Origin of the sequence: Occallatibacter sp. (genome assembly GCF_036502485.1) — a bacterium.
Classification (GTDB): Bacteria; Acidobacteriota; Terriglobia; order Terriglobales; family Acidobacteriaceae; genus Telmatobacter.
Genome location: NZ_DASXYM010000063.1, coordinates 1 through 44,650 on the forward strand (window position 1 = coordinate 1; position 44,650 = coordinate 44,650).

Annotated in this window: 36 protein-coding genes; 19 read left to right on the plus strand and 17 right to left on the minus strand. The window is 62.3% G+C overall.

Features of this window, described 5'->3' with window-relative positions; all coding sequences use genetic code 11:
* On the plus strand, positions 1 to 1,728 hold a 1,728-nt coding region (locus VGL22_RS09675; RefSeq protein WP_465266706.1), incomplete at its 5' end, for an outer membrane protein assembly factor BamB family protein.
* A 27-nt stretch (positions 1,729 to 1,755) separates the two neighbouring features.
* A complete protein-coding gene (locus VGL22_RS09680; RefSeq protein ID WP_465266707.1) occupies positions 1,756 to 2,097 on the plus strand; it encodes a hypothetical protein in 342 nt (113 codons plus the stop codon).
* On the opposite strand, the gene VGL22_RS09685 is transcribed toward VGL22_RS09680, so the two are convergent.
* A complete protein-coding gene (locus VGL22_RS09685; protein ID WP_465266708.1) occupies positions 2,010 to 4,184 on the minus strand; it encodes a 30S ribosomal protein S1 in 2,175 nt (724 codons plus the stop codon). The genes VGL22_RS09680 and VGL22_RS09685 overlap by 88 nt on opposite strands.
* A gap of 499 nt (positions 4,185 to 4,683) precedes the next feature.
* On the opposite strand from VGL22_RS09685, the gene VGL22_RS09690 reads away from it, so the two are divergent.
* Both VGL22_RS09690 and VGL22_RS09695 read left to right on the plus strand, forming a co-directional pair.
* Entirely contained in the window at positions 4,684 to 5,139 is a 456-nt protein-coding gene (locus VGL22_RS09690) for a hypothetical protein (RefSeq protein WP_465266709.1), read from the plus strand.
* Between the two features lie 35 nt (positions 5,140 to 5,174).
* Positions 5,175 to 5,744, plus strand: coding sequence for an HIT family protein (locus VGL22_RS09695; protein WP_465266710.1), 570 nt, complete (start codon positions 5,175 to 5,177; stop codon positions 5,742 to 5,744).
* A gap of 71 nt (positions 5,745 to 5,815) precedes the next feature.
* Here VGL22_RS09695 and arsB read toward each other — a convergent pair whose 3' ends face one another.
* The 3 genes from arsB to VGL22_RS09710 are packed head-to-tail and all read right to left on the minus strand — an operon-like array spanning position 5,816 to position 8,253.
* The gene (arsB, locus tag VGL22_RS09700; protein ID WP_465266711.1) at positions 5,816 to 6,865 is read right to left on the minus strand and encodes an ACR3 family arsenite efflux transporter; all 1,050 of its coding nucleotides are present in this window, start codon (positions 6,863 to 6,865) and stop codon (positions 5,816 to 5,818) included.
* Positions 6,862 to 7,365: an arsenate reductase ArsC gene (locus tag VGL22_RS09705; protein ID WP_465266712.1), complete on the minus strand. Its 504-nt coding sequence runs from the start codon at positions 7,363 to 7,365 to the stop codon at positions 6,862 to 6,864. Before VGL22_RS09705 ends, arsB begins: the two co-directional genes overlap by 4 nt.
* A gap of 3 nt (positions 7,366 to 7,368) precedes the next feature.
* Positions 7,369 to 8,253 carry an arsenite methyltransferase gene (locus tag VGL22_RS09710; RefSeq protein ID WP_465266713.1) on the minus strand — a complete coding sequence of 295 codons (885 nt, stop codon included), beginning with the start codon at positions 8,251 to 8,253 and terminating at the stop codon, positions 7,369 to 7,371.
* Between the two features lie 59 nt (positions 8,254 to 8,312).
* Between VGL22_RS09710 and VGL22_RS09715 the strand changes: the two genes are divergently transcribed.
* Positions 8,313 to 8,729, plus strand: coding sequence for an ArsR/SmtB family transcription factor (locus VGL22_RS09715; RefSeq protein ID WP_465266714.1), 417 nt, complete (start codon positions 8,313 to 8,315; stop codon positions 8,727 to 8,729).
* Positions 8,730 to 8,941: 212 nt separating this feature from the next.
* A complete protein-coding gene (locus VGL22_RS09720) occupies positions 8,942 to 9,877 on the plus strand; it encodes a glycosyl hydrolase (protein WP_465266715.1) in 936 nt (311 codons plus the stop codon).
* A 24-nt stretch (positions 9,878 to 9,901) separates the two neighbouring features.
* Here the strand turns inward: VGL22_RS09720 and VGL22_RS09725 are convergent, their stop codons facing one another.
* The 4 genes from VGL22_RS09725 to VGL22_RS09740 all read right to left on the minus strand — a co-directional run bounded on the left by VGL22_RS09725 (position 9,902) and on the right by VGL22_RS09740 (position 17,204).
* On the minus strand, positions 9,902 to 10,870 hold the full coding sequence (locus VGL22_RS09725) for a uroporphyrinogen-III synthase (RefSeq protein WP_465266716.1): 969 nt from the start codon (positions 10,868 to 10,870) through the stop codon (positions 9,902 to 9,904).
* Positions 10,871 to 10,959: 89 nt separating this feature from the next.
* A complete protein-coding gene (locus tag VGL22_RS09730; RefSeq protein ID WP_465266717.1) occupies positions 10,960 to 11,085 on the minus strand; it encodes a hypothetical protein in 126 nt (41 codons plus the stop codon).
* A 96-nt stretch (positions 11,086 to 11,181) separates the two neighbouring features.
* Positions 11,182 to 12,015, minus strand: coding sequence for a DNA-formamidopyrimidine glycosylase family protein (locus tag VGL22_RS09735; protein ID WP_465266718.1), 834 nt, complete (start codon positions 12,013 to 12,015; stop codon positions 11,182 to 11,184).
* An 89-nt stretch (positions 12,016 to 12,104) separates the two neighbouring features.
* Positions 12,105 to 17,204: an Lhr family helicase gene (locus VGL22_RS09740; protein ID WP_465266741.1), complete on the minus strand. Its 5,100-nt coding sequence runs from the start codon at positions 17,202 to 17,204 to the stop codon at positions 12,105 to 12,107.
* Between the two features lie 70 nt (positions 17,205 to 17,274).
* Between VGL22_RS09740 and VGL22_RS09745 the strand changes: the two genes are divergently transcribed.
* Positions 17,275 to 17,823, plus strand: a complete 549-nt coding sequence (locus VGL22_RS09745) for an adenine phosphoribosyltransferase (RefSeq protein WP_465266719.1) — start codon at positions 17,275 to 17,277, stop codon at positions 17,821 to 17,823.
* 103 nt (positions 17,824 to 17,926) lie between these two features.
* On the opposite strand, the gene VGL22_RS09750 is transcribed toward VGL22_RS09745, so the two are convergent.
* The 3 genes from VGL22_RS09750 to VGL22_RS09760 all read right to left on the minus strand — a co-directional run bounded on the left by VGL22_RS09750 (position 17,927) and on the right by VGL22_RS09760 (position 20,515).
* Complete coding sequence (locus tag VGL22_RS09750; protein ID WP_465266720.1) at positions 17,927 to 18,589, minus strand: glycoside hydrolase family 19 protein; 663 nt, start codon at positions 18,587 to 18,589, stop codon at positions 17,927 to 17,929.
* Between the two features lie 251 nt (positions 18,590 to 18,840).
* On the minus strand, positions 18,841 to 20,103 hold the full coding sequence (locus VGL22_RS09755) for an ATP-dependent 6-phosphofructokinase (RefSeq protein WP_465266721.1): 1,263 nt from the start codon (positions 20,101 to 20,103) through the stop codon (positions 18,841 to 18,843).
* 130 nt (positions 20,104 to 20,233) lie between these two features.
* Positions 20,234 to 20,515, minus strand: a complete 282-nt coding sequence (locus VGL22_RS09760) for an acylphosphatase (protein WP_465266722.1) — start codon at positions 20,513 to 20,515, stop codon at positions 20,234 to 20,236.
* 139 nt (positions 20,516 to 20,654) lie between these two features.
* On the opposite strand from VGL22_RS09760, the gene VGL22_RS09765 reads away from it, so the two are divergent.
* The 4 genes from VGL22_RS09765 (at position 20,655) to VGL22_RS09780 (ending at position 22,555) form a co-directional block, all read left to right on the plus strand.
* The gene (locus VGL22_RS09765) at positions 20,655 to 21,002 is read left to right on the plus strand and encodes a PAS domain-containing protein (RefSeq protein WP_465266723.1); all 348 of its coding nucleotides are present in this window, start codon (positions 20,655 to 20,657) and stop codon (positions 21,000 to 21,002) included.
* A 94-nt stretch (positions 21,003 to 21,096) separates the two neighbouring features.
* Positions 21,097 to 21,393, plus strand: coding sequence for a hypothetical protein (locus tag VGL22_RS09770; protein ID WP_465266724.1), 297 nt, complete (start codon positions 21,097 to 21,099; stop codon positions 21,391 to 21,393).
* An 83-nt stretch (positions 21,394 to 21,476) separates the two neighbouring features.
* The gene (locus VGL22_RS09775) at positions 21,477 to 22,184 is read left to right on the plus strand and encodes a ribonuclease HII (protein WP_465266725.1); all 708 of its coding nucleotides are present in this window, start codon (positions 21,477 to 21,479) and stop codon (positions 22,182 to 22,184) included.
* 224 nt (positions 22,185 to 22,408) lie between these two features.
* Positions 22,409 to 22,555: a lmo0937 family membrane protein gene (locus VGL22_RS09780; protein WP_465266726.1), complete on the plus strand. Its 147-nt coding sequence runs from the start codon at positions 22,409 to 22,411 to the stop codon at positions 22,553 to 22,555.
* A gap of 47 nt (positions 22,556 to 22,602) precedes the next feature.
* Here VGL22_RS09780 and VGL22_RS09785 read toward each other — a convergent pair whose 3' ends face one another.
* Positions 22,603 to 23,643, minus strand: coding sequence for a LacI family DNA-binding transcriptional regulator (locus VGL22_RS09785; RefSeq protein WP_465266727.1), 1,041 nt, complete (start codon positions 23,641 to 23,643; stop codon positions 22,603 to 22,605).
* Between the two features lie 417 nt (positions 23,644 to 24,060).
* On the opposite strand from VGL22_RS09785, the gene VGL22_RS09790 reads away from it, so the two are divergent.
* The 4 genes from VGL22_RS09790 (at position 24,061) to wzy (ending at position 30,296) form a co-directional block, all read left to right on the plus strand.
* On the plus strand, positions 24,061 to 24,891 hold the full coding sequence (locus tag VGL22_RS09790) for a sugar transferase (protein ID WP_465266728.1): 831 nt from the start codon (positions 24,061 to 24,063) through the stop codon (positions 24,889 to 24,891).
* 63 nt (positions 24,892 to 24,954) lie between these two features.
* A complete protein-coding gene (locus tag VGL22_RS09795; RefSeq protein ID WP_465266729.1) occupies positions 24,955 to 27,597 on the plus strand; it encodes a polysaccharide biosynthesis/export family protein in 2,643 nt (880 codons plus the stop codon).
* Positions 27,598 to 27,634: 37 nt separating this feature from the next.
* On the plus strand, positions 27,635 to 28,882 hold the full coding sequence (locus VGL22_RS09800) for a GumC family protein (RefSeq protein ID WP_465266730.1): 1,248 nt from the start codon (positions 27,635 to 27,637) through the stop codon (positions 28,880 to 28,882).
* A gap of 16 nt (positions 28,883 to 28,898) precedes the next feature.
* Positions 28,899 to 30,296, plus strand: a complete 1,398-nt coding sequence (wzy, locus tag VGL22_RS09805; protein ID WP_465266731.1) for an O-antigen polysaccharide polymerase Wzy — start codon at positions 28,899 to 28,901, stop codon at positions 30,294 to 30,296.
* Here wzy and VGL22_RS09810 read toward each other — a convergent pair.
* Together VGL22_RS09810 and VGL22_RS09815 are read right to left on the minus strand one after the other, a co-directional pair.
* A complete protein-coding gene (locus VGL22_RS09810) occupies positions 30,273 to 33,377 on the minus strand; it encodes a beta-galactosidase (protein WP_465266732.1) in 3,105 nt (1,034 codons plus the stop codon). The two genes, wzy and VGL22_RS09810, sit on opposite strands and share 24 nt — an antisense overlap.
* 73 nt (positions 33,378 to 33,450) lie before the next feature.
* Entirely contained in the window at positions 33,451 to 33,813 is a 363-nt protein-coding gene (locus tag VGL22_RS09815) for a hypothetical protein (protein ID WP_465266733.1), read from the minus strand.
* Here VGL22_RS09815 and VGL22_RS09820 point away from each other — a divergent pair.
* Positions 33,812 to 34,390 (plus strand): hypothetical protein, encoded by a 579-nt coding sequence (locus VGL22_RS09820; RefSeq protein WP_465266734.1) that lies wholly within the window; start codon positions 33,812 to 33,814, stop codon positions 34,388 to 34,390. The two genes, VGL22_RS09815 and VGL22_RS09820, sit on opposite strands and share 2 nt — an antisense overlap.
* Before the next feature lie 52 nt (positions 34,391 to 34,442).
* On the opposite strand, the gene VGL22_RS09825 is transcribed toward VGL22_RS09820, so the two are convergent.
* Positions 34,443 to 38,039, minus strand: a complete 3,597-nt coding sequence (locus VGL22_RS09825) for a glycosyl hydrolase 2 galactose-binding domain-containing protein (protein ID WP_465266735.1) — start codon at positions 38,037 to 38,039, stop codon at positions 34,443 to 34,445.
* A gap of 176 nt (positions 38,040 to 38,215) precedes the next feature.
* On the opposite strand from VGL22_RS09825, the gene VGL22_RS09830 reads away from it, so the two are divergent.
* Together VGL22_RS09830 and VGL22_RS09835 are read left to right on the plus strand one after the other, a co-directional pair.
* Positions 38,216 to 39,109, plus strand: a complete 894-nt coding sequence (locus VGL22_RS09830) for an ROK family protein (RefSeq protein WP_465266736.1) — start codon at positions 38,216 to 38,218, stop codon at positions 39,107 to 39,109.
* 154 nt (positions 39,110 to 39,263) lie between these two features.
* A complete protein-coding gene (locus tag VGL22_RS09835) occupies positions 39,264 to 41,018 on the plus strand; it encodes an MFS transporter (protein WP_465266737.1) in 1,755 nt (584 codons plus the stop codon).
* 66 nt (positions 41,019 to 41,084) lie between these two features.
* Here VGL22_RS09835 and VGL22_RS09840 read toward each other — a convergent pair whose 3' ends face one another.
* Complete coding sequence (locus VGL22_RS09840) at positions 41,085 to 41,822, minus strand: Stp1/IreP family PP2C-type Ser/Thr phosphatase (RefSeq protein ID WP_465266738.1); 738 nt, start codon at positions 41,820 to 41,822, stop codon at positions 41,085 to 41,087.
* Between the two features lie 67 nt (positions 41,823 to 41,889).
* Positions 41,890 to 43,230: a hypothetical protein gene (locus tag VGL22_RS09845; protein WP_465266739.1), complete on the minus strand. Its 1,341-nt coding sequence runs from the start codon at positions 43,228 to 43,230 to the stop codon at positions 41,890 to 41,892.
* Between the two features lie 143 nt (positions 43,231 to 43,373).
* On the opposite strand from VGL22_RS09845, the gene VGL22_RS09850 reads away from it, so the two are divergent.
* Positions 43,374 to 44,321 (plus strand): DMT family transporter, encoded by a 948-nt coding sequence (locus tag VGL22_RS09850; RefSeq protein ID WP_465266740.1) that lies wholly within the window; start codon positions 43,374 to 43,376, stop codon positions 44,319 to 44,321.
* The last annotated feature ends 329 nt before the right edge of the window (positions 44,322 to 44,650 follow it).

Sequence of the window (44,650 nt, forward strand, 5' to 3'; positions counted from 1 at the left end):
TACGCCCAGCGCTGCGGGAGTTGCCACGATCAGGCGGTGCCCAGGATCCCGCCGCGCTCCGTGTTGCAGCATCGAACCAGCGGATACATTCTCAAAGTTCTGAGATCCGGCGTAATGAAGGAGCAGGCGGCAGGAATTCCGGCACAGCAGCGCATGGCGCTCGCAGATTGGCTGGGGCGCAAAACGGCGGAGCCTGTGGATGCGGCGCAGGTGCCAAACCGGTGCGGGAACGGTGAGCCCGCTGCGGGAAATCCGGCGCACGCGTGGACGAGCTGGGGCGGCGGCGTGACGAACCTGCGTTTCCAGCCGGCGGCCGCGGCTGGTTTGAACGCCGCGACGACGGGGCGGCTGCGGTTGAAGTGGGCGTTCGGCGTGCCTGACGTGACGGCCATGCGCGCACAGCCGGTGGTGGAGAACGGAACCGTGCTGTTTGGGGGCGGAACCATGCTGTATGCCGCAGACGCGTCCACTGGATGTTCGCGCTGGGCCACGGAATTGCCGGCGCCGCTGCGGAGCGGGCTTGCGATGGGAACTGTGGGCGGGAAGAAGCTTGTGTTTTTCGGCGACGGCGGAGCCAATGTGCACGCGGTGGACGCGGTGAGCGGAACGCCGGTATGGCAGACGCATGTGGAGAAGCATCCAGCCGCGGTGGTGACGGGAACGCCGCTTTTCCACGAGGGACGGTTATACGTGCCGGTGGCATCGATTGAAGAGGGGGCGGCCATGGTGCCGGGCTATGTGTGCTGCACCTTCCGGGGGAGTGTGGTGGCGCTCGACGCTGCGACCGGCGAGGTGCTTTGGCAGGCGTATACGATCGACCAGGCTGCGACGGTGGCCAGGACGAACAAGCTGGGCGCGCACAGCCTGGGCCCGTCGGGTGTGGGCGTCTGGTCCACGCCGACGGTGGATGTTGCCAAGAAGCTGATCTACGTGGCCACGGGCGACAACTATTCCGATCCGCCGACAGAAGGAAGCGACGCGGTGCTGGCGCTTGCGATGGACACGGGAAAAATTGTGTGGTCGCGGCAGTTCTCAGCCAACGACGCGTTCAACGTGTCGTGCGTGATGCCAGGGCCAAAGAATTGCCCGGATGCGGGAGGACAGGACTCCGATTTCGGCGCGTCGCCCATACTGCTGTCGCGATCCGGCGGGCGCCGCATTCTGCTGGTGGCGCAGAAGTCGGGGGCGGTGTACGGGATTGATCCCGACCAGGAAGGCAAGCCGCTGTGGAAGGCTCAACTTGGAAAAGGAGGAATGCTGGGCGGTGTGGAGTGGGGCCCGGCGACCGATGGGAAACGGCTCTATGTTGCGATCTCGGATGAGTCATTCACCGCACAGGGCCTGGACCCGGCGAAGGGAGGCGGGCTGTATGCGCTTTCGCTGGATACAGGAAAGCAGGTGTGGATGGCTGAGCCCTCCCCGTGCGATAGCCGCCAGCCTTGCAGCCCCGCGCAAACCTCGGCCGTGACCGCCATTCCCGGCGTGGTGTTTTCAGGCGCCTTAAACGGGCATTTGCGGGCATTTTCGTCCGCGGAAGGGCGGGTGCTTTGGGATTTCGATACCGGAGAGGCGTTCGAGACGGTGAACAAGGTTCCCGCCAAGGGAGGGTCGATCAGTGTGGCCGGACCGGTGGTGGCCGGTGGAATGGTTTATGTGCTCTCAGGGTACGACACATTTGGCGAAGCGCCGGGGAACGTGCTGCTGGTGTTCAGCGTGGATGGGAAGTGAGAGCCGGCCGGAGCCAACCCAGACGCAATGAGCAAACAGAACGGCCACTCCACGCCGACCAGCGGCAGCCTGACGGCGGGGGCGGAGGTGTCGATCGAGGTCACGTCGCCGGGCTCCGCCAACTCCTATCTTCGCCACACCGGCGTCAAACGGGACGCAGGGGAGGCGAAGGCTGATGCAGCGGCCTGGCTGAAAGCCGATCGCAGGCGAGAGCCCATCAACAAAACGGCCACCCCGAAGGGTGGCCGTTTTGCCGTATCCGTCAAGGACGAGTGGAGTGGTTACCGCTCGTTCTTGCGCCAGTTGATCAGATCGCCGAGAGTGGTGGTCGAGCTGGAGACGGGAGCCTTGTGGGTGCTCTCCTTGTAGTGCTCCACCGTCGCGCGGCTGGCTTCGTGAGCCGTCGAGCGCAGGCTGAGTCCTACCTTCTTCTCTTCCACGTTGATCTTGATGATCTTGAAGTCGTGCTCGTCGCCCTGGTCCATCTTGGCCGGGGTGCCGTCGTCGCTCACTGCCTCGGAGATGTGGCAAAGACCTTCCACACCCTCGGCAATCTCGACGAAAGCGCCGAACTGAGCGGTGCGCAGCACCTTGCCGTGCACCACGTCTCCTACGCGATGGGTAGCGAAGAAGCTCTCCCAGACATCGGGCTGGAGCTGCTTGATGCCCAGGGAGAGGCGGCGGTTCTGCGGCTCGACGCCGAGAACGACAGCCTTGACCTTTTCGCCCTTCTTCACGACTTCAGACGGGTGCTTGACGCGCTTGGTCCAGCTCAGGTTCGAGACGTGAACAAGGCCGTCGATGCCGTCTTCGATTTCGATGAAGGCGCCGAAGTCCGTCAGGTTGCGTACGCGGCCTTCCACGATGGTGCCGGCCGGGTAACGCTCCGTCAGGTGCTCCCACGGGTTTTCGAGAAGCTGCTTCATGCCCAGGGAGATGCGGCGGTCGTTGGGGTTGACGCTGAGGACAACCGTCTCCACCTCGTCGCCGGGCTTGACCAGCTTGGAGGGGTGCTTGAGGCGCTTGGACCAGGTCATCTCGGAGAGGTGAACCAGGCCTTCAATGCCCTGCTCGAGCTCAACGAACGCGCCGTAGTCGGTCACCGACAGGACGCGGCCCTTGACGTGCGCACCCACCGGGTAGCGCTCCGAGGCATCGAGCCACGGGTCAGGGGTGAGCTGTTTGAAGCCGAGCGAGACGCGCTGCTTATCTTTGTCGAACTTGAGCACCTTGACCTGGATCTCGTCGCCGACGTTGACCAGGTCGCGGGGATGCGTGAGGCGTCCCCAGCTCATGTCCGTGATGTGCAGCAGGCCGTCAATGCCGCCGAGGTCAACAAACGCGCCGTAGTCGGTCAGGTTCTTCACCGTGCCGGTAAGCACGGCGCCCTCGCCGAGCTGCTCAAGGGTGCTGGAACGCTTGGAGTTCTGCTCTTCCTCGAGAATCTCCTTGCGGGAGACCACCACGTTGCCGCGCTTCTTATTGAGCTTGATGACGCGAACTTCAATCTGCTGGCCGAGATAGCCGTCGAGATTGCGGACCGGCCGGATCTCGAGCTGCGAGCCGGGCAGGAACGCCTTCATGCCGATGTCGACGGTGAGACCGCCCTTGACGCGGCTCACGATGGTGCCGATCACGGGAGTCTTCTCGTTTGCAGCCTTTTCGATCGTGTCCCACACCCGCAGGCGCTGTGCCTTCTCGTAGCTGACGAGATAGCCGCCTTCCGGCTCCTCGCGCTCGATGACGACTTCGATCACGTCGCCGGCCTGGAACTTGGCGGCGCCGGTGTGATCGACAACCTGCTCCAAAGGCACGAGGCCCTCGGACTTGAGACCTACGTCAACCACCAGGTGCTTCTCGGTCTGCTTGATGACCGTGCCGGAAACGACCTTGTCGCCATATTCGGCAACAGCGGCGGCCTCGGCGGCCTGCTCGCGCTCGAAAGCTTCGAGAGCGGCGGAGAAGTCTTCCATGGAGTCCATGTGCTCGGCGTCGGGCGCATGCTTTGCGGCTTTGTGCGCCGGCGCGGCGGCCGGAACTGCTGCTACAGCAGCGGGAGCCGTTTCAGATGCGTCGGCTACCTGCTCGTTTGCAGCTTCGGGCTCGCTGGCAATTGCCTGCTCGATCGCGGATGCCTGCTCGGCACCAGCAGCCTGCTCAGCGGCAGCGACCGGCTCAGCGGCAACTACCGGTTCGGTAGCGGCTGCCTGCTCGGGGGCGGCTTGAAGCTCGATTGCGGGTACCTGCTCGGTATCGGCTACAGGATCAGTAGCAGCAACGGGCTCGGTTAGGGCATCGGCGTCCAGCGCGGGAGGATTGACTTCAGCGGTCTCGGGGTTGGACGTGGATTCGTGCAACGGCTGTTCTTGCTCCGTCGCAGGCTGTTCGAGGGTGGGCATTTCCAATTCGGTGTTCAGGGTTGTGCTCTCGGTTTCGGGATTGAGGACGTCTGCCATCACTGCTGCTCCAGGACTCCATGCACCGGCCAATTGCTTATTTGTGTACCGGGACCCCTACGCAGCGGGTGCGAAGGTGGCCTTGGGCCAGATTCCCTTCAAGGCTGCATGTGCATGCGGAGTTTTCTTCAGGGACGAGCTCTCGACCGGGATGAAATCCGGTCCAGAAATTATTCGTCACCTTTAGGAAACACCCGGCAGGCAACTGCAGGCTGGAGGGCGGCCGCAGCTCACTGCTGGAATCCGCGCAGGAAGCTACGCTTTCAAGTGTATCAACCTTCAGATTCATGGTCAACGAATCAAAAGGGGGCAGCCGCGCTTGAAAGTGGACCTCTTATCTGATGCTGACGGCGGAAAAACGATGGAAATTCTCCTGGCTTCCGCGGCCCAGGCGCTGATATCAAGTTGCAACCGTCGGGCCGTATAGTCGTTCTCAGAGCCCAATCTTCCTAAAGGATTCTCAAAAGAGATGAGAAATGGCCGTGTTTTGCGGTTGTGTATGGCGGCTGCAGCTCTGGTGGCAGCTCGCGCCGGAGCTGCCGAGTCTTGCAAGCTGACCAGTTACGCTTCCTCGTGGATGGAAACGGGGACGCCGTTTTCGGTAGCATGCCCCTCCGGCAACTACACGGGCCACCTGGTGACTACGCCGGCGAAGCGGTTTTTCCGCCGCGGACACATGATGCTGGTGTTGGATCAGCCTGTGGTGGTGCACCCCAGGAGGGTGGGCGATGAGGGAAAGATCCAGCCGGGCCGGGGGAGGCAGATTTCCAGCATGCTGCTGGATGGCGGGGCGGGTATCGGCACCAAGGACCTGACCGACGAGCTGGCGGGTACGGTGTTCAAACCATGGATGATGATCCCGATCACAACGGTATCGCTGGCGTTTTTCTCCACCGGAGGCGACGTGCTGCTGAAGCCGGGACACAAGCTCGAGCTTGACTCGCGGAGAGACTGAGGGCGGGGTCAGCCCCCAGGCCTTATCTTGCATACATGGATCTTCTTTGGACTCCGTGGCGTTTTGCCTACATTACCGGGGCCGATCAGCGGGCCAGGAAAGGCGTCCCTCGGGAGCTGGACGCCTGGCCCGGGGACCTGGGATGCGTTTTCTGCAACCTGATTGCCGCGGTGGATTACGTTGTGGAACACGGCATGAGCCGGGATCGGGCCGAGGCCGCCGGGGGCATCGTGGTGCGCGGCAGCAACTGCTTTGTGAGCCTGAATGCCTATCCTTATACCTCCGGGCACGTAATGGTGATGCCCTACGCTCACCTGGACCGGCTGGCCAAGGTTCCCCCCGATGCCGCCCACGAGATGATGGATCTGGCGCAGAAAACGGAGCGGGTTCTGGACGCGGTGTACCGGCCGCAGGGCTTTAATTTTGGGTTAAATCTGGGGGAGGCGGCGGGAGCGGGTGTCGCCGGCCACCTGCATCTGCACGCCATGCCCCGCTGGGTAGGCGACACCAACTTCATGACGACGGTGAGCGAAACCCGGGTGGTTCCTGAGGACCTGGACACCACGTGGCGGAGGCTGCGGGAGGGGTTTGCCGGGATTCAGTGAGCCGTGCGGCCAGCCCCGGGTGGGGCGGCAACCTGCCGACAATTTTGCATTAATCGAGCTGGACCGAGAGCTCACGTTCGCTGGGGACTGATGAAGTACTTGCGTCGAAAGAACAGCGCCAGGTTGACGAGCGCAATCATTACTGGAACTTCGACCAGGGGCCCAATCACAGCCGCGAACGCCGCGCCTGAGTTGATGCCGAACACGGATACGGCAACAGCAATCGCCAGTTCGAAATTATTCGAGGCGGCTGTGAACGAAAGGGTTGCGGTTTTGGGGTAATCCGCGCCCAGTTTGCGGCTCATATAAAACGAGACCAGGAACATGAGCGCGAAGTAGATCAGGAGCGGTACGGCAATTCTGAGCACGTCCAGGGGCAGGCGCACGATGTAGCTGCCTTTGAGAGAGAACATCACCGCGATCGTGAACAGGAGGGCGACGAGCGTTATGGGGGCGACGCGCGGCACGAATTTACGGTCGTACCATTCGCGGCCTTTCGCCCGGACCAGCACGGTGCGCGTCAGGAACCCGGCGACAAGGGGGATTCCGAGGTAGATGAAAACACTCCTGGCAATTTCACTGATGGGAACGTTGACCTGGGTGCCGCGCAAACCGAACCAGCCGGGCAAAATCGAGAGAAACACCCACGAGTAGAGAGAGTAAAAGAAAACCTGGAACAGAGAGTTGAACGCCACCAGCCCGGCTGCATATTGGGTATCGCCCTTCGCCAACTCGTTCCACACGATCACCATGGCAATACAACGAGCCAGACCGATCATGATGAGGCCGGCCATGTACTCCGGATAGCCGCGCAGGAATACGATGGCGAGCGCGAACATCAAAACCGGCCCGATCAGCCAGTTCTGCACGAGCGAGAGACCGAGCACTTTCTTGTTGCGGAACACCTCGTGGATCTCTTCATAGCGGACCCGCGTGAAGGGCGGATACATCATCAGGATCAAGCCAACTGCGATGGGCACTGAAGTTGTGCCCACGCTGAAACGGCTCAGGAACGGTACCACGCCTGGAGCAGACCAGCCGAGCGCCACTCCAAACAGCATCGACGCGAAGATCCATCCCGTCAGGTAGCGATCCAGAAAAGACAAACGACTTTTGCTCACCGTGCCTCCCAGGACTGGCCGATCCGGTCGATCTCCCGTTTGATAGCCATGGTGTCGAGCGTCCCCAGTGGCAACGAGAGGAACAGTCCGATTCTGCGGTCGAGCACGGTGAAGGCGTCGCGGAATGCACGGGCGATCTGTTCTGGAGTCCCCTTGACCGCGGCAGGGTCAGCGATGCCCCAGTGCGCCGTCATGGGCTGCCCCGCCCAGTATGGACATGTCTCCTTTGCTGCGTTGTCGCACACCGTGAAAATGAAATCGAGCCGGGGTGCGTTGGGCGCGGAGAACTCGTTCCATGACTTGCTACGCAACCCGGCTGCGGACATCCCTGCGGATTCGATCTGCCGAATTGCCTCGGGACGCGGCTGTCCGCTGGGATGGCTGCCCGCGCTGTGGGCGGTGAACTTGCCGTTGCCCCTATGGTTCAAAATCGCCTCAGCCATGATGGAGCGCGCGGAGTTGCCGGTGCAGAGAAACAGAACGTTGTAGGGATCGGCCATGTCTTATGCCTTCACTCCCGCCAGCGCAGTTGTGCAGCAGCCCGCCTGGCAGCAGGCCGCCGCGGGCTTTGTGGCGCGAATGAAGGCACTGAAGAACTTGTCGTTCACCTCGGCAGCGAGGGTATCCACGTCGACGCCGGCCTCGGTGAGGAAGTGACGGGCATCCTCCACGTTGTAAACGCGGATGGGTTCGATCGATACGTCTTCGAATCCGGCGGCGTTCAGCTTGGAGATGTACTCGCTCTGCTGGAGAGCGCCGGCGATGCAGCCTACCCAGAGCAACATGCTTTTGCGTACCTCTTCGGGTACGGTTCCTCGAACCACCACGTCGGAAACAGCGAACCGTCCGCCCGGCTTCAGCACGCGAAAGGCTTCACGGAGAACACGATCTTTGTTTGAGGACAGATTGATTACGCAGTTCGAAATGATCACATCGACCGAGTTGTCAGACAACGGGATATTCTCGATTTCTCCCTTGAGGAACTCAACGTTCGTGAGGCCCGCCTGCTTTTGATTTTCGCGTGCAAGCGCCAGCATCTCGTCGGTCATATCGAGCCCGTAGGCTTTACCCGTCGGCCCGACGCGTTGCGCGGAGAGCAGCACATCGATGCCGCCTCCGGCGCCAAGATCAAGCACGGTTTCTCCGTGCCGGAGGTCGATCAGGGCAGTCGGATTGCCGCATCCGAGAGAAGCTCTCACTGCTTTCTCAGGAACGGCTCCCGTCTGATCGGCACTGTAGAGATTTGTAGTGATTGGATCGCAACACCGGAGACCAGGATCGCAACACGCCTGTAAATTGCCTGCCTCGGCCACCGCGCGTGCGGCGTTTCCGTACTTTTCCTTGACCTGTTCCTGGACGCTCGCTGCCATGATCGCTTCTCCTCGCATATGCCAAGGCGAATATATTTTCTAGTGGACACATTTGTCAAGGCGTATACGATAAGGATGTGAGTCGATCCCCTGAGGCCTACGATCTGGCGTTCTTGTTTTCCGCGTTGTCGGATCGCACCCGGCTCCGCCTGTTGAACCTGATGGACGGCAGGGAGGTGTGCGTCTGCTATTTCGTTGAGATTCTGGGGCAAAGCCAACCCAAGATTTCGCGTCACCTGGCCTATCTGAGGCGTGCCGGCATTGTTGCCGCGCGGCGGGAAGGAAAATGGGTGCACTACAAGATTTCAGTGCCTGCGGATACGGGCGCCGCAAAAATCCTGCGCGAGACACTGACCGTGCTGAGAGCGAACAAAGGAATGCAGGCAGACCTCACGCGCCTCAACAAGTCATGTTGCACACCCCAGAGGGTTGCCACTCTGGATGGCGCGCCTATACCTATCCGTGTGGAGGCGCTCGCCAGTTCCTCCTGCTGAGCTATTTTGTGCGGGCCAAAGACTCGCTAGCGACGGCACGCGCAGGGATGTTCAATAGAGAAACAGTTTATATTTTCTTGACACTCCTGCCGCTGCGAACCTATAGTGCGGGTCGACCCTCGCGAGCACGGCGAAGCGGCTCTTAATTCCCTTTCGTGTTGTACCGAGCCTCAGCCGTTGCCCACAGCAGACCACCAGGAGAGAAACGCGGAATGAGCTTGGCATGGAAGAAATACGCCTTGGCGGCGATTGTTTTTGGTTTCGGCATTGGTACGGCCGGTGGGCAGAGCACGCCTGATGCCCTGAAGAAGGGGTTTGAAAATCCGCCCAGCAGTGCGCGTCCGCGCGTGTGGTGGCATTGGATGAATGGCAACATCACCGAAGAAGGAATCAAGGCGGATCTGGAGTGGATGCATCGCGTGGGATTGGCGGGATACCAGAACTTCGATGCGGCGCTGCAGACGCCGCAGGTGGTGGACAAGCGCCTGGCTTACATGACTCCTGAGTGGAAGAAGGCCTTTCTCTACGCCACCAAGTTGACTGACCAGTTAGGCATGGAAGAGGCGATTGCGGGCTCGCCGGGGTGGAGCGAGAGCGGCGGCCCGTGGGTTCCTGCCGCGCAGGGGATGAAGAAATATGTGTGGAGCGAGACGCAGATGAAGGGCGGCCAGCCGTTCCATGGCGTGCTGCCGCATCCTCCGTCGAATACCGGGGCGTTCCAGAACATGGGCATCCACGAACAGTTTGGCGGGGAGGCGGAGAATCCTCCGCGGTTTTACGCCGATGCTGCAGTGATTGCCTATCGCCGCACGGCCGCGGATGCTCCCATGGACGCGGGTCAGGTGAAGATCACGTCCAGCGGCGAGGGGCTTGATGCGGCCATGCTGAGTGACGGCGATCTGGAGAAGAGCACCAAGGTCCCCATTGCCGCGGTGGGAGAGATTTCATGGGTCCAATACGAGTTCCCTGCTGCGCAGACCATCCGCGCCATCACCTATGCGATGAGAGACCCCAATTTCATTGAGGCGATGATGACGGGGCGGCCGCAGAGAAACCTCGAGGCAAGCGACGACGGCCAGAGCTGGCGTCCGCTGCATCGGAGCGCAACGGGCGAAGGGGCCGCGGTTAGTTGCTACACGTGGCTTTGAAATGCGGTGCGGAAGCCGTAGCTCTCAGCCATGTCGGCCAGGCTGCGCATCTGGTGCGCCCTGAGCCTGCCGCCGGCAATGCGCAGCCGCGGCAGGCACGTGCAATGCCGCCGCTGCGCGCTTCTTCTCCAGCAACTCCGCGGATCGCTCCGATAGCTCCTTGATGAGGAAACCCATTTTCGATTGCGTGGGTTCGTAATCCGGCGCCACTCCGTACGCGTTCAGTCCCTCGGTCGTGCTCGGCCCGATGGATCCGAGGACGGTGGTTCTAAATCCCTCGTGCAGCGCGTCGGTGTAGCCCATGCGGTCCGCCATCAGAAACAGATGCATCACTTGTCCGGCGTTCATAAACAGAACCACATCCACGTGGCCGTGGGCCAGCGCAATCACCGCCTCGCGCAACGGCTCCGTGTCTTCAGGCAGAGCCCACTGGTACACCGGCAGCCGCGTGATGGAGATGCTTTTTTCCGCAAGCGCCGTCAGCAACTCAGGATTCGATATCCCGTACTCCTGCACGGCGATGTTCATGCCGCTCAGGCTTGATCCGAACTTCGCTTCCATCGCAGTCATCAGCGCGCGCCAGGTGTAGGGATCCGGCGCAACCACGGCGATGGGTATCTGCAATTCGCGGAGTGCGCTGGAAGACTTGGGCCCTCGCGCCGCGATTCTCACTTTGCGCAGGGCCTCCACAAAGGTCTCGCGATCCATGTGCTCTGACACGGTCTTCACCAATGCCTTCACGCCTACGCCGGTGGTGAAGATCACCAGGTCGTAGGCGCCGCGCAGTAGCGCTTCCGCAAACTCGAGAATCGGCTTTTGCGAGTCCAGCGAGATTTCGCGCATGGCCGGAGCCACAAGCGGCTCACCACCGTAAGTGCGAATCAGCTTGGCCGTCTCCGCAGCACGGCGTGCTTCAAGGCTGAGAATCCGCATGCAATTGAAATTCGCCGACGGCATCTTCTCTTTTCCCTGGCTGTCTTGCGCGCTATTCATTCGGTAGGTGTCATCTGCTACATGCCCCGTAGCCCACGTTTGACCGTGACGCTGAGGCTATCCTACCATCGTAGGTTTTTCACCCAGTCTCACCAGAACACCAGGCGCGATGTGAATGAGAGCGCGTGGTTATACGGGTGATAGTGCGTCACGGCAATGCCGCGAAAGTTCACGCCGGCGCCGGTCTTCATGCGATCCTTACGCCGCGACTGCAAACATCGGCTCCACATTCCTTGTCTTTGGCCTGTCGATCGCTCCGGATGCCGCGAGCAGCTCTTGTCATCGCGAGCCTGCCCCTTACCCTCACGCCCTCAACCCGGCTGGCACTGAGGACACCAGTAAGTGACTCGCGCATCCTTTCCCTGCATTCGCCGCTCAATTGGCGTCCCGCACTTGCGGCACGGCTCCCCCGCCCGGCCATATACCCACAGACTCTCGGTGGGATCGGAGTTCCGCGTCGTCCTCCGCCCGATACCTCGCCAGGTCACAATTTGATTTCCTGAATCCTCCATGACATTCGCTGCCAGCTGCTGCTGTGCCACCGCCACGACCTCGCGCACCTCCGCGTCCGTCAGTGTGCCCACCTTCCTGAACGGATTCAACCCCGTCACATAGCACACCTCAGACTTGAAGACGTTCCCAACGCCGGCCATGACCCGCTGGCGCAGCAGCACATCGCCCAGTTCGCCTTCGGCCTCGGCCCGGATCCGCGCCACGGCTGTTTCGGGATCGAAGTCCCCGCTCAGCAGATCGCCCTCGGCCGCGGGAATGCGCCGCTCCCGCCGCAGCGTCTCGGCGGTATGTATCTCGGCCACGGGCACGTTGAACCCCACGGCCACGTACGCGCTCGTCTCGATGACGATCCGCGCCGCGCCGGCCGGCGCCTGCCATCGTTCCCCCGGGCGGTAGATGTGCCAGCTCCCCTTCATCAGCATGTGCGTCACCAGCGTGGCTCCGCCGGAGAAGTGCATGAGCACCCACTTGCCCCGCGATTCGACGCTATCCACCGTCCGACCCGTCAGCGGATGATCCTCATGGAACCGCGTAAGCAACGGATAGGCCGAGCGGAAGCCGGTGATGGTCTTGCCGCCAAGCGCCCTGCCCAGAGCCCGCGCCGCCCGGAAAATCGTGTCGCCTTCAGGCATAAGCTCAAAAATACCCTCCAAACACCGATCTGCGAAGGTCCACCATCACCACTTCCAAGTGTGGCTATTTGTGACCGTCCTCACGGCACTTACTGCAACTCCTCCGGCTCAACCTGTTCCTCCCGAATCATCGCCATTGACGTCCGCCGCAGATGCAAACCCAATGGACCGGTATGGAATCCCGCGTCCATCAAAAACCGTGCCATCAGGTGCAAACCCGCCGGCTGCCCGTTGACGGTGGTTATCAGCACACCCTGATGCCGGTCCGCCTGCATCCGCTGCTGCCCGCGCTGCCACAAGAACTGCGCCAGCCCCTCCGCCGCCTGCGACCGCTCCGGCTCCTCGTCCGGCACGAACACCAGCAGGTTGGGGTTGTTCCTCCGCACCCACGCCACCAATTCTCCGTTGCGCAGGATCACCTCCGCATACGCCGCCCGTGTCAGCATCTTGGGAGCGGTTTCACGCCCCGCAGACGAAGACCTATCTGCGGGGACCCCCTCCGAGTCCTCCTCCGCTACGGGCAGCTCCGGCCACTTCAGCACAGACCCGTATGGGTTCGCCGGATCGCTCGCGGCCATCTGCACAAACTCCGGCTTCTCCGCATCCGGCTCTGCGCGCAACTGTCGCAGCAGATCCACCGCCGCAGGGAGCGCAAACTGCGTCGCCCCCAGTCCAGCCACAAAGTATCCGCGCCGGATCCGCCCCGACTCCTCCAGCGCCTTCAACACGTCATATACCGCGCTGAATCCGCCCGGCACATTCTCCGCCCCCACCTGCTCGCGCAGCAGAATCCCATACCGGCTCAACAACTGCATGGCCAGCGCATGACTCCGCTCGGTCGCGCTCTTCTGATCCCCGTCTTTCTGGTCCCTGGCCCCTGATCCCTGATCCCTGTCTTTCACCACCGACCACCGTCCCTGCGCATTCGGCGGCGTGGTCCTCCGCGAGCGAAACACGACGCCGGTCTGATGCGGCCTCCGTGTGGGCTTTGCCGAGTCGGGCCTGGTAGTGTACGCGCGCAGCGCATGCAGGGAATCATTGGTCACCAGCCCGAGCCACACCAGGCTCCACAGCGCGTCAATCGACTCCCCCGGATACCCGCCGCCCACCGCCTGATGCAGCGGTTCAAAAAAGCTTGCGCCCGCCGACTCGAGTGCCGCCAGCAGCTTCTCCTCACGTTCCGTTAGCGGTTCCGCACTGGATCCGGTCGCGGCCCGCGCCGGTAGGAGCAACGGCAACTTGTCCGCGAGGTACAGCGCAATCCGCCCATCCCGCTCACCCAACGGCTCCACCCCCACCCACGCCACCTCGCCCGCTGCAATCAGCGTATCGAGCCACGCAGGCTCGTACCCCGCAATCCGCGCCGGCAGTATCGAAGTCTCCAGCAGCGAAGCCGGTAGGGGCGCCCCCTGCAGACTTTCGATCACGTCGAGCAGCGCATCGAGGTGCGCGGGCCCGCTGCGCCGCGGCCTCAGCAATCCCTGCCAGTGGGTGAGGAACCGCGCCAGCGTGTGCTGCTCCACCGGCTCTACTTCGCGCCGCAATCGGGCCAGCGACTTGCGCCGGATCTGGCGCAGGATCTCCGCATCGCACCACTCGCGATGCAGGCCGCCGGGAACAAACCCGCCTTCCAGAACCCGCCCCTCGTGCCCCAACTGCCGCAGCACTGCCTCGACCGCGCCCGCATCCAGCCCGAAGCGCTCCGCCACGTCTTTGGTAGTGAACGGCCCATGCGTGCGTGCATACCGCCTCACCAGCTCCAGCACCGGATGGGCCACCGGCTCCAGCAGCGAAGTCGCAATTCCCGGCGGCAGAGGAACCCCAAGCGCATCGCGATATCGCGCGGCATCCTCCACCGCAATCAGCCTGCGCGCGCCGGCAATGCGCAGTTCCAGCACACGCCGCGCCCGCACCAGGCGGTCAACCTGCTCCAGCAACTCCGGAGACACAACCCGCCGCGCCAACTCCTCACGCGACAGGTCTCCCAGCTTGAGCAGCAGATCGTGAATGCCGTCTGCCGAGCGCGCGCGCCAGTTCTCCGCCAGGCACTGGGCGGTCTCTTCCACCTCGGCGATGGCCTCGGGATCGAGCAGCTCACGCAAATCCGCCTCTCCGAGGATTTCGCGCAACTGCTCCTGGTCGATGGTGAGCGCCTGCGCCCGCCGCTCGGCCAGCGGCGCATCGCCGTCATAAAGGAAATTCGCCACGTAACTGAACAGCAGCGACGACGCGAACGGCGAAGCCTTGCGCGTGTCCACGACATGCACGCGCAACTGGCGCTGTTCGATCGCCCGCAGGGTCTCAATCAGCGCCGGCATATCGAATACATCGCGCAAACACTCGCGGTACGCCTCCAGCAGTATCGGAAAGGATGGATACCTCGAGGCCACGCTCAACAGGTCATACGACCGCTTGCGTAGCTGCCACAGCGGAGAACGCTGATCCGGCCTGCGCCGCGGCAGCAGCAGTGCACGCCCCGCAGCCTCGCGGAAGCGGCCTGCAAACAGCGCCGTCGAGCCCAACTGATGGAGTACAAGCTGCAGTGCCTCGCGCGCCTCCACCATGATCCAGTCCGAGTCGGGCGGCTCATCCGTATCCGGGAAGCGCAGCACAAATCCGTCGTCGCCCCAGATCATCTCCACATCCGGGCCGCCGGCCGCACGCATCCGGGCCGCAACCGCCATGGCCCAGGGCGTGTGAATGCGGTTCCCGAACGGCGTGAGCACGCACATGCGCCAGTCGCCCAGTTCATCGCGCACGCGCTCCACCACAATGGTTCGATCATCGGGAACGTACCCCGTCGCGGCCTGCTGATCATCGAGAAACTGCAGCAGGTTTTCCGCCGCGTTGGGATCCAGATCGTGTTCGGCCACCAGCCGCGTCAGCGCCACCGGCTTCGGCACGTCGCGCAGTTCGCGCACCAGCGCACCAATCCGCCGGCCGAACTCCAGCGGCCGTCCCGGCCCGTCGCCTTTCCAGAATGGCATTTTGCCCGGCTCGCCTGGGGCCGGCTCCACCAGCACGCGATCGTGCGTGATGTCGACAATGCGCCACGTCGACGCACCCAGAATGAATGTGTCTCCGGGGCTCGACTCGAAGACCATCTCTTCGTCGAGCTCGCCCACACGCACCGACTTGCCCTCGGTATGCGCCAGAAACACCCCGTAGAGCCCGCGGTCGGGAATCGTCCCGGCGTTCAGAATCGCCAGCCGCCCGGCACCCTCGCGCGCCGTGACTACGTTCTTCACGCGATCCCAGGTGAGCCGCGGACGCAACTCCGCAAACTCGTCCGACGGATAGCGGCCGCTCAGCAGATCGAGCACGCCATCGAACGCCGATCGCGTAAGCCCCCCAAACGGCGCGGCGCGGCGAACCAGATCGTAAAGGTCGTCGACGGAAACAGCGGGGTCAGCGGCGCCAGCGGAGCTAGAAAGCCCTGCCGTCGCCACGGCCGCCGTTGTACCTCTTTCCCTCTTTCCCTTCTTCCCTGCTTTTCTGGTCCCTGGTCCCTGGTCCCTGGTGCCTGCCTTTTCGTTCTCCGCCCTCGGCGGGTGCGAAACGATGGCCACCATCTGCTGCGCCAGCACATCCAGCGGATTACGCGGGTAGCGCGTCGACTCAATATGCCCGTCGTGCATCGCGCGCGTCACGGCCGCGCACGCCACCAGGTCGGCGCGGTACTTGGGAAACAGCACGCCCTCGCTGACGGCATTGACACTGTGCCCCGCGCGGCCGATCCGCTGCATGCCGCTGGCTACTGACGGCGGCGACTCAATCTGAATCACAAGGTCGACCGCGCCCATGTCGATGCCAAGTTCGAGCGTCGACGTCGCGCAGAGCGCCTTGATCTGCCCGGCCTTCAGCTGCTCTTCGATCACCGCCCGCTGCGACGCCGCCAGCGATCCGTGATGCGCCCGGGCTACGGGCTCGCCCGCGAGCTCGTTGAGCGCGCCGGCCAGCCTCTCAGCCACCTGGCGGCTGTTGACGAACAGGATGGTCGAAGTCCGCTCGCGGATGATCTCCAGCAAGCGCGGATGAATCGCATCCCAGATCGACACGCGCTTGGGCGCCTGCGAAGCCGGACCCGAGGGGATCTCCTCAATGGTGTTGAGCCGCGCCATGTCTTCCACCGGCACCTCAATGCGCAGCTTCAATTCCTTGCGCGCACTGGCATTCACAATCGTCACCGGCCGATAGCGCAGCGGCTCGCTGACAGGAAGTAGGGAATCGGGAGTTTCAGGCCCATCAGCTTCCTGCGCCTTGAGAGCATTCTCAAGGGCCTCAATGTTCTCGCCCGCATTGTCGTCGCGGCCCTTTTCTCCGCCCTTCTCCCTACCCCCTGATCCCTGCCGTTCTGGTCCCTGGTCCCTGATCCCTGGTCCCTCGATCTCCACTCCGCCAAGGAACCGCGCCACTTCTTCGAGCGGCCTCTGCGTCGCCGACAGCCCAATCCGCTGGACAGGCCTGCCCACCAGCGCCTCCAGCCTTTCCATGGTCAACGTAAGATGCGCGCCGCGCTTGGTGGGTACGAGAGCGTGAATCTCATCAATAATTACGGTGTCCACGTTGCGAAGGGCCTCGGCGGACTGCGAGGTCAACAGCAGGTACAGCGACTCCGGTGTAGTGATGAGGATGTCGGCGGGGTCGCGCCGAAACCGCGCGCGCTCCTGCTGCGGCGTGTCGCCGGTGCGGACGCTGATGGTGGGCTCGCGAAACGCCACGCCCATACGCCGCGCCATGTTCGCGATCCCCGCCAGCGGCGAGCGCAGATTGCGCTCCACGTCCACCGCCAAGGCCTTCAGCGGCGATACATAGACGATCCGCGTTCCCCAGCGCTCCGAGCCATCCTTGTCCCTCTGCCCCTCTGTCCCGGAGCCTGCCCCGAGCGAAGCCGAAGGGCCCCTGTCTTCTCGTTCCTCTGTTCCCTCTTTCCCTTTTTCCCTGCCTTGCAGCATCAACCGGTCCAGGCACCACAAAAACGCAGTCAGTGTCTTGCCGGTTCCGGTGGGCGCCAGGATCAGCGCGTTTTCGCCGCGCGCAATCACCGGCCAGCCCATGCGCTGGGGCGGCGTGGGCGCGTCGAATACAGCCTTGAACCACTCCGCTGTAACTGGATGGAAGCACGCGAAGGGATCGTCTGAAGGATTCGAGGTCTGTGGAGCTTGGGGCTTGGAAGGACGGCGCGGCATGCCTTCCCAGCATAGCGCCGGAGAAGAGCGCATCTGCCGGCTCAAACCGGCCGCACTTTATAATTTACCTATGCCAGAAAATCAAAAGCCAGTTGACGTTGACTTCCTCAAAGCGCTGGTGCGCACGGTTCCCGACTTCCCCAAGCCAGGCATCCTGTTCTACGACATCACTACCCTGCTCAAGGACAAGACCGGCTTTGCGCAGCTCATTGATGCCATGGCGGCCCACTATCTTTCCCGGAAGATTGATCTTGTGCTCGGCATTGAAGCCCGCGGCTTCATCTTCGGACCCGCCCTCGCTTACCGGCTTAACGCCGGATTTGTGCCCGTGCGCAAGCCCCGCAAGCTGCCCGCTCCCGTCGCCCGCGTCTCCTACGATCTGGAGTATGGCACCGACACGCTCGAAATCCACCTCGACGCCATTCAGCCCGGGCAGAGCGTAATCCTGGTCGATGACCTGCTGGCAACCGGCGGCACCATGCAGGCGACCGTCAAGCTGGTCAAGCAGTTGGGGGGCGAGATCGCCGGCCTTGGCTTCGCCGTGGAACTCGACTTCCTCAAAGGCCGCGACCGTTTCCCCGGGTACGACGTGTTCAGCCTGCTGCACTACGACGAATAAGTCCGGGGGCGCAACCGGGCTTGATTCAGCAGCAAAGGCACGGCCGGAGCCGTGCCTTCGCACATTGGATGGCTCAAGCTTTTCCGCGAGCCGCAGCCCCGGATCAGTTCCCCACGCCGGCCGGTTCCGGTGGAGCAGCCGCACCCACTTGCAGTGCCGCCTTCCACTTCACCAGCCAGGCCTGACGGTCGGCCAGGCCGTTGAATCCCCCATTCAGCTTGTGTGTCACGCCTTTTACGTCATCCGCCTCGGCAAAGGGAAGGCACCCGCATTCGCAGAACTGGGCCACCGCAACCTCCAGAGCCTTGGACGGATCCTTGGCAAGGTCCGGATTGTTGATCATGTCCAGTCCGTACTTGTCGGTCAGCGCCTGGTAGTTGTTACGACCCGTGACCTGGGCAAGGCCACGTCCACGATAGTTCCAGCCATCATTAGCGGGCGGCAGCGCGTTGCCCATGCGTCCGCCATAAACGAAGTCTGCAATCTTCTGCGGATTGCGCGCGTAATCGTTCACGTTGCCGGCGTTGAAACGCGACGGCCAGGTGTCGAGCAGTCCTTGCGCGCTGTAGTTGAGGTTCTCCTCCATCGCCGTGCCCGCGCCGCATTCCACTGAAAACTGGGCCATGGCGTGGGCGATGGCGAGGTCGTCGTTGAGGCCGTAACGAGGAAACACGTCGGGCGCGGCGGCGGCAAGGCCTTCCAGCAGTCCGAGGACGCGATGGTTTCCGTTGGGCCAGAGCGTTTGCAGAACTTCAAGCGTGAGCATACGGATTTATCCTCCATGTCGCAGAGCCGTGGAAGCAGGCCAGCCCAATGTCGGCCCAGGGCCAAACCGGATGAACTGCAAGGTGAACCGCAGAGTACCGCCTGCGCGTGGGCCCGCTCAGTGTCTTGAATCACCGTGGGTATGTGGACACGAGGGCCGACAGAGAAAAGCCAGAACACGCCAGCATTCTTTAGCCGGCCCGTCTGGGCCCACCGGAGCAGGACTCTTGCGGAAATTCAACCCGGGCTGCCTTATGCAAATTGTTTCGGCTGGCCGGTGGCCGCCAGAACCGCGTTCCAGATGGCTCCGTTGGGATCGATGCGCTTTTCCTGTGTGGCTAGCAGATCGATGGGCACGTGAATGAACTGATCGTGCAGATAGCCGATAACCAGGCCGGTTTTGCCTGCCATTCCGGCGTGCACGGCGTGGCGCGCAAACTGGTCGCAAAGAATTGAATCCTCCGCATTGGCCGGGCTGCTGCGCACAAAATAGCTGGGATCGAAATAGCGCATGATGAACGGGACATTTCTTCCGCGGAACCACTCTCCGATTCTCTCCACCAGGAGGGGACCGATGTCCTTGAGGCGCGCGTTGCCTGAGGCGTCGCGCGCCGTCTCGGCAGTGGCAAACAGGTCCTGTCCTGCGCCTTCAGCCACCGCGATCACGGCGTGGCCGCGATCCACCACCCGCTCTTCCAGGGCCTGAAGGAACCCTCCCGGCCCGTCAAGCCGGAAACCGACTTCTGGGACCAGGGTGAAGTTCACATCCTGGCTGGCCATGGTGGCCCCGGCAGTGAGAAATCCGGCATGCCGCCCCATCAGTTTCACAACCGCAATGCCATTCTGTACGCTGCGCACCTCCGTATGCGCGCGATCAAGCACGCGGGCTGCCTCGTCAATGGCAGTGAGATATCCGAAGGAGCGCGCGACAAAAGGAATGTCGCTGTCGATGGTCTTGGGGATGCCGACCACGGCGAGTTTGTGCCCGTGATGCTGGGCCTCGAGGTAGAGGTCGCGCGCGCCGCGCTGCGTGCCATCGCCGCCCACCGTGAAGAGAATGTTGATGCCGCGGCGGATCAGGTTCTCAACGGCGCGGACCTTATCAACCGGGCCGCGCGACGTTCCAAGAACCGTGCCGCCCTGCAGGTGAATGCGGTCAACAACCGAGTGCGAAAGCTGGATTGGCTCAATACCCTTCTGCGGATCAAGCCCCTGGTATCCCCAGCGAAACCCGAACACCTCTTTCACGCCGTAGGCGTGGTGCAGTTCGAAGTAGAGCGACCGGATCACGTCGTTGAGCCCTGGGCATAGCCCTCCGCACGTGACGATTCCGGCGCGGGTCTGAGCGGGATCGAAAAAGAGCTTTTCGCGGGCGCCGGCAAGCTCGAAGAGAAGCTCATCGCCGGCAGGATCATCGCCGTCTCGCACGATGGTGGCGGGAACGCGGCTGCGGTCGTCAACCCAGCGTTTGCGGGGTGCAGGATACGCGGCAGGACCAAGGGTTGTAACGTTCATGTTGGAGTTGAGACCACTCTCGGAGATCTGGTTCAACCCAAAATGACCGCTGCCGCCGGGTGTTGCAACCGGAAGAGTTAACAGACATCCGCGATTGCCGAAGTGCTAAACCCTGTTCTGGGGAAACCGCCTACCAGGCCCCTTCGATCCGGAAGGCGCTGAGGCCTGCAGCCTCGGATTCGGCGAGATAGTGCTCGAGGACATTATCGACGCGGGCCCCGCGCGGCCCTCGGCGCAGGCTGGAGCGCAGTTCGTTCAGGTCGCGGGGATCGCCGCAAGCCACGATCTCCACGTCGCCGTCTTCAGTGTTGCGGACCCAGCCGCGCAGTTCGAGTTCGCTGGCCTCGCGGTGCACGAACCAGCGAAAGCCAACCCCCTGCACGCGGCCACGGACGAGGAAGTGAAGGACCATACGTCCTTCAGTTTAAAAGCTTCACCCCAGGTTTGGGTGAGACAAGCGCCAGGTCGCCCCACGAATGCAATTCACGCATCGAAACTCGCAATTTCGCACCTCCACGCCTCCACGCCGCCCCGCCTGTCATCCAAAGCTTATGGCTTTTTTCTCTCCTTCCATCCAGACGAAAGGTATCTGGATCATCGATGCCGACGCGCACACCGTTTATGCCAACGACGCCATGGCTGAGATCCTGGGGACATCGGCGGCCAACCTTGCCGGCGAGCACTCACTCCAGTTCGTCTTCCCGGAAGATCTGGCCGCCGCGCAGCGGCTCTTCTCGTCCAAACAGGCCGGCAGTGCAGCGCCATTCCACTTCAGACTGCGCCGCGCCGACGGCAGTTCCGTCTGGGTGGATGTCCAGGGAACCCCGATGTATACGCCGGAGGGCCTGTTCGACGGCATCATCGGCACCTTCGCGGTGTCCAACGCGCAGAACCCCTGAATGCTCTGCCTGGCGTGGCGGTGGTGGATGCAAGCAACTCTTCCCGATATGTCCGCCATCCAACTTAGGCCAATACTCTTCTGCGAGGTTCTTCATGCGGTTTGCCGTTCTTTCCAGTGGCGTCCTTCGCGGAATGGGTCGCGAAGCCGCCTGCGAATTACTTGCCACCAAAACGGTCCTTGCCGAGGCCTCGCGGCCGGTTTACTCGCACTGCGCCATCATTGAAGCTCCTACCGATCTGCCCGATGGGGATTACGAGGTGGAGTTCGCGGGCGAAGTGGCTGTGACCACCCTGCGCGAGGGCTGCTGGATGGTGGGACGCATCCTTCCGCACACCTTCGCGGAAACCAAGTCGTTTTATGCCGCGCAGGCCGCAGCGCGGCGGCCCTAAAGGGACCAGTCACGGCACCGGTATGGGAGATGTCCGGATTCTGCCCAGCTTTCCCACAGGCCCGCTGACCCTATACTGATGCCATGGCGAAAACCCCGGCACTCCGCTCCCTGGACAAGAAGGCCTGTGCGCCCAGTCCTGTGTGCGGCTGGAAGCTGGAGCGGGCGGCCCGCAAATGCGGCGCCCTGCGCATTGCCGGACTGGACGAGGTGGGCCGCGGACCGATGTTCGGGCCGGTAGTGGCCGCGGCCGTCATCCTGGCGCCCAAGTGCCGCCTCGACGGGCTGAACGACTCCAAGAAGCTCTCCGAAAAAAAGCGCAATCAACTCGACATTGAAATCCGCGCCAACGCCGTCGCCTGGGCCATCGCCGCCATCGACGTCGAGACGATCAATAAGATCAACATCCGCAACGCCTCTCTGCTGGCCATGAAGCGCGCGGTGGAGCACCTGGCGCTGTCACCGGACTACCTGCTGATTGACGGCCTGGATACGATCGATTTTGCATGCCCGCAGCAGGCCGTCGTGCAAGGCGATGGAACAAGTTATTCAATCGCCGCGGCCAGCATTCTTGCCAAGGTCTATCGCGACCGCATGATCGTCGAACTGGATAGCGAATATCCCGGCTACGGTTTGGCGAGCCACAAGGGTTACTGCTCGGCTGAGCACATGGCGGCGCTGGCGCGCCTGGGTCCAACACCGCTGCACCGCAAGAACTGGAGCCCGGTGGCGCAGACCATGCTGGAGTTCCCTGCCATGCTGGAACTTGGGCTGGAGCTGGTAGAGAACTGATGCGGGACGGCCGTTGGGCGGCCGGAGTGCTGGCGCTCGCCAGTTGAAACCTCAGGAACTGCGCCCCAGCAACTCTCCATTCAACGCGCTGAAACAGCTATCCCGCAAATTCTGAATCGCTTGCCCTGAGCTCTGCCCAAACCTGCATCCAACCGAGGGTAGCGCCCGGTAGGCTGCGTTGTTTCTCTTCGGGCGCATGCAACCACAAAAAGGAGACGTTACGCATGCTCTGGACAATCTTCGTGATCCTGTTGATCCTCTGGATCCTGGGATTCAGCTTCCATATCGCCGGCAGCCTGATTCACCTGCTGTTGGTGGTCGCCGTAATCGTACTGATCATTAACCTGATTACCGGGCGACGGGCCGTTTAAAGGACACGGGAACACGGTTGGCGGAGCGACGCGGACGAGCTTGAACCTTATTCGTCTGTCGTATCCGCCACACTTTTCGCGGCAAAGGTCACAATGGACTCGCTATGGCACCCGCAGGAGCGGCGAACCACGAGTTCGGTGGACAGCACGACGCGGTGTCCCTTGGTGGGATACTCCCCGCGCGCAATCCTCTGGAACAGAAGATTCGCGGCCATTTCGCCCACCTGGTAGACAGGTTGGCGCACCACGGTGAGCGCGGGCTGCAACACGTCTGCAATGTCGAAGTCGTCAAAGCCTGCCAGCGCAATCTGGCGCGGCACATCGATACGCAACGTATTTAACGCATGCAGCAGGTAGCGCATCGTCAGGTTGTTGCCGGCAAACAGCGCGCTGGGCGGCTTCTTGCCCGTCATCAGCGCGTGCACCAGGGTAACCGTCTCTTCCGGAGACCGGCACTCAACGTAGTTCTCCGGCGCGAGTGAGGCACTCGACATTGCCTCGCGATAGCCGTTGTACCGCGCCTGCATCGTGAACAGGCTTTTCGCCAGACCCAGGAACGCAATAACCTTATGCCCGTGATCGATCAGGTGCGCCACCCCGGCGCGCGCCCCGGCCCGATTGTTCACCAGCACCGAGTCAAACCGCGATTGCGCCGCAGGGCGGTCCAGCGTGACGATGTGCACATTCTCGAACTCCTTGCTGCGCAGGTAGTCATCGTCGTTGGGCGCAGGAATGATGATCATGCCGTCAATGCGGCGGCGGAGCATGAGAGCCGCCTGCTTCTGCTCCACATCCGCCTTCTCGTCAGACGTGGTGATCAGAACCGAATAGCCATGCTGCGTGGCGACCGTGGAGACCGCGTGTGCACAGGTAGCGAAGAATGGGTCGTAGAGGTACGGCAGAATCAGCGCAATCGTCTTCGAGTGCGGCGAACGCAGGCTGCGGGCCAGCTCATTGGGCTGGTAGTTGAGCATGCGAATGGCGCGCTGCACCCGCTCCGCGGTTTCCTTTGACACATTGGCGCTGCCGCTCAGGAGACGGGAAACAGTCATCTTACCCACGCCGGCAAGCTTCGCCACGTCGGCCATGGTCGTAGAACGACCTGATGGAATTCTGCTGCCCTTCGATAACGGCATGTTGGATGGACGTTGAGCAAAAAAAGCTTATCACGCGACACTCACATATCGCCGCAACAACTTGTCCGCTTCCCCAATCCGAGGCAAACCTTTCCCGCAAATCAGCGTCTTACGTCTCCAAGAGGCTGCTGCGTCCACCTTTGCCTCCCATCAAGACTTCTGGTTTCATTCATTTCGAGTTCTCTTTGAACGGTTGGTTGTTTACTGCAAGGGGGCAAAGTCCACTCGGCGTAACGTGGCCCACGGGCTTGAGGTGGGAAACCGCGAACTTTCCGATCGCGTGGAGGGGAGCAGTTGGTGAACGTTTTATCAGTGGGTCAGATTTCATCTCATATCGCACTCATAGGTTGTTATCCGGTGTTGGGAGCAGTGCGGAAAACAGGGCCGCACAACGGCCAGGGCAGAAAACACCCGCACCCGGAGGTTAAAAGCAGTCCCTGGGTCTCTTCCCGTGCACGTAGAGTTTTCGATTGTGGGTTGGCGGGAACTGCCCTGCTGCTCCTGCTTCCGGTAGTGGCGCTGTGTTGGATTGCGGTGCGGTGCACCTCCTCCGGCCCGGTGTTCTTCAAACAGCGGAGAATGGGGAGCAACGGGAGGGAATTTGAGCTCTACAAATTTCGCTCCATGCGCTGGCAGCGAACCTTCACCGGGCCCAGTCACACCGTGCACAATGACTTGCGCATCACTCCAGTGGGCCGTCTGCTGCGGCGTTACAAGCTCGATGAGCTGCCACAGTTCTGGAACGTACTGAAAGGAGACATGAGCCTTGTGGGTCCAAGGCCAAAGCTGCCGCAGCATGAGATGCTGCACATGCCCTATCGGCCGGGACTCACGGGACAGGCAACGCTGGCCTTCCGCCATGAGGAAAGAATGCTGATGGAAGTGCCGGGGCATGACGTCGTTGGATTCTATGAGGCGGTGGTGAAGCCCATCAAGGCCGAACTCGACATCCGCTACATGGAACGGGCTACGTTTGTGAACGATGTTAGCGTGCTGGCGCGCACCTTGGTGCGCTGTCTGCATTGCTCAGTGGATGCGCGTCGCGAGTTGCGCGAGCTGATGTGGAAACATGCGCCAGAACACCTGGGGAGACTGGCGCCGCCTCGCTTCGCTATCCCGGCAACTACAACCTTGAGACCGCAAACGTTTGTTCCTGAGTTGACTGATGAGTTTGCGGGCGACATGGACGACGCAGCATAGAGCGACGATTCCACTTCGCCTCAGGTTCGACGAAGACTCATAGCAAGAAGGCACGGAAAACTCATGCGAACGCGACTTTTGATGACGGTGGCAACACCGCTCTTTGCTCTTATTGCCCACGCCCAGCAATTTCCTTCAGCGTACCCCTCCTCCAGCGATGGACTGGGCTCGCAACAGAACCCCACCGGCACAACTCTGGACTGTTCCGATCCGTCGCTGGCGTCTTCGCCCCAGTGCATGCAGGGCCGCGGGACTGGCTGGATGTCGCCAGGGATGCCAGCGGCCGGCGGCGCCGACAATGGATTTACGACCGGCCAACCGGGACGCGTACCCACCTATACAGACGATGGGACTCGCTCGCGAAACGCCCCGGCCACTCCCGCAACCATTCCCATGCCGCCGGAGCCGCTCACGGAGTTTCAGAAGTTCGTAGCCTCCACCACCGGCACAGTTCTGCCCATGTACGGCGCAAACCTCTTTCAGAACGTGCCGTCCACCTTCGCCCCGCTGGAGAATACCCCGGTGCCGCCGGACTACGTTCTCGGTCCTGACGACCAGTTGCGCATTCGGGTTTGGGGGCAGGTGAACTTCAACGCCAACGTGCGCGTGGACCGCACCGGCGATGTGTACCTGCCGCAGATCGGCCAGGTGCATGTGGCCGGGCTCCCCTTCAGCGAATTGCAGCAGCACATTCACGACGCTGTCGGCCGCCAATACCGCAACTTCCAGCTTCAGGTCGACCTGGGACAGATTCGATCCATTCAGGTCTACGTAACCGGCGAGGCAAGACGACCCGGCGTGTACACGGTTAGTTCGCTGGCAACGCTGATCGATGCGCTCTTCGCCAGCGGAGGCCCTTCAGTGCAAGGCTCGATGCGGCGCATCGATCTGCGCCGTAATGGACAGATCATCACCACACTCGATTTGTATGCGCTCCTGGTCAATGGAGACAAGTCAAAGGACGCCAAGCTGCTCCCGGGCGATCTCATCCATATCCCCCCGGTCGGCCAGCAGGTGGCGCTCATCGGCAGCGTGCGGCGGCCAGCGATCTATGAATTACTGCCCGGCGACACTTTGGATCGGGTGCTGCAGGACGCGGGCGGCGTGACCTCCCTCGCATCCCAGGCACGCGCCTCCCTCGAGCGCACCGTGGAGCACAGTGGGCGCGCGGCCGTGGAGATTCGCCTGGACGCAGCCGGACGCGCTACCGCCCTTGAGGATGGCGACGTGGTACACGTGCTGTCACTCGTATCGCGGTTCAACAAGACCGTCACCCTGCGCGGCAACACCGCGAATCCGGGCCGCTTTGCGTGGCACGACGGCATGCGACTGAGTGATCTGATTCCGGATCGCGAATCGCTCCTGACCCGTGATTACTGGTGGAAACGCGCACAGCTGGGGCTGGCCGCGCAAGAGTTCCAGCCCGCACCCGCATTGTCGAATCTGCGCCAGCCCGCGTCAGCGATGGACATAGCGCAGGCTGCCGCACAGCAGCAGGCGCGGGCGGCCGCAAACATGAGCCAGCAGACGCCGGGCGCTACAGAAGCCCAGACACCATATCCCGGATTTCCTGTGCCGGCAGGCCAGGTAGAGAATGCCAATGAGCAGAACGGCAGTGATGCAACTGCCACCCAGCGCAACGCCGCGACGAAAGGGAACCAATCCGCCCTCGCCGAGCAGGACGAGTCCCGCAACCAGACGCTCACGCCCCCTCCTGCGCAGAAGACCATCGTGCGACTGAACGTCCCGGAGATCGACTGGAGTTATGCCGTGATCGAGCGCATGGATGCAACCACCCTGAAGACGCAGCTTGTCCCGTTCGACTTGGGCAAGCTCGTCATCGATCACGATCAGTCGCAGGATCTCGCGCTGCAGCCCGGCGACGTGGTGACTGTGTTTTCGCAGGCGGATATCCACGTTCCCATCGCCGAACAGACAACGCTGGTGCGGCTCGAAGGGGAGTTTGGGCACGCTGGCACTTACAGCGTCTTGCCCGGCGAAACATTGCGCCAGCTTGTCGAGCGAGCCGGCGGGTTGACGCCGAATGCGTATCTTTACGGCTCCGTGTTCACGCGCGAGTCCACCAGAATTCTGCAGCAGCGCCGCATCGACGAGTCCGTTCACGAATACGCGTTGCAGATGCAGCGCGGCAATCTTGCCCTCGCCGCCGCTCCCGCATCGAACGCGCAGGATTTGGCCAGCGTAAACGCCGCCCAGGCCAGCGAGCAGGCGCTCCTTGCGCAATTGCAGCAGGTCCGCGCCAACGGCCGCATCGTTTTCCAGTTCACGCCGGAGTCGGACAGCGCGGCTGCCATTCCTGAGATTAAACTCGAAAATGGCGATACGTTCCTGATCCCCTCGCTGCCTTCCACCGTGAATGTGCTGGGCGCGGTGTTCAATCAGAATTCGTTCATCTACCGCCAGAACGGGGACGTGGAATCCTTCCTGAAACTGGCCGGCGGACCCAATTCCAACGCGGACAAAAAGCGCATGTTCATCGTAAGAGCCAACGGGGCGGTGGTCAGCAAGACCACCGTCAATGGCCTCTGGAACGACGGCTTTGAAAACCTGAGACTCAATCCAGGAGATACCGTCATCGTGCCGGAGAAGACCATCAAGCCGTCCGCTCTGCGAGGCGTGCTGGACTGGACGCAAATCTTCGCGCAGCTCGCCTTCGGAGCTGCCGCCATCAATACTCTGAGGTAAATTGGCTGAACCAAACTGGGCAGACTACGAAAGAACAATGCGCACTGAAATCCACATCCCGCACGACCTGCACGAACACGGCGCGACGAGCGACCCACCGCGCACCGACGTGCGTTTCCTCACGCTGCTGCTGATTCTCGCCGAGCGGTGGCGATTGATTGCCGGAGCTGCAGTCGTGGCCTCCGTGATCGGCATTGCCCTGGCTCTCCTGCTGCCGGTGCGCTACACAGCGGAAGTGACCATCATGCCTCCCGCGCAGCAGAGCTCGGCTTTGACCTCTGCGCTGGCGTCGGAATTCGGCGGGCTAGGTTCGATTGCGTCGCTTGCGGGCGGGGGCCTTGGACTCAAAAATCAGAACGACATGTACGTGAGCATGTTCAAGAGCCGCGTGGTCGAGGACGCTCTGATTCATCGCTTCAACCTGCAGCAGGAATACGGAAAGAAGTTCCTTTCAGATACGCGCAAAAAATTTGAGAAACGCGCATCCGTCGAGGGCGGCCAGAAGGACGGGCTGATACACATTGCGGTGGAAGATCACGACCCCAGGCGCGCCGCAGAAATCGCCAATGCGTATGTCGATGAGTTCCAGACGCTCTCAAAGCATCTGGCCATTACTGAAGCAGGCCAGCGTCGCGTCTTCTTGCAGGGACAGGTGGATGAGACCAGGAAGCATCTGGCCGACGCCGAAGACGCGATGAAAAATACTGAGCAGAAGACCGGCCTGATATCGCTCGACAGCCAGGCCCGCGCGCTGATCGAGTCGGCGGCCTATATGCGCGCGCAGATCGCGGCCAAGCAGGTGCAGATTGACACCATGCGCGCTTATGCGACGGATCAAAACGCGGGGTTGGCGCAGGCGCAGCAAGAGCTTGCCGCCTTGCGCGCCCAGATGCGGAAACTGACCGGCTCGCAGGACGTGGATGGAATGATCATCCCCAAGGGCCAGGTGACCGAGGCCGGTCTCGAGTACGTGCGCAAAATGCGCGACGTAAAGTACTACGAGGCGGAGTTCGCGCTGCTCTCGAAACAACTGGAACTGGCGCGGCTGGATGAAGCGCGTGAAGGATCGCTGATCCAGGTCGTCGACCCAGCTTATCCGCCTGACAAGCGTTCCTTCCCGCAGCGCACACTCATGGTGCTGGCCGCTGCATGCGCCGGATTCTTCCTCGGCATTTTCATTGCCCTGCTGCATGCACGCTTCCAGAAGATGAACGAGGATCCGCGCACGCATTCGATGATGCAGCGTATCCGCACCGCCATAGCGCGCCGCGAAGGAACCGTCTGATCCGGCGGAACTGCAGATGACAACCGCAACTGAAGCCACGCTGCTCCTCTCTGCCGTACTGATCGCCACGCTGGCTGTGTTGTGCCACTGGGTTGACCTGACCGGCTGCCTCTGGATCAGCCTGGCGCTCTATGCCCTCCTCGTCTATCTCGCATGGCGGCGCTTCGGCGGCGGCCGTCACCCCTGCTTTCTCTTTCTCGGCATGATCCTGCTCTTTCAAATGGGCCGGCTCATTGGCTATGTCGCAGGCGCTGCGCCGGACCCCTTCGAAGTGGTAGTGCAAACGCTTCTGCCTCTGCAGGTCTCTGCGGCAGCCTCTGAAATCACCCTCCTCATCATCCTGCTCTCGGCAACCTGCGTGTACGCCGTGTGCTCGTGGAACGTTGCGCCCGTCACGCTGCGCCCCGGCGCCGGCCGGCAGTGGCTTCGTGCCGCGTACGCGCTGCTCGCCCTCACGTTTCCGTTCGTGCTCTACAAGAACTATGAGTACCTGCAGTTCATCCGCAGCCACGGCGGGTATCTCGCCATCTTCACCCAAAGTCAGGATGTTGCGGAGAGCGCCGGTGGTGCAGTGCGGCTCTTGTCCCTGTTCGCCTACAACGCATTCCTGCTGGTCTATGTGTTGGAACGCAACGGCAAGCGTCTGGCCTGGGTCACCACGGCCTTCCTCTCCACTTCCGTGCTCGAACTGGCTATCGGAATGCGCGGCAAAGTCTTCCTGTTTTTGATCACCTTGTGGTTCCTGCGGAATCTGAAGACGGGCCGGAAGTTCAGGCTCGGTACGCTCGTCGCCGTCGCTCTCGCCGGAAGCTTTCTCGCCGTCGCCATCAGCGGCTTTCGCGAGATGCGTTCGACAGCTCTCATAGGCCCCGCCGGCTTTGTGGTCGGCCAGGGAATCTCCATGGGAGTGACGCAGATCGCCGTTGAGGATCGACAACTGTTCGCGCCGCATGTCCGCTCCTACATGGAGAGCGAACTCCTCCAGGCGTTCTATTCAGCTCCGCACTTTGGCCAGGGTGAGCTCTTTGACAACGACATCTCCGTCTACCTCAATGCGGCCGCATACCGACAGGGCTTCGGAGCAGGATCGAGCTACCTGGCAGAAGCGTGGATCGCCGGCGGCATTGCCGGCGTTATCGTCGCGTCGGTGCTGATCGGATTGCTCCTGCGGTGGCTCCACACCCTGGGCCGCCACTGGATCGGCGCGGTTGCCGTCGCAATCCTCCTGCCCAGCGTCATCTATCTGCCGCGCGCGCAGATGCTCAGCCCCCTGGCCACAGCGCTGAAGAATGGAATCGCCTTTGTCCCCATGATTCCGTGCTTGTGGTTTCTGCGGTATCTGCTTGAGCTCTTCGACAATTCGCGCCCCGAACCCGTGATCGAATCCGGATTACTGCGCGGTCCAATTCCATGATGCAGACACCTTGCCATCCGTGCCGATCAGCACAATGGCCGCGCCACCCGGCTCCACTCTGCCTGTGAGAGACTTCCCGCTGCGCGCATCGGTAAACGTGACCTGCGGCTGATTCGACTCCGACGTGATCACGTAAAGCGTGGCCTTCGGCAGAATCGTCGGGGCAACCAGAATGCCTGGATCGCTCAGCGTCGTCGTGTAGACAGGCGCCACGCCCGCGCTCTTCAGCGCATAACGATACGCGTTGCCCACCACCGCCAGATCATCGCCGAGCTCAAGAGGAAGCGGAGAGAAAAGAATGCGCCCGTTCCCCATGGGCTTTTCCGTCCACGCTGATCCATCCGCGAGCACAGCCTGCGTCAGCATCGTCGTCTTGCTGCCGCCAAAAACAACGCGCTCTTCGCCCCATGGAAACTTCACTGCGTTCTCGCGAATCGTAAGCGGAGCCTCCGCGTAGCCGAATCCCAGAGCCCGCGCGCGTCCCGTAGCATGCAGATGCGCATCCCCATTGAACGGGCCCGTCACCAGCAGCGTCGCCCCGCTGTTCACGCGATCGACAATCGTCTCCCATGCCTTGTCCGTCAGTCCCATCGGCGCAGGCAGAAGGATGAGCTTCGGATGCCCGATCAGATCAATCTGATACTCACCTACCGCGTACGCCTGCGACCGCGCATATCCATACAGCGCACGCACCGCGCTCTGCTGCGCCTCCAGCGCAATCTTGTTCTCCACCGAGAGTTGCAGCGACTGCGGCAGCACAATAGCCACGTCAGGCTGGATGAGAGCCGTGGCCGCGGGCGCGGCCTTCTTCGCAAACTCGCCAAGCGCGCGCATCTGGTTCTCCCATATCTTTGAAGAACCATCGCTGCGCTTCATACCGAAATCCGCTTCCCGATCCCAGTCCCACTGCACCGCTCCGCTCGAGCCTGCAGCGAAACCCAGCGCCCACTTGCGCATGGTCAGCCCCAGCCCGGTGAACTCGTTGTAGCGCCACGCGCCGTCCGGCGACCACACCGGCTGATAGCCCGTCTCGCCGGTGATGTTGGCCAGCCCCGGCCGCTTGGCCGCAATCGAATCCCACAGCAGCGCATCGTCCTGCCAATACGTGTGATTCGTAGTAAACCCTACGCCCGCGGCGCCATAAAACTGGTTGAGCACACGGTCGGTCACGCCGCCTTCATCCTGCCCCACATTGACGAGTTGCCTGCTGCCGGTCTCGCGAATCAGCGAGACCATGTTGCGCACCCAGTTCGCGAACATATCCTGCGCGAACAGGTTGTAGTCCAGGGCGCGGACCTCGCGCGGATTCCCGTAACGCTCTGCACTCAGATCAGCAGCCGCCGGCAACCCCACCGCCTCGAAGCTGCCAAGCTTATCCGCCGGAGTGGACCACGCATTCGCAAGCGCACCCAGATCATCGCTGTACTTCTCTCGCAGCCATTTATGCCAGGCGGCAACCTCCGCGGGGTCCCCATTCGGCATATTTCCTTTGAAGATCACGCGCGGATTAGAAAAGCTCGGCTCGTTGATCAGGTCCCACGTCACGAACGGCGCATCCTTGAACCGCCCTACCACCGATCGCGCATAGGCCTGCTGCTCCCGCAGTGCCCCCGCATCAAGATAGGGATTGGGCGGCGTTCCGTCATGATCGCCCCAGCCGCGATCCCCTGAACGCGGCGCAAACGCAAACAGCGTGAAGTTCACAACAATATGGTGGCGCTGTGCGCACAGCAGAAACGCCTCCACGTTACGCAGAAACCGCTCGCTCGCTCCGCCTCCAGCAGTCTCCTGCGTAAACCGCCCAAAGTGCATCCACACCCCGGTGCGCACAAAGTTGACACCGTGCTGCTCCATCTCCGCGAAGTCGCGCTCCCACACCGCCGCATTGCGCGGTCCGGAAAAATCCCATCCGTCTGCTTCCGTAGAGAAATAGTTCGTGCCCACCGGAAAAAACGGAGCGCCATCACGCGCAAGAAAATCACCGTGCGCCTCCACCCGTTCGCCCCCTGCAACCGCGCCCGCATCTTCGACCCAGAATCCGTTCTCGTATTCCCCGCGGAACTGCCCGTTCTCGCTGTACACAGCGCGAACCATATAAAACCCCGCTGCCAATGGCTTGTGAAACGGCGCAGAAATGTCGGCAACTCCCCCGTGCGTCATTGGAACCGCAGACGAATCAATCGTCCCTTTTTCCGAGCTGAGGATCATCTTCACTTCGCCGGTTACACTCTGATGCGCGCGCTCCGCCCGCGGCTCGCGCAAATGGATTGTGAGCACCGGCGGTTCGCCGGGCCGCAGCGTCGAGAACAGCGTTTCCACACTGAAGCTCAGCGCACCCTGCCTCGCATAACCCGCCGCGATCCGCATCAGCGCAACACCATCGGCGCTCTGCCAGTACCCCGGTGCAGCATCGAAATCCAGCGCTACGATCCTGCTGCCCGCGCCATCAACGTGATCGGCAACGATGACCGGAGCCGCAGTGAGTGTGCCGTCCTTCTCCGCCATATAGCCCAGGCCGTCAAGGTGTCCTTCCACCGCGAAGAACCTGCGCGCGCGGATCTGCGGCGTGCTGTCCATCCTGTACCGGTCACGCCAACGGAACTGCGCATCGGCTGCAACGGGAACCTCGTAGGTGTTGCTGAATCGGAGCTCGCCCGCATACGCATTCTGCGCGCGCATAGGCTCAAACTTCCCACCCGCGCGCACCACAGGAACCTGCAGCGGCTGCCCGCCAAGAATCAACAGATTCCCGCCCCCGTGCACATAGCGTTCAATCGCGCCCCACGCATCCACAGGCACGCTCGATCCATACGGCAGCACCAGCAGATCGGCATTCGTGAACGCACCGTCCTTGTTAAGCGCATCCAGATCGTCAAACACGGGACTGAGTCCGTTGAGGGCCTGCTCAAGTGCCCCTCGCTCAACCGCGTCGCTGCCCGTTGTAGGGAAACCCGGCTGCCAGAAAACCACCGTCTTCGCCAATAAAGACGCGGGCGCCACCGCCAGAAGTGCGCCGAAGATGAACTTGCGTGCAGCGTGAGGAGAGAGGCGAAACAGAAATGCGTGCGGCCCTGAGAGCATTACGAAAACTCCTGCCAGTCATCGCGGCAATCACGTGTTTGCCGCAGAACGATCCAGCGCATCTACAGCTGATTTAGCTGGCTGAGATCGTTCCCATGAACCATAGCAGAGGGCATTCGCGAAGACAAGCAAACCCAACCCGCGTCCGGTGTTCGAGCGAATTCTTGGTCTCTGCGTCCTGTTGAATTAGAAGCGCCGCAGCGCGATCAGCAGCAAGCGGGCGTTCTGAGCAACATTTTGGGAGGCGGAACATGACCTTGCGGGGCACACGGATTGGTGTTTCGATCATTGCGGGATGCGCGCTGTTCGCAGCGATGGCATCGCCTTTGACATCGGCCCAGGCGTCGCCGGGCGAAACCAGAAACACGGCGATCAGCACTGCTCCAGAGACGAGCGAGACGGTCTTCCTCTCGAACGTCACCAGCATGAACGACATGAACGATGTTCAGACTGCGCTGCGCAACAACTTCCCTCGCACCCACGTCTATGGCGTCGCCGGCCAACTCGCCATCACCATCCGCGGCACCAGCGAAGATATGCAAGCCGCGAAGAAGATGGTTGCGGAGCTCGACCGGCCGAAGAAGATCTATCGCGTCACTTACAACCTGAGCGACGTGGAAAACGGCAGGAAAACGGCCACACAGCACTACTCCGTGGTCGTAGCAGCGGGCGGCAAGACAGTGCTGAGGCACGGCAAGCGCGTGCCCCTCATCACCGGCATGTCCGGAGAAGCAGCGAATGCGTCACAAAGCTCGCAGGTGCAGTACATCGACATAGGGCTCAACATCGAGGCGAGCATCGAGGGCACAGCTCTTCGCACCAAGGTTGAGCAGTCCGCCGTCACCGATGAGAAATCCGGAGTTGCCGCGCCCGACCCCGTCATCAGCCAGACACTCCTTGAAGGAACGTCGGCTCTCGCCGGAAACAAGCCCGTGGTGCTCGGATCGATCGACGTGCCCGGCACCACACGACGCCAGGAGATCGAAGTGGTGGCCGATCTGATTTCGCAATAAAAGTGTGGAGAAGCAGCAATGGGTCGCGATCCCCCCGGACGCGACCCGATTTTTATTTCACCGCAATCGTGGCGTTCGCAACATTCCAACCGCGCACCGCGATGGAAGGTTTCTCGCTGCCCGAGCGATATTGCACCGTCACGACGCGGGTTTCGCCAGGCAGAAGCGACACATAATTTTCGCTATAGTACGCCGGAAGAATTCGTTCTCCGGTCTTCTCATCGATCAGCGTGAGCTTCGCCAGAACCGCCGGAACCGCACTCGTGTTCTGGAGCTTGACCCCGATGGAAGCCTCGCCGTTGCCTTCACCTCCAGATTGAGTCACCGACGCAGTCAGGCTCTCCTGCGAAAGCTGGTCCAGTTCCTTGAGCGTCGCTTCATCCTTCGCCCACCAGTAGAAGTTATCGCTCACCTGCTTGCCATCCGCATCCGTCACATCAAGCTTCACAAATACCGCATGACCGCCGGCGAGCCTATCCAGATCGAGCTTGCCCACCGCAGTGCGCGCATTCGCTGCAGCCTGCACCGGCGCAGTTTCATCGCTGAGCATCTTCCCGTCCAGCCCAACCACCCGCGTCCGCACCTTCAACGTCCGCGCTGCATTCAGATTGATCAGGTCGATCGTGTTGTCCTCAAGACTAAGTTGCGCGTGCACCGGTTCGCATGCCTTCTGCGTACCGTAAAAACTCGACTGCGTATCGTAATCGTGGCCTAGGAAATTCCACTCCGTCGACGGCCAGGCCGGCTGCGTCATCCAGATCATGCGCGCGGAGTTGGGTTGCCACAGGTGCGCGGCAAAGCCTTCGAAGATGGCGCGATGCGCGGCGTAATCGATCATCTGCGCCTTGCGCTCGAAGTCCTCAAGATTCGCGGGCGCACCAAACTCGCGCGCCATCGTATCCATGAATGGCTTCACCGCGCCGTTTCCTAACTGGTGCCAATCGTGATAAGCCCAGGTGTCAGAGATCGGCCAGCGGTCCGGCTCGGGGATGAACGCCTTGATGCCCTCAAGCGTGGGCACGCTGGGAATGCCGAGTTCCACGCTGAAACCGCGGTTGATGCGATAGTACGTCTCCAGCGGCTGCAGCTGGTATGGACCAGAGTTGCGCAAGTTCACCTGGTTCGAGCTGCCGGTGTAATAGCGCGTGTGATCGAGCGTGCGCACCAGCGCGGCCAGACCTTCATTGAGAATCGGTTGCGGAACACCTTCGTTGCGCCCGCACCACAACACAATCGATGGATGATGGCGGAAGTGCAGAATGGTGTCCCGTGCATTGGCGAGGAACAGTTGCGGATCCTGCGCTTCAAGGTTGTAAGTCTGCGTGGACTCCCAGAAATCGTTCCACACCATCAGGCCGTACTTGTCGGCAAGAGCGTAAAAACTCTCCTCCGTGTTCTGGCCCATCCAGTTGCGAATCATGTTGACGTGCGCGTCCCGATGCAGGCGGAAGTACGGCTCCAGATTCTTCACGGAAACGCGCTTGCGGCTGTCGTCCATGCCCCAGTTGCCCCCGCGCGCCGCAATGCGCACGCCATTCACCTTGATCACCAGATCGGTGCCCGGCCACTCGCCTTCTACCGGCCGAATGGACGCGGAACCATCGGCTCCGCTCGCAAGCGTGTGCACCCACGCATGCTTCATCCAGTCGGGCAGCTTTTCGCCGGGCCCAGCCAGGTTCGGCGTTCTATCCTCGATCTGCCGAATGCCCTTGTGCGATTCATCGATGAGTGGCAGCCCCTCATCATGCGTGCGGCTGGGCAGCACCTCAACCCGGCGCAAATGTCCGGTCGCGTCAAACAGTGACAGCTCGTAGCTCACTTCGCGCATGCCAAAGTCGATCGACTGTGTCGAGCTCGCCGGCCCGCCGGATACCGCAAAACTTACGCCGAGGTGGTGCAGCGCAGGATCGCCATAGCCGTTCGGCCACCATAGCTTCGGGTTCGTCACGCGCAATTGCGGATACTCCGCGGCGCTGAGCCTGACCACGGTTTCGCCGGGGCCGATGCGCAGGTGCTTCGTCACCTTCACATCGTCAAAGCTGGCGGTCAGATCGCCCTCCACGCCCTTGTCATTCGTATCAACCAGGGGAGCTTCAATTTCAATGTCCGCCTCGCTGTTGTCGTGCTTGGGCAAGGTGGTGATGACGTTCACATCGCCCACGCTGACCGGGCCTTCCGCCGTCAGCGTCACATCCTGCCAGATGCCGGTGTTGCGGTCGCGAATGGTCGGGATCCAGTCCCATCCTTCCGTCGCGCCAAACGTCGGTCCATCCAGCATCTGAATTCCACCGTTCTCTCCCGGCCCCGCCTTGATCGACTCCTCCTGCGCCAGCCCGGGATGCGGCGGCGGGCTCACGCGCACAGCCAGCGCATTCATGCCGCTGGTCGCCAGCTCGTCCGTCACCTCAAAGCTGCCGCGGATAAACGCGCCTGTCACATCGCCCAGTTTGTGACCGTTGAGCCAGGCCTCCGCCGCGTAATTGATGCCGTTGAAGGTGAGCGTCATCCGCCGCCCGCCAGTCTCTATCGCCGAGGGAAACTCCACGCGATACCAGTAGTCCTGGTGCGCCAGCTTGTCGGGAATCGCGAGATTGTTGAGCCCGTAATCAGGATCGGGATAGATGCCGCGGTCGATCAGCGTGGTCAGCACCGTGCCGGGTACTGTCGCCGGCAGCCAATGATCGATCTTGCGCTGTCCGCCGCGTGGTTTGGAACTCTCGAATCCCTGCTTTGAAATCTCCGCGCCACTCGCCTTTATGTCATCCGCCTCTGCCAGCTTCCAGCCGCCGCGAATCGTCCACGGATTGCCGCCTTCCAATCGCGTCTGTTGCTCCTCCGCGGTAAGCGGCCTGGCAATCGGCTTCTGGGGCGCGGCGTTGCTGCGCGGCAGCGTCAACGGATCCTGCGGCTCAAGCTGTCCCGCCATCCCCCGCGTCTGCACCGGCCAGTGCGCCGAAGCTTCCGTATACTGCGGCAGATCAAAATCCGGTATCTCGGCCGCCATCTGCTGAACCTGCGCAGCCGTCAGCACCTGGTCGTAGACCCTGAGGTACGCAATCTTTCCTCCAAAGTGATGCTCGCCCGCGGCGGGAGCCATCCACAGTTGCGCCGCGACATTGCCCTGCGAGTAGGCAGACGACGCCACCGCCCTACCGTCGCCGTAGAGCGTAACCGTGCTCCCGTCGCTGCTCGCCACGACGAAGTGCCATCCCTCGCTCACGCCCGTGCCCGCCGTAACAAAGCGCTCCTGTCCGCGCCCCAGCCACAAACCCAGCCGGCCATCCACGAATGCCACAAAGCGCGCATCCTTCGCGCCTGGATCGCCGATGCCCGCCAGCAGCGTCAATCCGTTCCGGCTCGCCGGGTCAGCGGCGTTGAACCAGAACGCCAGCGTCCATCGGGCGTCCCCCGCCAGAATCCCCGACGGCAGCGTCGACACCTTCGAGCGCCCGCCCCACTCGCCGGGCGCCGGCTCCATCAGCCCCGGCCCATCCGGCAGAATCACGGCGCTCCATGGCCCATATACTTCCTGCGGGATCTGCTGCGCGCGCGCAGGGCACGATGCCATAACCGAAATCATCACGGTGCAAACGGCCGCCGCGCGGCCAAGCTTCAAGGCGAACGAGTTGCGTTGACACGAATTTTTCATGCGCGTACATCCTATCCTGCCGTGCCGCCGCCATGATACCGTTATCATCGATCAAATTGGTGCGTGCTCAAACGCCAACAGGCAGAGAGACCCGCGCCTTACCTATGCAATCGGAGATCAAACTTTTCGGTTTGAGAGGCGGCCCTGGACTGAGTACACCTGGTAGCAACTTTGTTTTGACCTTTGATGTGGGCGGCAGCCACGTGAGCGCAGGCCTCATCGACCTTGCCAATCTGCGAGTGGTGCGCGCCCAAGACGCTTCCCTGGTGGGCATCGATACGTTCGAGGCATTCGCTGACCTTCTGCATCGCCTCGGCACGCAGGCCGCAAACGGCGAGACCGACATCGCGGGCGCGTCGCTCGCAGTTCCCTTCCCCTTCGACTGCGAGACCGGCATGAGCCTCATGGAGCACAAGCTGACTGCCCTCTATCGCAAAGACCTGCGGGGCGCACTCGCTGATCGCTTCGGCTGGAACCGGGACCAGTTCCGCTTTCTCAACGACGCCGGTGCATACCTGCTCGGTGAGGTGGGCGCAGGCGCGGTGAAAGGCGCCAAACGTGCCGTCGGGCTCACCCTCGGCACCGGCATCGGCTGCGCATTTGCCATCGATGGCGTGCAGGTGCGCGAAGGAGAAGGCGTGCCTCCCGGCGGCGAGATCTGGGACTACCCCTACGGCGATGGCACAGTCGAAGACCTGATCTCGACGCGCGCCGTGAAATCCGACTACCTGGCTCGCACGGGCAGCGACCTCGAGGTATCCGCCATCGCCGCGGCGGCCGACAAAGAGGATGACGCGCGCGAGGTATTCGAGACCTTTGGCCGCCACCTCGGCCAGGTTTTGCGAGATGTGGTGGCGCCCTTCCGGCCCGACATGGTGGTCGCCGGCGGCGGCATCGCACGTTCGGCTTGGCTGTTCCTCCCCGCTGCGGAAAAGGAGATCTCCGGGCTTGGCTTCTGCCTCGTCCAATCGGCGCTATGGGATCAGGCTCCCCTGGTGGGTGCGGCGCACTTCTGGCGCGACCAGCTCGGCGAGGTCCGCAAAGCGCCCGCGGTCTCCATCTCCACGTAACGGCGGGCCGCAACCGTCCGCCCTTCCGCTGTTGTAAGCTTGCAACGAGAATCCACGCCACCCATTTCTTTCGGGCGGCCCATGCGCCGCGCGTGCGCAATTCTCTTATCTGCGAATCGCCGCGAGTGCAACCACGTCTTCTGGAGTTCCGCTGATGCCCGCCATTGCTGAAGAGAACAAGCTCATTCGCTACAACCGCTTTCTGCTGCTCGTCGCCGGCCTCGGCGGCCTGCTCTACGGCATCGACGTGGGCATCGTCGGCGGCGCCGTCCCCTACCTCGAAGCGACCTCGCACCTCACGCCCGCCGAGTTGTCCATCATCGTTGCCGCGGTTTTGCTGGGCAGCGTCTTCTCCACGCTGTTTGCCGGCATCCTCGCCGACTGGATGGGCCGCAAGCCCCTCATGATCGTCAGCGGCGTCGCCTTCACCCTCAGCATCCCCGTCATCGCGCTTTCGCAGAGTTACAGCGCCCTGTTCTTCGGGAGGCTGCTGCAGGGCATGAGCGGCGGCCTCGTCGGCGTCGTCGTTCCCCTCTACCTCGCCGAATGCCTGTCCGCCCAGAAGCGCGGCCGCGGCACCGGCGTCTTCCAGTGGATGCTCACCCTCGGCATCTTCGCCGCCGCCATCATCGGCGTACTGGTCAGCTATCACGTCGACGCCGTCGCGCGCACCGGATCTGCCGGCGACCTCTTCCACGCCAAAGACTACGCCTGGCGCAGCATCTTCTGGATGTCCTTGCCTCCCGGCCTGTTCTTCGTCTTCGGCAGCTTCTTCATCTCCGAGTCCCCCCGCTGGCTCTTCCGCCGCGGCAATTCCGATCAGGCACACGCCGCCCTCCTTCGCTCCCGCACTGCCGATCAAGCCGCCCTCGAATTGCGCGAAATGGGTGAGACAGCCTCCCAGGCCACGTCCAAATCCGCCAGCCACCAGGGCGGCCGCGAACCCCTGCTCCAGCGCCGCTTCATCCTGCCCTTCCTGCTGGCCTGCGTCATCCTCTCCTGCAACACCGCCACCGGCATCAACTCCGTCGTCGGCTTCAATACCGACATCCTCATCTCCAGCGGCCTCTCCGACGTGCAGGCGCACTGGGGCTACGTGTTGTTTACGATGATGAACTTCCTGCTTACCGCGGTCGGCATGACGCTGGTGGACCGCAAAGGGCGCAAGTTCCTCTTCCTCGTCGGAACCTCCGGCATCATCGTCTCGCTCTCCGTCGCCGCCCTGCTGTTTACGCGCAGTGAGAGACATCGCGTCGACGTTGCCGGCGCCGTGCAGCCGATGATCAGCAGCGACCAGCAGCTAACCTTCCGACTCGATGAGCAGACAACCCGCACCCTGGGCGTGACCCCTGGCGGCGAACAGGCCCTCTGGGTGGTCTACTCCTATGGCGATTTCACCGGCAGCACCACGCCGGTTCGCCTCGGCGACGCCACCGCGGCCATCGACGTCAACCGCAAAGCTGCGCTGCCCGGCGGCAAAGTCGAAGCCTTCTTCCGCAATCCCTTCGCCAACCTCGACGCCGCGCGCACCGCCCCCCTGCACATCGATCACGCCTACGTGCAGCAAGTGCCCAGCGCCACCAACGGCTGGCTCATGGCCATCTGCCTTTACGTCTTCGTCGGCTTCTACGCGATGGGTCCAGGCGTCTGCGTCTGGCTCGCCCTCAGCGAACTCATGCCCACCCGCATCCGCTCCAACGGCATGAGCGTCGCGCTGGTCCTCAACCAGCTCGTCTCTACTACCCTTGCCGCCGTCTTCCTGCCCGTCGTCGGCAAGCACGGCTACGCCAGCATGTTCTTCGTCTTCGTGGGATGCACAGTGGTCTACTTCTTCACCGTTCTGCTCTTCCTGCCCGAAACCAAAGGCAAGACCCTCGAGGAGATCGAAAAGCACTTCGAGACGGCGTGAAGCGCAAGTGATCAGGTGATCAAGTGCTCCAGCACTCGATCACCTGATCACCTGATCACCTGGACATCACACCCGCGCCTGCACCACAATGCACGTGATGTTATCCCGGCCGCCGGCCTTGTTGGCCGCCTCAACCAGCCGGTCCGTCCGCTCCTGCAGCGGATCATCTCCCCCCAGGCGCTCCTGAATCTCCGCATCCGGCAGCTCGCGGGTCAGCCCGTCGGAGCACAGCAGAAACAGGTCGCCGGGCTGCGCTTCAAACTGAAAACAATCCGGCGTCACGCAATTCTGCGTGCCCACCGCACGGGTGATCACGTTCCGCAGCGGCGAACGCTGCGCCTCGTGCTTTGACATCCGCCCCAGCCGCACCTGCTCCTCTACCAGCGAGTGGTCCAGCGTGAGCTGCTCCAGTTTTCCGTTGCGCAACCGATAACAGCGGCTGTCCCCGACATTGAACACCCACACCGTCGACTGTTCTACAACCAGCGCCACCAGCGTGGTGCCCATTCCCGAAAGATTGGCATTCCGCTGCGAACGCGCGTATACGGCATTGTTGGCGGTGCACACGGCGTCTTCCGCCACCTTGGGAATCGGAGCGGACGGGTCCCGCGCAGTGAGCACCTGAAGCACCTCATCCACGGCGATGGAGCTGGCAATCTCGCCGCCCGCCGCGCCGCCCATCCCGTCGCACACAACGTAAATGCCGTGCTCGATCGAGAACCCGAATGCGTCCTGGTTGTTGGCGCGCTTGCGACCGCGGTCGGAGGCCGCAGCAGCAGCGTAGTGGAGGGCAGCCGTGGCCAAAAGTTTTTCTCCCGGAAGAAAGTGTACACGGCTTGTCTAAGTGTGGGGCAGTAGTGTGCCTCACAGGTCAATGCTGGATGCCCATCTCGGGTACCGGCGGCGGCGCAGGCAACTCAAACATCTGCAGATTTCCATCCATCATAATCGCCACCCGCTGCCCTGAAGGAGAGATCGCCACGTTGCCGCCAATATCGAAAATCGGGCTGGCCGCCGCCCGCAGAACCACCTTGCCCGTCGCCGCGTCCACAACCTGCACGTCCTGCCCCTTGATGTCCTCAGGCTCCAGCGGAGCGATCGTGTTCATCGCATGGTTCGCCATCAGCGACTCCCGCGCAAACCGGCTTCCCGTCGCATTCGTCACCAGCAAAGGCCACACTGCCGCCCCCAGCGAGGCGTTCTGCCACAACCGTTTTCCGTTTAGCCCCATCGCCACCAGCCGCGGGTCGCCGTCTGAGCTGCACGTGGTCCCCAGAATTTCTGACGCGGAGATAAAGTCCAGCGTGGGCAGGCATGCCGAATCCAACTTCCCCACCACCCCGCTTCCGCCGGAGAAGTAATCAAAATTCAGCGTCCACGCCATCCCCGTGCCGCGCAGCAGCTCCAGGTACCCCTCGCCATTGATAGGCAGGTGCACGGCCGAATGCACATGGCTCACCAGCATCACCTTCCCGTCTTCGCGGCGAACGATGCGCAGAACCAGATCGGGCTTCTCCCCCGGAGAGGGCGCGTCCGAGAACACGTCGACCGTGCCCCTCGAGGGGCTTGGAGCCTTCTCCGGACGCGACGCCTGCGTCGGCGGCTCCGTCGAACCCGTCACCAGGTAGTGGCGCGAAGGATCCATCTCTACCCACTCCACCGGGCCCGGAAACTGCAAAAATGGCTTCAGTTGCAGAGCCGCGTCGCCGATCTGAATGGCATCGAGGTCGCGCAAAAGGAACTGGCCGTTGCCAAGGTTATAGAGATAGCGTCCGCGATCATGCAGGGTCCACACCGCCTCCGCGTCCACGGTTCCCTGCGGCAGCTTCAGCACCACGGCGCGCACCTTGCGCTGGTTCTCGGTCTCTTCATTACGCGTGGTGCGATGGATCAGGCCCGGCACGCGAAATGTGAACAGCAGCCGGTCCTCGTCCAGAAAATCGAGCGACATCAGCGAAGTGCGCATGCCCAGGTAGAAAGCGGCCGGCGGCGAAAATCCCAGCGGTTCCCCGGCAATCGAATAGGCCGGCGGCACCGTGGAACGCACCTGCGCTGAAGACCCAGGAGCACTCTTCTTCTTTGAAGCGAACAGGCCCTTGGGCAGCACACCCTGCCCTCCCGCACCCGGCGCGCACGCAACCAGCAAGGCGGCCATCACCAGCCCCGCTGCCGTTCCGGTCCACACGCGCGCTGGAAAATACAGCTTCGCCATTGCAACTATTCTCGCCCATCCCATCGCCCCTTGTCAGGCGCCCGCCTCCCCCCTATCCCAAAGCTGAGAGCTGACCGCTGACGGCTGACCGCTGCCCCGCTCGCCGTATGCGACAGTTAGAAAGAATGAACCGCAACGCCCCAATGACAAGCAGGCGAACAATGTGGCTGGGCTACGGCGCGTGCGCGCTGGCCGGCTGCCTCTGGGGCACCGGCTTCTTCTTTGGCCGTATCGCCATGAATGAGATGAGCGTCGAGTACATGGTGCTCTACCGCTTCTTCTTCGCCTGTGCGGGACTCCTGCCCGTGGCTCTGACCCATCGCGTACGCCTCACCTGGGCCGAAACGCGCATGCTCCTGATCTCCGCGTTTCTGGGCGTACCCCTGCAGTTCCTCATGCAGTTCCATGGGCTGGCCCGTACCACCGTCAGCCACGCCTCCCTGATGGTCGGAACCCTTCCAGTGCTGCTGGCCGGAGCAGCCGCTTTGTTCGCCGCGGAGCGCCTGGACTTGCTCGGCTGGGTGGCGCTGTGCTGCTCCAGCATCGGCGCCGGGCTCATCGTGCTCGGCGGCACCCACGGGCATCCGTCACGCGGCCAGCCTACCCTCCATGGCGATCTGCTCGTCGTCCTCTCTCTGTGCCTCTCCCTCGCCTGGGTGCTGCTCAGCAAAAAGCTGATGGAAACGCACAGTCCCCCCGTGGTCACCGCGTACACCCTGCTCGCCGGCACGGTCATGCTGGCTGCCTGGATCCTTGGCCCCCGCGTGCTCATCCACTGGCTTCCCAACCACAGTGCCCCCGTCCCCTTCACGCACGTCAGCCCCAAGGCCTGGGGTGCCCTGGCCGCCTCCGGCCTGGCCTGCACCGCCACCACTACCCTGCTCTGGAACTGGGGCATCCATCACGTGCCCACATCGCGAGCCGGCGTATTTCTCAACATCGAGCCCGCAATGGGCTCCTTCCTCGGCGTGCGGCTGCTGGGCGAGCACCTCGGCCCCTTCGCCTGGGTCGGCGGATCCCTCATCCTCGGCGCAGCCATCACCCTCACCACCCGCAAACACCAACCCGACCCCCCCGTCATCCTCGAGTGATTCCGACCACCACAGGGCTTTGTCACAACGGCACGCATCACAGGCTGCGGAAAACTCAATCCGAACGGGCCACTGATACGGCCTCTTCCACGGTGTGTTCCGTCCTGCCGATAAGCTGCGAATTCAAACAACTGAGCCTTGATCCGAGCAAGCATTCGCCACCTCACCCGCGCGTCGCTGCCCACCCCCCCCCGCTTGTCATCCAGAATTCACAATCCAGCATCTAACCCCCTCAGTTATGTGCGTGGGCGATTGGTACTTATTTAAAGATCAGGGTCAGATTAAAAGAGATTGTCAAACGACATCTGTGCGCGGCCGGCGCAGAGCTC

Coding starts and splice junctions, on each gene's coding strand:
- VGL22_RS09680 (WP_465266707.1), top strand. CDS start 1,756: ATGAGCAAACAGAACGGCCACTCCACGCCGACCAGCGGCAGCCTGACG.
- VGL22_RS09685 (WP_465266708.1), bottom strand. CDS start 4,184: ATGGCAGACGTCCTCAATCCCGAAACCGAGAGCACAACCCTGAACACC.
- VGL22_RS09690 (WP_465266709.1), top strand. CDS start 4,684: ATGGCGGCTGCAGCTCTGGTGGCAGCTCGCGCCGGAGCTGCCGAGTCT.
- VGL22_RS09695 (WP_465266710.1), top strand. CDS start 5,175: ATGGATCTTCTTTGGACTCCGTGGCGTTTTGCCTACATTACCGGGGCC.
- VGL22_RS09705 (WP_465266712.1), bottom strand. CDS start 7,365: ATGGCCGATCCCTACAACGTTCTGTTTCTCTGCACCGGCAACTCCGCG.
- VGL22_RS09710 (WP_465266713.1), bottom strand. CDS start 8,253: ATGCGAGGAGAAGCGATCATGGCAGCGAGCGTCCAGGAACAGGTCAAG.
- VGL22_RS09720 (WP_465266715.1), top strand. CDS start 8,942: ATGAGCTTGGCATGGAAGAAATACGCCTTGGCGGCGATTGTTTTTGGT.
- VGL22_RS09725 (WP_465266716.1), bottom strand. CDS start 10,870: ATGAATAGCGCGCAAGACAGCCAGGGAAAAGAGAAGATGCCGTCGGCG.
- VGL22_RS09735 (WP_465266718.1), bottom strand. CDS start 12,015: ATGCCTGAAGGCGACACGATTTTCCGGGCGGCGCGGGCTCTGGGCAGG.
- VGL22_RS09740 (WP_465266741.1), bottom strand. CDS start 17,204: ATGCCGCGCCGTCCTTCCAAGCCCCAAGCTCCACAGACCTCGAATCCT.
- VGL22_RS09745 (WP_465266719.1), top strand. CDS start 17,275: ATGCCAGAAAATCAAAAGCCAGTTGACGTTGACTTCCTCAAAGCGCTG.
- VGL22_RS09750 (WP_465266720.1), bottom strand. CDS start 18,589: ATGCTCACGCTTGAAGTTCTGCAAACGCTCTGGCCCAACGGAAACCAT.
- VGL22_RS09755 (WP_465266721.1), bottom strand. CDS start 20,103: ATGAACGTTACAACCCTTGGTCCTGCCGCGTATCCTGCACCCCGCAAA.
- VGL22_RS09760 (WP_465266722.1), bottom strand. CDS start 20,515: ATGGTCCTTCACTTCCTCGTCCGTGGCCGCGTGCAGGGGGTTGGCTTT.
- VGL22_RS09765 (WP_465266723.1), top strand. CDS start 20,655: ATGGCTTTTTTCTCTCCTTCCATCCAGACGAAAGGTATCTGGATCATC.
- VGL22_RS09770 (WP_465266724.1), top strand. CDS start 21,097: ATGCGGTTTGCCGTTCTTTCCAGTGGCGTCCTTCGCGGAATGGGTCGC.
- VGL22_RS09775 (WP_465266725.1), top strand. CDS start 21,477: ATGGCGAAAACCCCGGCACTCCGCTCCCTGGACAAGAAGGCCTGTGCG.
- VGL22_RS09780 (WP_465266726.1), top strand. CDS start 22,409: ATGCTCTGGACAATCTTCGTGATCCTGTTGATCCTCTGGATCCTGGGA.
- VGL22_RS09785 (WP_465266727.1), bottom strand. CDS start 23,643: ATGGCCGACGTGGCGAAGCTTGCCGGCGTGGGTAAGATGACTGTTTCC.
- VGL22_RS09795 (WP_465266729.1), top strand. CDS start 24,955: ATGCGAACGCGACTTTTGATGACGGTGGCAACACCGCTCTTTGCTCTT.
- VGL22_RS09800 (WP_465266730.1), top strand. CDS start 27,635: ATGCGCACTGAAATCCACATCCCGCACGACCTGCACGAACACGGCGCG.
- wzy (WP_465266731.1), top strand. CDS start 28,899: ATGACAACCGCAACTGAAGCCACGCTGCTCCTCTCTGCCGTACTGATC.
- VGL22_RS09810 (WP_465266732.1), bottom strand. CDS start 33,377: ATGCTCTCAGGGCCGCACGCATTTCTGTTTCGCCTCTCTCCTCACGCT.
- VGL22_RS09820 (WP_465266734.1), top strand. CDS start 33,812: ATGAACGATGTTCAGACTGCGCTGCGCAACAACTTCCCTCGCACCCAC.
- VGL22_RS09815 (WP_465266733.1), bottom strand. CDS start 33,813: ATGTCGTTCATGCTGGTGACGTTCGAGAGGAAGACCGTCTCGCTCGTC.
- VGL22_RS09825 (WP_465266735.1), bottom strand. CDS start 38,039: ATGAAAAATTCGTGTCAACGCAACTCGTTCGCCTTGAAGCTTGGCCGC.
- VGL22_RS09835 (WP_465266737.1), top strand. CDS start 39,264: ATGCCCGCCATTGCTGAAGAGAACAAGCTCATTCGCTACAACCGCTTT.
- VGL22_RS09845 (WP_465266739.1), bottom strand. CDS start 43,230: ATGGCGAAGCTGTATTTTCCAGCGCGCGTGTGGACCGGAACGGCAGCG.
- VGL22_RS09850 (WP_465266740.1), top strand. CDS start 43,374: ATGACAAGCAGGCGAACAATGTGGCTGGGCTACGGCGCGTGCGCGCTG.